Origin of the sequence: Streptomyces sp. NPDC058469 (assembly GCF_042721125.1) — a bacterium.
Lineage (GTDB): Bacteria > Actinomycetota > Actinomycetes > Streptomycetales > Streptomycetaceae > Streptomyces.
In genome coordinates this window covers 10282-61848 of the sequence record NZ_JBHXME010000050.1, presented here as the reverse complement: position 1 = coordinate 61848, position 51567 = coordinate 10282, and the positions used below count along the sequence as shown (strand labels likewise).

Annotated in this window: 43 protein-coding genes and 1 pseudogene; 20 read left to right on the top strand and 24 right to left on the bottom strand. The window is 69.1% G+C overall.

What is annotated here, in order from left to right; genetic code table 11:
* Nucleotides 1-216: 216 nt before the first annotated feature.
* Nucleotides 217-1221, bottom strand: coding sequence for a GlxA family transcriptional regulator (locus ACFWP5_RS22240; RefSeq protein WP_384159085.1), 1005 nt, complete (start codon nt 1219-1221; stop codon nt 217-219).
* A 70-nt stretch (nt 1222-1291) separates the two neighbouring features.
* Here ACFWP5_RS22240 and ACFWP5_RS22235 point away from each other — a divergent pair, with 70 nt between their 5' ends.
* Nucleotides 1292-2662 carry an MFS transporter gene (locus ACFWP5_RS22235; protein ID WP_384159082.1) on the top strand — a complete coding sequence of 457 codons (1371 nt, stop codon included), beginning with the start codon at nt 1292-1294 and terminating at the stop codon, nt 2660-2662.
* Here ACFWP5_RS22235 and ACFWP5_RS22230 read toward each other — a convergent pair.
* Both ACFWP5_RS22230 and ACFWP5_RS22225 read right to left on the bottom strand, forming a co-directional pair.
* Complete coding sequence (locus ACFWP5_RS22230; protein WP_384159079.1) at nt 2622-3230, bottom strand: DUF1349 domain-containing protein; 609 nt, start codon at nt 3228-3230, stop codon at nt 2622-2624. The genes ACFWP5_RS22235 and ACFWP5_RS22230 overlap by 41 nt on opposite strands.
* 138 nt (nt 3231-3368) lie before the next feature.
* Nucleotides 3369-4898 carry an aldehyde dehydrogenase (NADP(+)) gene (locus tag ACFWP5_RS22225; RefSeq protein WP_384159076.1) on the bottom strand — a complete coding sequence of 510 codons (1530 nt, stop codon included), beginning with the start codon at nt 4896-4898 and terminating at the stop codon, nt 3369-3371.
* 133 nt (nt 4899-5031) lie between these two features.
* Between ACFWP5_RS22225 and ACFWP5_RS22220 the strand changes: the two genes are divergently transcribed.
* The 3 genes from ACFWP5_RS22220 (at nt 5032) to ACFWP5_RS22210 (ending at nt 7843) form a co-directional block, all read left to right on the top strand.
* Entirely contained in the window at nt 5032-5805 is a 774-nt protein-coding gene (locus ACFWP5_RS22220; protein ID WP_384159073.1) for an IclR family transcriptional regulator, read from the top strand.
* Between the two features lie 3 nt (nt 5806-5808).
* Complete coding sequence (locus ACFWP5_RS22215) at nt 5809-6282, top strand: GNAT family N-acetyltransferase (protein ID WP_384159070.1); 474 nt, start codon at nt 5809-5811, stop codon at nt 6280-6282.
* Between the two features lie 103 nt (nt 6283-6385).
* On the top strand, nt 6386-7843 hold the full coding sequence (locus ACFWP5_RS22210) for a peptidoglycan D,D-transpeptidase FtsI family protein (RefSeq protein ID WP_384159067.1): 1458 nt from the start codon (nt 6386-6388) through the stop codon (nt 7841-7843).
* 103 nt (nt 7844-7946) lie between these two features.
* Here the strand turns inward: ACFWP5_RS22210 and ACFWP5_RS22205 are convergent, their stop codons facing one another.
* Complete coding sequence (locus tag ACFWP5_RS22205) at nt 7947-9398, bottom strand: NCS2 family permease (protein ID WP_384159064.1); 1452 nt, start codon at nt 9396-9398, stop codon at nt 7947-7949.
* Nucleotides 9399-9662: 264 nt separating this feature from the next.
* On the opposite strand from ACFWP5_RS22205, the gene ACFWP5_RS22200 reads away from it, so the two are divergent.
* The 4 genes from ACFWP5_RS22200 to ACFWP5_RS22185 all read left to right on the top strand — a co-directional run bounded on the left by ACFWP5_RS22200 (nt 9663) and on the right by ACFWP5_RS22185 (nt 13095).
* Nucleotides 9663-10229, top strand: coding sequence for a SigE family RNA polymerase sigma factor (locus ACFWP5_RS22200; protein ID WP_384159061.1), 567 nt, complete (start codon nt 9663-9665; stop codon nt 10227-10229).
* Nucleotides 10226-11080, top strand: coding sequence for a hypothetical protein (locus tag ACFWP5_RS22195; protein ID WP_384159058.1), 855 nt, complete (start codon nt 10226-10228; stop codon nt 11078-11080). The genes ACFWP5_RS22200 and ACFWP5_RS22195 overlap by 4 nt, the downstream gene beginning before the upstream one ends.
* Nucleotides 11081-11174: 94 nt before the next feature.
* Entirely contained in the window at nt 11175-12857 is a 1683-nt protein-coding gene (locus ACFWP5_RS22190) for a rhamnogalacturonan lyase B N-terminal domain-containing protein (RefSeq protein ID WP_384159055.1), read from the top strand.
* 34 nt (nt 12858-12891) lie between these two features.
* Entirely contained in the window at nt 12892-13095 is a 204-nt protein-coding gene (locus tag ACFWP5_RS22185) for a hypothetical protein (RefSeq protein WP_384159053.1), read from the top strand.
* 140 nt (nt 13096-13235) lie between these two features.
* On the opposite strand, the gene ACFWP5_RS22180 is transcribed toward ACFWP5_RS22185, so the two are convergent.
* Nucleotides 13236-14390 carry a right-handed parallel beta-helix repeat-containing protein gene (locus ACFWP5_RS22180; protein ID WP_384159050.1) on the bottom strand — a complete coding sequence of 385 codons (1155 nt, stop codon included), beginning with the start codon at nt 14388-14390 and terminating at the stop codon, nt 13236-13238.
* A gap of 224 nt (nt 14391-14614) precedes the next feature.
* On the opposite strand from ACFWP5_RS22180, the gene ACFWP5_RS22175 reads away from it, so the two are divergent.
* A complete protein-coding gene (locus ACFWP5_RS22175) occupies nt 14615-16729 on the top strand; it encodes a family 43 glycosylhydrolase (protein ID WP_384159047.1) in 2115 nt (704 codons plus the stop codon).
* On the opposite strand, the gene ACFWP5_RS22170 is transcribed toward ACFWP5_RS22175, so the two are convergent.
* Nucleotides 16726-17517 carry an HAD family acid phosphatase gene (locus tag ACFWP5_RS22170; protein WP_384159044.1) on the bottom strand — a complete coding sequence of 264 codons (792 nt, stop codon included), beginning with the start codon at nt 17515-17517 and terminating at the stop codon, nt 16726-16728. The two genes, ACFWP5_RS22175 and ACFWP5_RS22170, sit on opposite strands and share 4 nt — an antisense overlap.
* Nucleotides 17518-17717: 200 nt before the next feature.
* Between ACFWP5_RS22170 and ACFWP5_RS22165 the strand changes: the two genes are divergently transcribed.
* Genes ACFWP5_RS22165 through ACFWP5_RS22155 form a run of 3 tightly spaced genes read left to right on the top strand, consistent with a single transcriptional unit; the run spans nt 17718 to nt 22865 of the window.
* A complete protein-coding gene (locus ACFWP5_RS22165; protein ID WP_384159041.1) occupies nt 17718-18080 on the top strand; it encodes a hypothetical protein in 363 nt (120 codons plus the stop codon).
* Nucleotides 18081-18114: 34 nt separating this feature from the next.
* Nucleotides 18115-22398 carry a DUF6531 domain-containing protein gene (locus tag ACFWP5_RS22160; protein WP_384159094.1) on the top strand — a complete coding sequence of 1428 codons (4284 nt, stop codon included), beginning with the start codon at nt 18115-18117 and terminating at the stop codon, nt 22396-22398.
* Complete coding sequence (locus ACFWP5_RS22155; protein ID WP_384159038.1) at nt 22398-22865, top strand: hypothetical protein; 468 nt, start codon at nt 22398-22400, stop codon at nt 22863-22865. Before ACFWP5_RS22160 ends, ACFWP5_RS22155 begins: the two co-directional genes overlap by 1 nt.
* Nucleotides 22866-22916: 51 nt before the next feature.
* On the opposite strand, the gene ACFWP5_RS22150 is transcribed toward ACFWP5_RS22155, so the two are convergent.
* From ACFWP5_RS22150 to ACFWP5_RS22075, 16 genes are all read right to left on the bottom strand, one after another.
* Nucleotides 22917-24029, bottom strand: coding sequence for a chondroitinase-B domain-containing protein (locus tag ACFWP5_RS22150; protein ID WP_384159035.1), 1113 nt, complete (start codon nt 24027-24029; stop codon nt 22917-22919).
* Nucleotides 24030-24082: 53 nt separating this feature from the next.
* A complete protein-coding gene (locus tag ACFWP5_RS22145; protein ID WP_384159032.1) occupies nt 24083-25111 on the bottom strand; it encodes a pectinesterase family protein in 1029 nt (342 codons plus the stop codon).
* A 1-nt stretch (nt 25112) separates the two neighbouring features.
* On the bottom strand, nt 25113-26276 hold the full coding sequence (locus ACFWP5_RS22140; protein ID WP_384159029.1) for a pectinesterase family protein: 1164 nt from the start codon (nt 26274-26276) through the stop codon (nt 25113-25115).
* Between the two features lie 116 nt (nt 26277-26392).
* Nucleotides 26393-27661 (bottom strand): polysaccharide lyase family 1 protein, encoded by a 1269-nt coding sequence (locus ACFWP5_RS22135; protein WP_384159026.1) that lies wholly within the window; start codon nt 27659-27661, stop codon nt 26393-26395.
* Nucleotides 27662-27720: 59 nt separating this feature from the next.
* Nucleotides 27721-28509, bottom strand: coding sequence for a rhamnogalacturonan acetylesterase (locus tag ACFWP5_RS22130; RefSeq protein ID WP_384159023.1), 789 nt, complete (start codon nt 28507-28509; stop codon nt 27721-27723).
* Nucleotides 28510-28621: 112 nt separating this feature from the next.
* Nucleotides 28622-29959 carry an ABC transporter substrate-binding protein gene (locus ACFWP5_RS22125; RefSeq protein ID WP_384159020.1) on the bottom strand — a complete coding sequence of 446 codons (1338 nt, stop codon included), beginning with the start codon at nt 29957-29959 and terminating at the stop codon, nt 28622-28624.
* A gap of 152 nt (nt 29960-30111) precedes the next feature.
* On the bottom strand, nt 30112-31623 hold the full coding sequence (locus ACFWP5_RS22120) for a family 43 glycosylhydrolase (RefSeq protein ID WP_384159018.1): 1512 nt from the start codon (nt 31621-31623) through the stop codon (nt 30112-30114).
* On the bottom strand, nt 31620-32465 hold the full coding sequence (locus ACFWP5_RS22115; RefSeq protein WP_384159016.1) for a PmoA family protein: 846 nt from the start codon (nt 32463-32465) through the stop codon (nt 31620-31622). Before ACFWP5_RS22115 ends, ACFWP5_RS22120 begins: the two co-directional genes overlap by 4 nt.
* Entirely contained in the window at nt 32465-33658 is a 1194-nt protein-coding gene (locus tag ACFWP5_RS22110; protein WP_384159013.1) for a Gfo/Idh/MocA family protein, read from the bottom strand. Before ACFWP5_RS22110 ends, ACFWP5_RS22115 begins: the two co-directional genes overlap by 1 nt.
* Nucleotides 33659-33707: 49 nt before the next feature.
* The gene (locus tag ACFWP5_RS22105; protein ID WP_384159010.1) at nt 33708-34592 is read right to left on the bottom strand and encodes a carbohydrate ABC transporter permease; all 885 of its coding nucleotides are present in this window, start codon (nt 34590-34592) and stop codon (nt 33708-33710) included.
* Nucleotides 34589-35524 carry a carbohydrate ABC transporter permease gene (locus ACFWP5_RS22100; protein WP_200713566.1) on the bottom strand — a complete coding sequence of 312 codons (936 nt, stop codon included), beginning with the start codon at nt 35522-35524 and terminating at the stop codon, nt 34589-34591. Before ACFWP5_RS22100 ends, ACFWP5_RS22105 begins: the two co-directional genes overlap by 4 nt.
* 69 nt (nt 35525-35593) lie before the next feature.
* On the bottom strand, nt 35594-37324 hold the full coding sequence (araD, locus tag ACFWP5_RS22095; RefSeq protein WP_384159006.1) for an L-arabinonate dehydratase: 1731 nt from the start codon (nt 37322-37324) through the stop codon (nt 35594-35596).
* Nucleotides 37312-38220: a dihydrodipicolinate synthase family protein gene (locus tag ACFWP5_RS22090; RefSeq protein WP_384159003.1), complete on the bottom strand. Its 909-nt coding sequence runs from the start codon at nt 38218-38220 to the stop codon at nt 37312-37314. The genes araD and ACFWP5_RS22090 overlap by 13 nt, the downstream gene beginning before the upstream one ends.
* Complete coding sequence (locus tag ACFWP5_RS22085; RefSeq protein WP_384159000.1) at nt 38217-38915, bottom strand: GntR family transcriptional regulator; 699 nt, start codon at nt 38913-38915, stop codon at nt 38217-38219. The genes ACFWP5_RS22090 and ACFWP5_RS22085 overlap by 4 nt, the downstream gene beginning before the upstream one ends.
* Nucleotides 38916-39116: 201 nt before the next feature.
* Nucleotides 39117-39866, bottom strand: coding sequence for an MBL fold metallo-hydrolase (locus ACFWP5_RS22080; RefSeq protein ID WP_384158997.1), 750 nt, complete (start codon nt 39864-39866; stop codon nt 39117-39119).
* 77 nt (nt 39867-39943) lie between these two features.
* Entirely contained in the window at nt 39944-40534 is a 591-nt protein-coding gene (locus ACFWP5_RS22075) for a TIGR03086 family metal-binding protein (RefSeq protein ID WP_384158995.1), read from the bottom strand.
* Between the two features lie 162 nt (nt 40535-40696).
* Here ACFWP5_RS22075 and ACFWP5_RS22070 point away from each other — a divergent pair.
* Nucleotides 40697-41875, top strand: a pseudogene (locus tag ACFWP5_RS22070) (MFS transporter); the annotation flags it as partial.
* 395 nt (nt 41876-42270) lie between these two features.
* Here the strand turns inward: ACFWP5_RS22070 and ACFWP5_RS22065 are convergent.
* Nucleotides 42271-43434 (bottom strand): hypothetical protein, encoded by a 1164-nt coding sequence (locus ACFWP5_RS22065; RefSeq protein WP_384158993.1) that lies wholly within the window; start codon nt 43432-43434, stop codon nt 42271-42273.
* Nucleotides 43431-44444 (bottom strand): 5-dehydro-4-deoxyglucarate dehydratase, encoded by a 1014-nt coding sequence (locus ACFWP5_RS22060; protein ID WP_384158990.1) that lies wholly within the window; start codon nt 44442-44444, stop codon nt 43431-43433. Before ACFWP5_RS22060 ends, ACFWP5_RS22065 begins: the two co-directional genes overlap by 4 nt.
* 271 nt (nt 44445-44715) lie before the next feature.
* On the opposite strand from ACFWP5_RS22060, the gene ACFWP5_RS22055 reads away from it, so the two are divergent.
* The 7 genes from ACFWP5_RS22055 to ACFWP5_RS22025 form a co-directional block, all read left to right on the top strand.
* A complete protein-coding gene (locus ACFWP5_RS22055; protein WP_384158987.1) occupies nt 44716-45540 on the top strand; it encodes an NAD-dependent epimerase/dehydratase family protein in 825 nt (274 codons plus the stop codon).
* A 280-nt stretch (nt 45541-45820) separates the two neighbouring features.
* Entirely contained in the window at nt 45821-46591 is a 771-nt protein-coding gene (locus ACFWP5_RS22050; RefSeq protein ID WP_384159091.1) for a DeoR/GlpR family DNA-binding transcription regulator, read from the top strand.
* A 140-nt stretch (nt 46592-46731) separates the two neighbouring features.
* Nucleotides 46732-48102, top strand: a complete 1371-nt coding sequence (locus ACFWP5_RS22045) for an ABC transporter substrate-binding protein (RefSeq protein ID WP_384158984.1) — start codon at nt 46732-46734, stop codon at nt 48100-48102.
* On the top strand, nt 48099-49037 hold the full coding sequence (locus tag ACFWP5_RS22040) for a carbohydrate ABC transporter permease (protein WP_384158981.1): 939 nt from the start codon (nt 48099-48101) through the stop codon (nt 49035-49037). Before ACFWP5_RS22045 ends, ACFWP5_RS22040 begins: the two co-directional genes overlap by 4 nt.
* Nucleotides 49034-49882 carry a carbohydrate ABC transporter permease gene (locus tag ACFWP5_RS22035; RefSeq protein ID WP_384158978.1) on the top strand — a complete coding sequence of 283 codons (849 nt, stop codon included), beginning with the start codon at nt 49034-49036 and terminating at the stop codon, nt 49880-49882. The genes ACFWP5_RS22040 and ACFWP5_RS22035 overlap by 4 nt, the downstream gene beginning before the upstream one ends.
* A complete protein-coding gene (locus ACFWP5_RS22030; RefSeq protein ID WP_384158976.1) occupies nt 49879-50868 on the top strand; it encodes a zinc-dependent alcohol dehydrogenase family protein in 990 nt (329 codons plus the stop codon). Before ACFWP5_RS22035 ends, ACFWP5_RS22030 begins: the two co-directional genes overlap by 4 nt.
* Before the next feature lie 111 nt (nt 50869-50979).
* Nucleotides 50980-51567, top strand: a 588-nt coding sequence (locus ACFWP5_RS22025) for a TerD family protein (protein ID WP_384159088.1), incomplete at its 3' end; no start/stop codon positions are given.

The following is a 51567-nucleotide window of genomic DNA, read 5'->3' as shown; positions in this document are numbered from 1 at the left end:
CCGTCCTCGTATCGGCGCGCAATCGGTCGCTCACCAACGCGCCCGTTTTGACGCGCCAACCGCTGCGGGCGGACCCCCCCCGGCACGTCCCCTTGCCGCCGTACGCGACTGCGGGCACGTCCACCTTGCGGTGGCCTCAGACCTCAGGGGCGTGTCATCCCGCTGCGGACGCGTGTCTACGGCGATGCCCCTCCGCTCCGACGAGGCCGCTGCTGATCACGCAACCGATGACGTGACCTCGGCCGCTCCGGTTCCCAGGCGGCTGAACTGAGCCCGGTAGGAACTCGGTGTCAGGCCGGTGCGGCGGGTCAGGTGGCCGCGCAGGGAGTCCGCCGTGCCCAGGCCGCAGGCGCGGGCCACCTGGTCCATGGGGAGGGCGGTGGTCTCCAGGAGTTCCTTGGCGCGCTCGATGCGCTGGTGGAGCAGCCACTGCAGGGGGCTTACGCCGCTCTCCGCGTGGAAGCGGCGGGTGAGCGTGCGCACGCTCACGCCCGCGTGCCGGGCCAGGTCGGTGAGGGTGAGCGGCTTGTCGAGGTTGCGCATGGCCCAGCCGCGGGTGTCGGCGCAGGCGGTACCGCGCTCGGGCGGCAGCGGGGTCTGCGTGAACTGGGTCTGCCCGCCCGGCCGTACGGGTGCGACGAGGGCGAGGCGGGCGACCTCGTTGGCGACGGCGGCGCCGTAGTCGGTGCGGATGATGTGCAGGCAGAGGTCGATGCCGGCGGCGTATCCGGAGGCGGTCAGGAACTGGCCGTCCTGGACGTAGAGGACGTCGCCGGTGAGGTCGACCTCCGGATAGCGCCTGCGCAGTTCCTCGGCCTGGTTCCAGTAGGTGGTGGCCCGGCGGCCGTCCAGGAGTCCGGCCTCGGCCAGGGCGAACGCGCCGCTGCAGATGGAGGCGATGCGCTTGCCCGCGGCGGCGGCCTCGCGGAGGGCGGCCACCGTGCGCGGGTCGGGTTCGTACCGGTGGCCCGTGCCGACGACGAGGACCATGTCCGCGTTCCGCACGACGTCGAGGCCCTGCCGTACGTGCAGGTCGAGGCCGCCCGTGGTGGGGACGGGGCCCGGTTCCGGGGCGCAGATGACCGTCTCGTAGCCCGGCTCCCCGTCGATCTCGACCCGCTCGAACAGCAGCTCCGGGATGGCCAGGTTGAACATCGAGACGGGCGTCGCCGCGACGACGGCGACCCGACGGGGACGGCTGGGGCAGCCGCGCTGGGTCATGGCCAGAACCTCCGGACGTATGGCATTCCGGCCACTACTGTACGCGTTCACGAATCCGCACCATGGGGACATGACAACGCCCGCCACCCAACTCACGCCCCGCACCGGCGATTTGCCCCCGCTCTCCCCCGCGCTCACCCTCACCGCCGCCCTCCTCGGCTTCGCGCTCATCACCCTCGACGCGTCCGTGGTGAACGTGGCGCTGCCGTCGATCGGGACCGCGCTCGGTGGCGGGATGTCGGGACTGCAGTGGGTGGTCGACGCGTACACGCTGTCCTTCGCCGCGCTGATGCTGTCCACCGGCGCCTTCGCGGACCGGGTCGGGGCGAGCCGCGCGTACGCGATCGGCATCGCGGTCTTCACCCTCGCCTCGGCGGCCTGCGGCCTGGCCCCGAACCTGCCCGCGCTGATCGGCGCGCGCGTGCTCCAGGGCGTCGCGGCGGCCGTCGTCCTCCCGGCCTCGCTGTCCCTCGTACGACAGGCCTACGCCGAACCGGCCAAGAGGGCGCGGGCGGTGGCGACTTGGGCGGCGGGCGGCGCCGTGCCGGTCGCCCTCGGGCCGGTCGCCGGCGGCGTGCTGACCACGGTCTGGGACTGGCGGGGCATCTTCTTCGTCAACCTGCCGCTGGGCGCGGTGGCGCTGGTGCTGTTGGTCCGGGCACCGCGCTCGGAACGCCGGCCCGCGCCACTGGACCTGCCGGGCCAGGTGACGGCGGTGATCGCTCTCACGGCGGTGACGTTCGCGGCGATCGAGGGCGGGGGGACGGGAGTTGTGGCTCTGCTGGTCGCGATCCTCGCGGGCGCGGCCTTCGTCCGGGTCGAGCTGCGCCAGTCGCACCCGGTGGTGCCGCTCGGCCTGTTCCGCAGTCGTACGGTGTCGGTGGCGGTCGCGGCGGGTGCGGCGTGCAGTGTCGCCTTCTTCGGCCTGACCTTCCTCTTCGCGCTCTTCTTCCAACAGGTGCAGGGCCGTTCGGCGTTGTACGCCGGGCTGATGTTCCTGCCGATGACCGGTCTGATCCCGGTGACGAACATCGTGGCGGGCAAACTGGCGGCCCGGTACGGAGCCCGGCTGCCGATGTTCGTGGGGCAGGTCCTGGCCGCGCTGGGCGCACTCGTCCTGCTGTACGTCGACGCGAGCACACCCACGCTCCTGGTGGCCGTGCTCCTCGTACCGATGGCCCTCGGCTGCGCCCTGACGGTCCCGCCGTTGACCGCCGTGATGATGGACGCGGTGGCCGCGGAGCGGGCGGGACTGGCGGCCGGTGTGCTCAACTCCGCGCGTCAGGTGGCGGGTGGGCTGGGGATCGCCGTGTTCGGGGCGCTGGTCTCCGACGGGTTCACGGCGGGCCTGCGGGAGAGCGTCGCGATCAGCGCGGCCCTCTTCGCGGTGACGGCCTTTCTCAGCTTCCGTCTCTCAGGTCGTTCGGCCAACTCGGCCTGAACTCAAGGTGGTCGTACGTCACGACACACCCCTCCCCCATCGGCGACTGCGTCATGAACCCGACCAGCGCCGCATCCGTCTCCTTCTCGTCGCCGAGGGTGAAGAGCCGGATGAAGATCCAGCGCTCCCCGTCACGGGACGCGTGGAAGGCGAAGGCACGTCCGGTACGACTGACCCGCAGCCACACCGAACTACCGTCCACGGTGAAGGAGTTGGCGTCGTCCGAATGCCCCCGGGTGACCACCGTGCAGACGGTCGGCACGTCCGGCGAGTACTCCAGGCACAGCTTGGCCCAGGCCCGCTCCCCGACATGGACATAGAGCACCCCGGCGTCAAAGGACCCCGCGAACCCGACGGTGACGCGAGCGATGAGTTGGAAGTCGCCGTGAGGTGCCCCGAGAAGACGGGGCGCGTCGGAGGCGGGGTCCAACCCCTCCCCGGTGGGCGGCACGAACCGATCCTGCCGGGGCCCGGCCCACCCACTGAGCACACCGTCCTCGTAGGACCAATGCCCGTCAGGCCCGTAAGTACGGAGGGGAAAGGGCAGTTGGGAGAGTTCCAAGTCCATCCACTCACTATCGCAGGCCCAGGGGATCGCCTTTGGTCTCTTAGGGGCGCGGGGCTGTGTCGAATTGCGGCTCCGCCGCGTGGGCGCGACCAGCCACAACGGACCGGCACACGCAGCGAAACCGCACCCCCAACGGCGCTACCGCTCCAAACGCCCGTCATAACGCCGAGGCACCCCAAGGGGGTTGTCGTCCCGAAGCTCCAACGGCAGCAACGCTTCAGGCGTGTTCTGGTAAGCAACAGGCCGCAGCCACCGCTCAATAGCCGTACCGCCAACAGAAGTCGACGTAGAAGTCGTAGCCGGGTAAGGCCCCCCGTGATGCTGAGCCGCCGCAACCGCAACTCCGGTAGGCCACGCGTTCACCAACACCCGCCCGGCCAACGGCGTGAGCTCCGCCAGGATCTCCGCCCCACGCCCCTCCCCGGCCGCTTCCTCCGCCGACAGATGAACCGTCGCCGTCAGGTTCCCCGGCAACCGCGACAGCACGGCATGCGCCTGCGCGTCATCGTCGTAGCGCGCCACCACAGTGACCGGACCGAAGCACTCCTCAAGGAGCAGGTCGTACGACCCCTCCGACGCGAGCTTCTCCGCCGGCACCGTCAGGAACCCGGGGCTCACCGTGTGCTCGCTGCCCGCGCCCGGCGTCACCGGGGACTCCACCTCGGGCAACCCGGCCCGCTCGGTGACACCGGCAAGGAAGTTGTCCCGCATCCGGTGGTCCAGCAGCACCCCGGAGTCCGTGTCGCTGACGGCATCGGTGAGGGACTTGACCAGGCCATCCCCCGCGGAGCCGGACGGCACCAGCACAAGGCCCGGCTTCACACAGAACTGGCCGACGCCCAGCGTCATCGAACCCGCGAGTCCCGTACCGATCGCCTCGGCCCGCTCGGCCGCCGCGGCCTCAGTGATCACGACGGGGTTGAGGGAGCCCAGTTCGCCGTGGAAGGGGATCGGGACCGGACGTGCCGCCGCCGCGTCGAAGAGGGCACGACCGCCTCGTACGGAACCGGTGAAACCGGCCGCCGAGACCAGCGGGTGCTTGACCAGCTCGACGCCCGCCTCGAAGCCGTGGACCAGGCCGAGGACGCCGTCCGGGATGCCCTGCTCGGCGGCGGCCCGGCGCAGCACCTTCGCGACCAGTTCGGACAGGCCGGGATGGTCGGGGTGGGCCTTGACGACGACCGGGCAGCCGGCGGCCAGCGCGCTCGCGGTGTCGCCGCCGGGGACCGAGAAGGCGAAGGGGAAGTTGGAGGCCGAGTAGACGGCGACGACGCCCAGCGGCACCTTGTAGCGGCGCAGGTCCGGGATCGGCGGGGTGGCCGTGTCGTCGGGGTGGTTGATGACGACGTCGAGGAACGCGCCCTCGTCGACGATGTCCGCGAAGGCCCTCAACTGGTAGCAGGTGCGCGCGAGTTCGCCGTTCAGCCGGACCGGGCCGAGCGCGGTCTCCGCGTCGGCGACCTCGACCAACTGGTTCTTGGCCGCTTCGAGCTGGTCGGCGGCGCCGCGCAGGAAGGCCGCGCGGACCGTACGGTCGGCGAGCGAACCGCGCGCGGCGTGCGCGGCGCGGACGGCGGTGTCCACCTCCTGGGCTGTGGCCTCCACCGCAACCTGTTCACGCTGCTTCCCGGTTCGGGGGTCGACACTCCAGACTGGTGCTGCTGCCACCGCGGGTCCCTCCACACATGTAATGCCGCAGTTCTGGGTCATTCACCAGGGTCGTTCGATATGCTGAACGCTGTCTCTGATGATGAATATGCTCTCGGAGACTATTTCCCGTCGAACGAAGGGGTCAAGGGCGATGTCGGCAGGCGAGACAGGCGGCGGGGCACAGGTCAAGTCCGCGGTGCGGACGGTGGAGCTGCTCGAATACTTCGCCGGCCGGCCCGGTATGCACTCCCTCGCGGCGGTCCAGGAGGCCGTCGGATATCCCAAGTCCAGCCTCTACATGCTGTTGCGCACGCTGGTGGAGCTGGGCTGGGTGGAGACGGACGCGACGGGCACGCGGTACGGCATCGGCGTACGGGCGCTGCTGGTGGGCACCTCCTACATCGACGGCGACGAGGTCGTGGCGGCGGCCCGCCCCACGCTGGACCGGCTCTCCGACGACACCACGGAGACCATCCACCTGGCGCGCCTCGACGGCACGAACGTGGTCTACCTGGCCACCCGCCAGTCGCAGCACTATCTACGGCCCTTCACCCGCGTCGGCCGCCGGCTCCCGGCGCACTCGACCTCGCTGGGCAAGGCGCTGCTGAGCACCTACTCCGACGAGCAGGTCCGCAAGATGCTCCCGGAGACGCTGCCCGCGCTCACCGAGCACACGATCACCGACCGCGAGAAGCTCATCGAGGAACTCCACCAGGTCCGCGAACAGGGCTTCGCCGTGGACCGCGAGGAGAACACCCTGGGCCTGCGCTGCTTCGGCGTCGCGATCCCCTACCGCACCCCCGCGCGGGACGCGATCAGCTGCTCGGTGCCGGTGGCCCGGCTCACCCCCGCGCACGAGCAGATGGTCAAGGACGCCTTGTTCGACGCCCGCGATCGACTCGCCCTCGCCACCCGGAGGCTCTGACTCATGGATGTCGCGCTCCGCCCCGTCCACGACAGCGATCTGCCGGTGTTCTTCCGGCACACGAACGACCCCGAGTCCCTCCGGATGGCCGCCTTCACCCACAAGGATCCGGCCGACCGGGACGCCTTCGACGCCCACTGGAAGCGCATCCGCGCCTTGTCCGGCGTTCTGAACCGCACGGTCCTCGCCGACGGCGACGTCGTGGGCAACGCCGCGGTCTACGGCGAGCCGGGCGAGCGCGAGGTGACGTACTGGATCGACCGCGCCTACTGGGGCAAGGGCATCGCGACGGCCGCGCTGCGCGACCTGCTCGCCGAGGAGCCCGAACGCCCTCTGTACGCGCGCGTGGCGGCGGACAACGCGGGCTCGCGGCGCGTGCTGGAGAAGTGCGGGTTCCGCGTCACCGGGCACGACCGGGGGTTCGCGAACGCGCGGGGCGAGGAGATCGACGAGCTGGTGCTGACGCTGGGGTCGTAGCGGACCGCCGATTTCACGAACGGCCGCTGATTTCATGAGCGCTCGATGAGAAAGAGCGATGTCAGGGAACGATTCGTTCCCGTCCGGTCGTCTTCAGAGCGGGATGAACAAGACGATCAGGCGCGCCTCCGTCTTCGCGCTGCTCCTGGTGCTCGCCCTCCTGGTGAGGGCGACCTGGGTGCAGTTCTACGACGGCACGGCGCTCGCGGACGACAAGGACAACCGGCGGAACGCGATCGAGACGTACGCGGACCCGCTCGGGAACATCATCGTGGCCGGGAACGCGATCACCGGCTCGGCGCGGACGGAGAGCAGCAGCGACCTCGCGTACAAACGCACGTACACGGACGGCAAGCTCTACGCGGCGGTGACGGGCTACGCCTCGCAGAGCTACGCGCCGACGCAGTTGGAGGGGATCTACGCCAATCTCCTCGACGGCACCGACAGCAGTCTGAAGACCGCTATGGACACGGTCACCGGCGAGCGGGCCGCCCCGGGCAACGTGGTCACGACGATCGACCCGGATGTACAGAAGGCGGCGTACGACGCGCTCGGCGACAAGAAGGGTGCCGCCGTCGCGATCGATCCGACGACCGGCAAGATCCTCGCCGTCGTCTCGACGCCGTCGTACGACCCCTCGAAGCTGACCGACGCCGACACCGCCGGGTCGGCCTGGAAGCAGCTCACCGCGGACTCCGACAAGCCGCTGACCAACCGCGCGCTGCGCCAGCCGCTGCCGCCGGGGTCGACGTTCAAGCTGGTCGTGGCAGCCGCCGCCCTTGAGGACGGGCTGTACTCCTCGGTCGACGCGAAGACGGTCAGCCCTTCGCCGTACACCCTGCCGGGCACGGTCACCCCGCTGAAGAACGAGAGTTCGACCGCGCCCTGCACGAACGCATCGATCCGGGTCGCGCTCCAGTACTCGTGCAACACCGTGTTCGCGAAGATGGCCGTCGACCTGGGCCAGGACAAGGTCAAGGCGATGGCCGAGAAGTTCGGCTTCAACGACGACAAGCTGGACATTCCGGTGCGGGCGTACCCGAGCGTGTACCCGTCCAACATGAACAAGTCGTCCACGGCCCTGACCGGCATCGGCCAGTACGACGTGACCGCCACCCCGCTCCAGATGGCCATGGTGTCGGCAGCCATAGCCAACGGCGGCAAGTTGGTGTCCCCGCACATGGTGTCGGAGACCACCGACAGCGGCGGAGACGTGGTCCACAACTACGACGACAGCACGACGACGAAGGAGATCGTCGGCTCCCGCACCGCCCAGCAACTCCAGTCGGCGATGCAGACGGTCATCACGGACGGCACCGGCACGAACGCCCAGATCCCGGGCGTCACCGTGGGCGGCAAGACGGGTACGGCCCAGCACGGCGAGAACAACGACCAGTCGCCGTACGCCTGGTTCACGTCCTACGGCAAGTCCGACTCGACGGGCAAGGAAATAGCCGTAGCGGTGGTCGTGGAGCAGTCGGACGCGGCGAGGTCGGAGATCAGCGGCAACGGCCTGGCGGCTCCGGTGGCCAAGGCGATGATGAAAGCAGCGTTGCAGTAACGCCCTGCTTTTGGCTTTTAGCGGCGCGGGGCTGTATCTATTTGCGGCTCCGCCGCGTGGGCGCGACCAGCCGCGGCGGACCGCAACCGATCGCGCAGCGCCGCTACTTCACACCGAGAATCTGCTCAACGGGGTCAATCGCGAAGTACACGAGGAACAGCGCGGACACCCCCCACAACAACCAGTTGACCTCCTTCGCCTTACCGAGCACCGCCTTGATCACGACGTAAGAGATGAACCCGGCGCCAATGCCATCGGTGATCGAGTACGTGAACGGCATCGCGGCGATGGTCAGGAACGCCGGTATCGCGATCTCGTACTTGTCCCAGTCGATGTGCTTGACGTGGGTCATCATCAGGAACCCGACCGCGATCAGCGCGGGCGCGGCGGCCTGCAGCGGAACGATCGTGAGCAGCGGGGTGAGGAACAGCGCGAGCCCGAACAGCCCACCGGTGATGAGGTTCGAGAACCCGGTACGCGACCCCTCACCGACACCGGAAGCCGACTCGATGTACGCGGTGTTGGAGGACGCGGACCCGAGCCCGCCGGCGACGGCGGCCGCACCGTCGATGAACAGGACGCGACCGATGTTCGGCACCTGTCCGTCGTCGTCCAGGAGACCGGCCTCCGCGCTGATACCCACGATCGTGCCCATCGCGTCGAAGAAGTCCGACAGGATCAGCGTGAAGATCAGCAGGATGACGGTGATCGCGCTGGTCTCGCCGAAGGCGCCGAACAGACTGAAGTGACCGATGAGTCCGAAGTCGGGCGCGGCCACGATCTTGTCCGGCACCTTGGGGGTCATCAGACCCCAACTCTTGATGTCCGCAGCGGAGTTGATGATGATCGCGAGGACGGTCATCGTGACGATGCTGATCAGGATCGCGCCCTTCACCTTGCGGGCGAACAGCGCGATGGTCAGCAGGACACCGAGACAGAAGACGAGGACGGGCCAGCCGGTGAGATGACCGACGTCACCGAGCTGCACGGGGACCGTGGTCTGCGCGGCGTCCGGTATACGACTGACGAAGCCGGCGTCGACGAAGCCGATGAACGCGATGAACAGGCCGATGCCGACGCCGATGGCCTGCTTGAGCTGTTGCGGGATCGCGTTCATGATCGCCTCGCGCAGCCCGGTGAGGACCAGCACGCAGATCAGGACACCCTCGATGACGACGAGACCCATCGCGTCGGGCCAGCTCATCAGGGGCGCCAGCTGGAAGGCGACGACCGCGTTGAGGCCGAGACCCGCGGCGATGGCGAGCGGCAGGTTGCCGCCGACGCCCATGATGACCGTCATCACACAGGCCACCAGGGCGGTGGCGGTGACCAGTTGGCCGGTGTCGAGCGTGTGCCCGAACTTGTCCTTGGCGCTGCCCAGGATGATCGGGTTCAGGACGAGGATGTAGGCCATCGTGAAGAACGTGGCGAAGCCGCCGCGTATCTCACGGCCGAAGGTGGATCCCCGTTCGGAGATCTTGAAGAACCGGTCGACACCGTTCGCCGCCGGCGGTTCGGCACTTGGCCGGTCGGCCACCTTCTGTGACTCGGACATGCGGGTACTCCTCGTGGCTTCAATGATCGGTGCGCGGATGCTGGCTGGATTGTTCCCGCGTTGAACCTGTTTCAGGTTTTCCCCGTGTTACGGAATCGAGGTCGGCCTGCCCGTACGTGGTCGACCCGCCAGACGCCGTTCGAAGGTCCGTACCAGAGCGGCCAGTTGACCACTGCTACGCTTCCGGATCTCGCGGGGTCATCCCCGAAAAAACACGTGTCATCTACATGACACACACAAAACCGTAGCGAGGAGAGGTCCGCCGTGGGCACAGTCGTCGACGACGCCGCCTCCGAGGAGTTCCAGGCCTTCTTCGAACGCCACTACGCCGAACTGTCCAGGCTCGCCCACCTGTTGACCGGTGAGGCGGACGCCGCCGACGATCTCGCGGCCGACGCGCTGCTCGCGCTCTGGCACCGCTGGGACCGGGTGCGCGCCGCCGACCATCCCGCGGCCTACGCCCGCGGCGTCGTCGCCAATCTGGCCCGCACCCGGATCCGCAGCGCGGTGCGCGAGCGGCGGCGCGTCGCCCTGTTCTGGTCGCAGCGCGAGGAGAAGACCGAGAACCCGGACGTGGCCGGCGTGGTCGACGTCCAAGAGGCCCTGCGCAGGCTGCCGTTCCGCAAGCGGGCCTGTGTGGTGCTGCGGCACGCGTTCGACCTGTCGGAGAAGGACACCGCGCTCGCCCTCGGTGTGTCCGTCGGTACGGTTAAGAGCCAGACGTCGAAGGGCATGGCCGAGCTGCAACGTCTGCTCGGCCCGCAGAGCCCTCCGCTGCGGATGCACGCGGCGCTGGCACGCGGCGGCGAGACCGGAGGGAGGACCCGATGAGGCACCAGGACGTGCACGACGACGAGCTGATCACCCAGCTGCACGAGGCGGCCGATGGGCACGAACCCGATCGTTCTCGCATCCTGGCGCGGCTCGAACGCGGCATGGCCGCGCAGTCCCGCCCCGACCACCGGGCCACCCGGCCACCCGTGTTCGGCTGGGTACGGGTCGTCAGCGCCACAGCCGCGGTGGCGAGCGTTCTCGCGATCGGCGGCTACGCGGTGGCGTCCGCGGTGAAGAACAACACCCCCGCCGAGCAGACGGTGTCCGTCTCACCGACGCCGACGCCCACTCCGTCCCCGGACGCGACGAGCCGTACCCCGGTCAAACCCGTTGCCCCGAAGCCGAGTTCGGGCTCCGGCACCACGCACAGCTCCCCCAAGGCGAGCGCCTCCCCGACCGAGTCCGCGACCGCCTCGCCCTCCACGCCCGTGCTGCCGCCCGCCTCCGGTACCCAGGACGGCCCACTCTGGTCGGACGGTTCGATCGACCCGGGCAGCAACGACTTCTGGGCGCAGAGCGACGTCACCCTGAAGACGACCAAGCAACTCACCGCACTCACCGTCCAGTTGAAGGTCAAGCAGACCGGCGGGGTCACCTCATCGGGCGCCTGGCGCTCGCTGCCCGAGCAGGACTTCACGCAGACGGTGACAGAACAGGACGGCTTCCTGGTCTACACATGGGTGCTCAAGGAGGGCCGTACGGTCGCGGTCGGGGACTGGGTCTTCGCCGGGCAGTACGACCATGAGCACGGCGGACGGGACGCCAAGGACGACAGCTACTCGGCGGCGGGCACGGCGGCCGGCCAACAGCTCGCCGTGAAGGGCGACTTCGCGGCGCGGAAGTCGTAGGCAGAAATCTCAAGCGGGCGGCAACCCTTTCTCCACCGGTGACGACCAAGAGGCGCAAGGTTCCTCTCGCACGGAGTCACACGGAGCAAGTCGCTTGAGCACGCACAAGAAGCACCTCACCCGCAGGCGGGTGCTCGGGGCCTCCGCGATCGGTGCCGCCGCCACCGGCGCGGCCGTCGCGGGCGGCACCGGTCTCCTCTCGTCCGCCTCCGCCGCCGCGTTCGGATACACCGACGACGGCTCCAACTACGTGATCACCACGGGCGGTTCACTCGTCCTCAAGGTCTCCAAGTCGACCGGTGACATCACGTCCCTGGCCTACAAGGGCAAGGAGTACGAGGGCTACGGCGGCATGCACTCGCACGTCGAGTCCGGGCTCGGCGCGTCCACGGTCACCATCAAGCAGTCGGGGTCGACGATCCTGGTGAAGGTCGCGCACGGCGCGATCACCCAGTGGTACGCGGCCCGCAGCAGCGAGAACAACGTCTACCTGTGGACGGACAAGGCTGACGCCTCCTTCACCGCGACCCGGTACATCGTGCGCGTGAAGCCGGGGCTGTTCCCCAACTCCGGTTCGGACGCGTGGGATTCGACCACCGACACGATCATCGAGGCCGGTGACGTCTGGAAGCACCCGGACGGTACGACCCGCTCCAAGCACTACTCGGGCAAGCGGACCATCGACTACGACCACGTCGGCTTCACCACCGGCTCGGTCGGCCTGTACCTGGTCCGCTCCAACCACGAGAAGGCCTCCGGCGGCCCCTTCTACCGCTCACTGCTGCGCCACTCGAACGAGGGCGGGGCCGGGCTGTACGAGATCCTGCACTACAACGAGGCCCAGACGGAGCCCGAACGCTTCGGTCTGCAGGGCCCGTTCGTGGTGACGTTCACGGATGGCGGTACGCCCTCGTCCTCGCTCTCCGCGGCGAACCTCGACACCTCCTGGGTGGACTCGCTGGGCATCACAGGCTGGGTCGGCAAGGCGGGGCGGGGGAAGGTGGCGGGCGTCGGCCTGAAGGGCATGGACGCCAACTACCCCTACACGGTGGCCTTTTCGAACACCGACGCGCAGTACTGGGCGAAGACCGCGGCCGGCACCGGCGCGTTCTCCTGCAAGGGGATGCTGCCGGGGACGTACACCCTGACCGTCTTCAAGGGTGAACTCGCCGTGCACACCGGGTCCGTGGCGGTGACGGCGGGCGGTACGACGTCCCTGCACACCCTGAGCATCACGGGTGACCCGTCCGACGCGGCGTCCGTATGGCGACTCGGCAACTGGGACGGCACACCAGGGGAGTTCAAGAACGCCGACCTGATGACGTACGCGCACCCCTCCGACACCCGCGCGGCGAAGTGGACCGGCAACGTCACGATCGGCAGCGGGAGCGAGGCCGCGTCCTTCCCGGCGTACATCTGGAAGGACGTCAACAACGGTGTCCTCATCTACTTCAAGCTGAACGCGGCACAGGCCGCCGCCGCGCACACGCTGCGGGTCGGGGTGACGACGGCCTACATCAACGCCCGTCCCCAAGTGACCGTGAACGACTGGGTTTCGACGATCCCCACCCCTCCCGCACAGCCCTCGACGCGCGATCTCACCACGGGTTCGTACCGCGGAAACAACCACACGTTCGTTTTCAACGTCCCTTCCAGTGCGTGGAGTTCGGACGCGACGCAGTACAACGTCCTGAAGATCAATGCCGTCAGTGGTTCGACGGGCTCGGGCTTTCTCAGCCCGGGCACGTCGTTCGACTGCATAGACCTGCTGACCTGAGCCCCCCTCGGTCAGCAGAGCAACGCCCCTGCCGGTGACGACCGGCGGGGGCGTTGTGCCGTGGTGGCACGACGCGGGCAAGGACGGCATCGTCACCGACGTGACGGGCGACGGAACGTACGTGCTGGGCCCCGTCCACATGTGGGCAGCCACTTGGACGGCTCCCAGCGACGAGAAGCTGGAAGTCACCCTCACCCGCGAGGAGCGGAACAAGCAGCATCGGGAACTGGGTTGGTGACTCGTCCCAGAGACCCACCCTCACGAGGCAGAAGCCACCACAGGGAGAGGAGGCCCCGGTCGACTCGCAGCCACCGGGGCCTCTTCGCGCGTCAGCTCTGCGCGTCGTCCCGTGAAAAGCGGAGTCCGCGGTGAGGCACGTCAGTCCATCGTCGCGCCGATGGTCGTAGACCCCGTCGTAAGAAACGTCGTCGACGGCAGCGTCCCGCTCGACGAACGGGCGCCGTACGCCGTCGTCGCGTCCGTCGACTTGAAGGACGGGATAGTGACGCCGCCGTCCCAGTTGTTCGCGGCGGAGACCGCGGACGAACCCAGCGTGTCCGAGCCCCCCTTGTTGCCGACGGCGAGGTTGCGGGCGAGGCGGGACTTGCTGGAGGCGAAGAAGAAGCCGGCCTCGGTGTTGGAGTAGGCGGTGTTGCGGTTGAGGACGATCGCGCCGGTGTTGGAGTTCTCGGTGAAGCCGTTGAGGGCGTTGTCCCAGGCCGCGTTGTCGTTGACGACGTGCGCGACCGAGACGCCTCCGCCGCCCAGCTTGAAGCCGTTGCCGTTGCCCTCGAACGCGGAGTCGTTCCAGCGGTTCTTGCCGTTGCCGAAGGCCCAGGAGTGCTCGATGGTGACCGGCGAGGAGAACTGCCACAGGTCGAGGCCGTCGTCCGAGTTGTTGTAGAGGCGGGCACCGGTGACCTTGTTGCCGGTGCCGGAGCCGAACTTGATGGCGATGCCGTCGGCGTTCTGGCCGTGCCCGGCGGCGTCGTAGTTGCCGTAACTGTCGAGGTTCTGCACGAGGTTGTTCGTGGTGCCGTCGCCGCGCAGGGTAAAGCCGGAGTCGCCGTTGTTCGCCGTCACCAGGTTCTTGAAGATGCCGCCGACCGAGGAGGTGGCTACGAAGCCCTGCGCCGGGGAGTCCTGGAAGGTGAGGTTCTGGACCGTCCAGTAGTCGCCGTAGATACCGGCCAGCCACTGCCCCGCGGGCAACTTGGAGCCGTCGATCTTCACCTTCTCCGTGCCGTACGCCTCCAGCGTGATGCGGGCCGAACTGGTGCCGTCCGCCGTGGACTTGAGGGTCGCGGCCGGGGTGTAGGTGCCTGCCCTGACCTGGATGACCGTCCCCGCCGTGGCGTTGGCGACGGCCGACTCCAGCTGGCCGGTGGTGGACACGGTGACCGCCGACGAAGCGGCTTGCGCGCCGCCGCTGTTGAGGCCGAGGTAGACGCCGCCCGCCCCCGAGGCGACGGCCACCGCGGCGGCGATCGAGAGGGTGCGGGTCCTGCGGTGGCGTCCGGTGCTCGTACGCACGGCGTTGGTTCCTTTCCTGGATGGCGAGGACGAAACGGGCCGGAGGGGCCGCCCCGGCCCGTTTCTGGTCACTGGTCGCCACCGCGGCCGGAATGGGTTGCCGTGAACCTCGGGAAAAGAAGCGAAACTTTCGAACCGTCCGGTCCCAAGCGCGCCGATTGACGTGCTGTACCGCGCTGGTGACACTCCGAAGGCCCGTCCCCGCGCACTCAGGAGCACCGCCCGTGACCCACCCCCAGTACGCCGGCTACCTCTTCGCCTACTTCACCGGCGAGGGCACCGCCGACGGCGAGCAGATCCGCTACGCCCTCAGCCGAGGCAACGACCCTCTGCACTGGCGGGAGTTGAACGCCGGGCAGCCCGTGCTGACCTCGACGATCGGGGAGAAGGGGCTGCGCGATCCGTTCGTGATCCGGTCCCCGAGCGGCGACAGGTTCTACCTGATAGCCACCGATCTGCGGATGTACCGGAACAGCAGCGGGAGTTGGGACGACGTCCAGCGGCACGGCAGCAAGTCGGTGATGGTCTGGGAGTCGACCGACCTGGTGCACTGGACCGGCCGGCGGTTGGTGAAGGTGGCCCCGGAGAACGCGGGCAACACCTGGGCCCCGGAGGCCCATTGGGACGACTCGCTCGGTGCATACGTCGTCTTCTGGGCGTCGAAGCTGTACGCCGACGACGACCCCGGCCACACCGGCTCGACGTACAACCGAATGATGTACGCGACCACCGAGGACTTCCGCGCCTTCAGCGCGCCGAAGGTCTGGGACGACCCGGGCCACTCGGTGATCGACTCAACTGTCCTGAAGGACAAGGGCACTTACTACCGCTACACCAAGGACGAACGCGCCCCGTCCTCCAACTCCCCCTGCTCGAAGTTCATCACCGGCGAGAAGTCGACCTCGCTGACCTCCACGTCGTACGCCTTCGTGTCCGAGTGCATCGGCAGCGGTGCGATCGAGCGGGGTGAGGGGCCGACGGTGTTCAGGTCCAACACCGAGGAGAAGTGGTACCTGTTCGTCGACGAGTACGGGCTGCGCGGCTACGTCCCCTTCGAGACCACCGACCTCGACTCCGGCAGGTGGACCCCGTCCACGGACTACCAACTCCCGGCAAGTCCGCGGCACGGCACGGTACTTCCGGTGACGCAGGCCGAGTACGACCGATTGCTGGCCGCGTATCCGGTCACGCCGACGTCGGTCGTGGACGCGACGGCGCACGGGCAGGAGGGGTACGCGATCGTCACGGAGGCCGCGTCGAAGGTCGTGCTGCCGATGCAACCGGGCGCGGATCTGCGGCACTTGGCGCCGACCCTCTCCATCGGATCGGGCGCGAAGGTCAGCCCGCCCTCCGATACGCCACGCGACTTCCGCGAGCCGCAGTCGTACACGGTCACGGCGGTGGACGGGACGAGCCGTACCTGGACGGTGGAGGCGGTGCCGACGCGAAGTCCTGTGCTGCCGGGGCTGACCGCCGACCCGGACGTGCACTGTCTGGACGGCCAGTACTGGATCTACCCGACGAGCGACGGCTACGCGGACTGGGGTGGGACCAGCTTCAAGGCGTACTCCTCAAAGGACTTGGTCCACTGGCGGGACCACGGAGTGATCCTCGACCTGGGGCCCGACGTCTCCTGGGCCGACAAGAACGCGTGGGCGCCGGCGGTCGCGGAGCGCGACGGGACGTACTACTTCTACTTCTGCGCCGAGCAGCGGATCGGGGTCGCGGTGGCGGACTCGCCCGCGGGCCCCTTCAAGGACGCGCTGGGCCAACCCCTCGTAGGGAAAGGAAAGTTGGCGGGCCAGATGATCGACCCGGCCGTCTTCACGGACGACGACGGGCAGTCGTATCTCTACTGGGGCAACGGGCACGCGTACGTGGTGCCGTTGAACGACGACATGACGTCGTACGACGCGACGAAGGTGAAGGACATCACGGCGGGCGACTTCCGTGAAGGGTCCTTCGTGGTGAAGCGGCAGGGGACGTACTACTTCATGTGGTCCGAGGACGACACCCGCAGCGAGAACTACCACGTGGCCTACGCGACGGGACCGTCCCCGCTCGGTCCGTGGACCGAACGGGGCACGATCCTGTCCAAGAACCCCGAGTACGGCATCCTGGGCACCGGCCACCACTCCGTGGTGAACGTTCCGGGGACCGACGACTGGTACATCGTCTATCACCGGTTCGCCCTGAACGGGCCGGGAAAGCCTGGTGGGGACGGCACGCACCGGGAGACCACCATCGACCGCCTGCGGTTCGCGGCGGACGGGGCGATCCGGCCGGTGGTGCCCACCCTCGGGTCGATCAGCCCCGTACGGACCACCCGTACGAACTAGCTGACGAAGTAGGTCGGGTTGGGGATCTTGTACGTCTTGTCGGCGTAGCCCCCGTCCAGGTCCGAGTACTGGTCGCCGAAGTTGGCGATGATGTTGTACCCGAGGTCCTCGATGTGCTTCCGGGTACCGGACTTGTACTGCACGGTGGTGCAGGTCCAGGTGCCCGGGGTGGCGCAACTGCTCAGGTAGGACGGCGGGTTGTCCGCGTCCTTCAGGAACATGTGGTCGGCGTCGAGGTTGACGTCGGCGCCGACCTTCGTCAGGTTGTCGACCGCGTAGGTGCGCTGCGACTCCTTCAGACCCGAGTTGTAGAAGACCGTCACGCCCTTGGACGCGGCGTACTTGACCAGCTCGGGGGTGCCGAAGACCTCCGGGCGGTTGGCCTGGGCGACGTACGCGGCCCAAGTGGCCGAGCTGTAGCCGTAGTTGTTCTTCTTCTCGTAGTCGAGGCTGAGCAGCAGCGTGTCGTCGATGTCGAAGACGACCGCGGGCTTGACGCCCTTGTGGTGCTTGCGGACGGCCTCGTCGATGTACTTCTTGGCCGACGCGTCGATGCGCGCCAGGTCCTTGGCGTACGGGCTGGTCGCCGAGGCCTGGTACACACCGCCGCTGTCGAGCGCGGTGCCGTAGTAGGTGTCGATGTCCTTCGACAACAGGCCGATGTTGTACGGCTCGTGCGTCGAGTTCGCCGTGGACTGACCGGCGGTGGCGACACCGGTGCCGTACAGGGCGGCACCGGCGACGACACAGGCGGCGCCGAGGGCGGCCGCTCTAAGGGACTTCCGCATGGGATCTCCGGATCTGGTTGATGAGTGATGCACCAGGTCAGGGACTGTCTACGCGCATCACACCTCGGACGCGAGGACCTTTATCCGATCGATACGTAATCCACAGGGCGGGGAATTACCCGCGCATGGGGCGCACTTGACCTTCCCTTGGTCGGCTTCTCCTAGGGTCGTGCACGCGACTGCGAACGGGGGAACGCGCGATGGGTGACGGCAAGGACCCGGCCAAGGTCCTCGACATCAAGACCGCCGATATCAAACGGGCGGCACCGGACTTCCAGACGGCGGCAGTTGATCTGGGCAAGGCGCTGACCGCGCTCGTGAAGTCCCTCGACGGGCTGGGCGAGCCCTGGGGAAACGACAAGCAGGGCAAGGAGTTCGGCGACTCCTACAAGCCGTTGCAGAAGAAGATCGAGGGCGCGGCGGGCACGCTGGTGCTCGGTCTGACGAGCATTCACGAGGCGATGGCCGACATGGCGGACGGTCATGTCGACAACGACGAGTTGATCGCCGGGATGTTCACCGAAGTGAAGGTCACGAAGTCGGACGGTGCCGGTGAGCGTTGAGGACGAGGCCCGGAAGATCCTGCTCCATCTGGGCATGTGGTGGCCGGAGGCCGACTCCGGGAAGCTGCGGTCGGCGGCGACGGCCTGGCGTACGTTCGCGGGCGCCGTGGACGATCTGCGCGGTCCGGTGCAGCAGAGCGCGTCGTCGATCATCCACAACAACACCGGTGAATCGATCGAGGCATTCGACAAGTTCTGGGGCCGCTACGCGCAGAACTCCAAGGGCAAGGACAGCGGCTGGCTGAAGGACCTCGCCGACTCCGGGCGTGAAATGGCCACGGCGCTCGAGAAGTTCGCCGACGCGATCGACGACGCCATCAACAAGCTCTGGACGCAGATCGGTATCGACGCGGCCGTGATCGCGGGCGGGGTGGCGCTGGCGTTCTTCACCGCGGGCCTGGCCTCCGGCGCGGCCGTGGCGGCGGCCGATCTGGTCATCGAGTTCGGTGCCGGTCTGGGCGTCGCCGTCTCCACGACGATCGCCGAGATCGCCGGGGGCACGCTGGTGGCCGCGGCCTTCGGCGGGATCGAGTCGGTGACGGTCGACCTGGCCGTGGCCCAGCCCCTGAAGATCGCGACCGGACTCCAGCAGGGCTTCAGCCTCGACGAGGTCAACCAGGCAGCCAAGGACGGCATGATCTTCGGCGGCGCGCTGGGCGCGGGCGGCGGGGTCGTCAAGGCGGGCATCGAGGGCGCGTTCAGCGACACGACACCGGTGTTCCTGCGTCCGGCCTCGCTCCGCCCGAACCTGGTGGAGCTGGGCCCGGCGGCCCGCAACTCCGAGCGCACGCCCTGTGTCGGCGAGCCGATCGACGTGGCGACCGGCGCGATGCTGATGACCGCGACGGACCTGGCACTGCCGGGCGCGCTCCCCCTGGAGTTCACCCGCACACACCTCTCCTCCTACCGCGGCGGCGTCTGCTTCGGCCCGACCTGGATATCCACCCTGGACGAGTGTCTCCAGATCGACGGCGAGGGCGTGGTGTTCGCGGCGGCCGACGGCATGCGCCTGGTCTACCCGGTGCCGGAGCCGGGCGTGCCGACGATGCCGGTGAAGGGTGTGCGCTGGCCCCTGGAGTGGGACGGCAAGCCGGACAGCGCGATGACGGTCAGCGACCCGGCGACCGGTGTGGTCCGCACGTTCGGCGCCCCCGTCCCGTCCCCGACCTTCGGCGTCTTCCACCTGGCGCTGGACTCCTGGAGCGACCGCAACGGCGCCCGCATCGACGTCGAACGCGACGACGAGGGCGTGCCGTTCGGCCTCCGCCACTCCGGTGGCCACTACCTCGCCGTCGACACGATCGGCCCTCGCATCACCGCCCTGCGCCTGCTCGACGAACCCCCCTCGCGCTACGGCCCCGAGGGCCCGGTGGGCGAGGGCACGGTCGTCATGCGCTACGGCTACGACGGCGCCGGCAATCTGACGGAGGTCGTCAACTCCAGTGGGGAACCACTGCGGTTCGCGTACGACGACCAGGGCCGGGTCACCAAGTGGACCGACCGGAACGGCACTTGGTTCTGCTACGTCTACGACGACCGCGGCCGGGTCGTCCGCACCGAGGGTGTGGACGGCATCCTGTCCGGCACGCTGGCCTACGACGACACGGCGCGCACGACGACGTACACCGACTCGCAGGGCCGTGTCTCCACGCACCGCCACAACGCGGAGGGCCTGGTCGAGGAGGAGACCGACCCGCTGGGCAACGTCACGCGGACACGGTGGGACGAGCACGGCTGCCAACCCCTCACGGTCACGGACCCGCTGGGCCGGACGACCCGCTACGGCTACGACGACGCGGGCAACCTCACCGAACTCACCCTGCCCGACGGCTCGTCGGCGCGGGCCGAGTACAACGCGCTCGGCCTCCCGACGGAGGTGGTGGAGCCGGGCGGGGTGGTGTGGCGGCACACGTACGACGAGCGGGGCAACCTGCTCACGACGACCGATCCGACCGGCGCGGAGACCCGCTACGCGTACGACGCGTCGGGCCACCCCACGGAGATCACGAACGCCCTCGGTCACACCCGTACGGTGGCGTACGACACGGGCGGGCTGCCCGTCGCCCTGACGGACGAGCTGGGTCACACGACGTCGATCCGCCGGGATTCCTTCGGCCGGGTCACCGCGGTGACCGACCCGCTGGGCCACACCACCCGAATGGGCTGGACCCCGGAGGGCAGGCCGTCCTGGCGCGAACTGCCCGACGGGGCAAGGGAGTCGTGGACGTGGGACGGGGAGGGCAACCTGCTCGTCCAGACCGACGCCGCGGGCAACACCACGCAGCACTCCCCGACCCACTTCGACGTGCCCGCCGCACGGATCGACCCGGACGGCGCGCGATACGCGTTCTCGTACGACACCGAGCTGCGGCTGACGGGCGTCACCAATCCGCAGGGACGGACGTGGTCGTACACGTACGACGAGGCCGGGCGGCTGACCGCTGAGACGGACTTCAACGGACGCACGCTGACGTACGCGCACGACGGCGCGGGACGGCTGACCTGCCGTACGAACGGGGCCGGGGAGACGCTGCGTTTCACCCGCGACACGGTGGGGCGCGTGGCCGCGCAGCACGCCGACTCGGGCGTGGTCACGACGTACGCGTACAGCCCGGACGGCAGGCTGTGCCGCGCGGCCAACTCCGATGCCGAGGTCGTACTTGAGCGCGACGCGGTGGGTCGGGTGCTGTCGGAGACGGTGAACGGGCACCGCACCACGAACGCCTTCGACGCCCTCGGGCGTCGCAGCAGGCGCGTGACACCGTCTGGCCTGGCGTCGGACTGGACCTATGACGCGGCGGGCCGTCCGCTCGGCCTGGAATCGTCCGCTGGTGCGCTGGACTTCTCCCACGACGCGGCGGGACGCGAGACCGAACGCCGGATCGGTACGGAGGTGACGCTGACGCAGAGCTGGAGTCCGAAGGGACTGCTCACCGGACAGTCCCTCACCTCCACGTCGCAAGCGGCCGGCCCGGAACGCCTGTTGCAGCATCGCACCTACACCCACCGTGCCGACGGGTACATCACCGAGATCCGCGAACTCACCTCCGGCACACGCCGCTTCGACCTCGACGCCATGGGCCGGGTCACGAGGGTGCGCGCCCACGGCTGGACCGAGACCTACGCCTACGACACGGCGGGCAACGTGGTGAGCGCGACCGCCCCCGGCCACCAAACCCCTGACCCGCACGACTTCGACGGCACCCTCATCCGCTCGGCGGGCCGCACCACGTACGAGCACGACGCGCAGGGCCGCCTCGTGCGCAGGACTCACAGGCTTCTCAGCGGCCAGAACCGTACGTGGACCTACGAGTGGAACACCGAGGGTCGTCTGACCGAGGTGGTCACCCCGGACGGCAGCCGCTGGCTGTACGCCTACGACCCGCTCGGCCGCCGTATCTCCAAGTACCGCGTGGCGGACGACGGTTCGGAGAGCGAACGTACCGAGTTCTCGTGGGACGGCACCTGTCTGGCCGAACAGCGGGGCCCGGACGGCCTGGTCACCACCTGGGACTACGAACCGGGGACTCCGCGCCCGGTGGCCCAGACCCTCCACGAGCCGTCGGCCCCCGTCGCCAACGCGTCGTTCCTCGCACGGCTGGCGGAGGAGACGCATCCCGCGCACACGGCCCGTTTCCACGCCGTGGTCACGGACGCCGTCGGCACGCCCATGGAACTGGTGTCCGCGACCGGGGAGTTGGTCTGGCAGCACCGCACCACCCTGTGGGGCACGGGCCTCCCGACTCCTGGGGACGACAGCGCCGCAGTCGACTGCCCACTGCGGTTTCCGGGGCAGTACGCCGACCCCGAGACGGGGCTGCACTACAACCTGCACCGCTACTACGACCCCGAGACCGCCCGGTACATCAGCCCCGACCCGCTGGGGCTGGAGCCGGCGAGCAATCACCACAGTTACGTGCACGCTCCGCTCACCTGGGTCGACCCACTCGGTCTCTCACCCTGCAATTACGGTACGGACGACCTGTATTCAAGCGCCACCACCATCAAGAAGGGCCAACTCTCCCCGGCGGGCAGGGCACTGCAGAAACACGGCGACCCAAGCCCGGGAAACCTGGCCAAACGAGGCCAGGCACATGTCGACCTGTACAATTTCGGCAAGGTCACCAATAGCGAACGGACCGAGATCGCCAACGAGATGATCGAGGACATCCTCACCGATCCGAATGTGGTGGAGAAAGTCAACACGTCGGCCCAGACTCAATACGGTGGCATCACCAGGGATTTCAGAGTCCCTGGCGGCTGGGGTGCGCGATGGAGCTGGCGTGGAGGTCAGCTCACCTTCGAAGGGTTCCTGTAATGGCGGGGCAACACCAGGGCGAACCGATGTACCGGCCGGAGGACTTCGTCGCCGACGGAGCTTTGCGCGACGTATGTGTACTCGACGCCGTACTCGACGACTGGCAGCACATGTTCAGCGGGTTGCGGACGGTGCCGGGCCGGCATGTCTTCACCTGGACGCTCGCCGACGCGACGGATACCGGTATTCCCGAGGCCTCCGCGGTGTGGTCGCGACTCGACGAGGACCCCGAGGAATCGGTGAGTCTGGCGATCGAAATCGGCGGTATGTGGTTCACGTGCTACTTCTTCGACATCGAGGAAATCGAGTTCACCTTCGATCCGGCCGACGTCGTGGACCAGGAGACATTTGCGCCTGTTCGCGATTTCGTGAAATGGCTGGGGAACTCGACAGGCCGAGAAGTCGTCGTCACCATGGAGGGAAACGACCACGCCGCCATGCCTGCTCTGATTCGGTGGCAACGCTGACGTGGGCCCGGCCGCCCCTGTGTGACACCTCGACCGGGCCCCCAGCACAGGTCAGTTCATCGTCGCGCCGATCGTCGTGCTCCCCGTCGTCAGGAACGTCGTGGACGGGAGCGTGCCGCTCGACGAGCGGGCGTTGTACGTCGTCGACGCGTCCGTGGAGATGAAGGACGGGGTGGAGATGCCGGAGTCCCAGTTGTTGCCGGACGAGGTGACCGCGGAACCCTTAGTGACCGAGCCGCCGCCGTTGCTCACGGCGAGGTTCTTGCCGAGTTTGGCGGAGCTGGTGGCGAAGTAGTAGCCCCACTTGCTGTTGGCGTACGCGGTGGTGCGGTTGATGACGAGGGCACCGGTGTTGGAGTTCTCGGTGAACCCGTTCCCCGCGTTGCCCCAGGCGGCCGAGTTGTTGATGACGTGCGCGACGACCTCGCCGTCACCGCCCAGCTTGAACCCGTTGCCGTCACCCGCGAACGCCGAGTCGGACCACCGGTTGACGCCGTTGCCGAAGGACCAGGTGTGCTCGACGGTGACGGGCGTGGAGAAGGACCAGAAGTCGATCCCGTCGTCCGCGTTGTTGTACAGCCGCGCCCCGGTGACGAGGTTCCCGCTGCCGGAGCCGAACTTGATGGCGACCCCGTCCGCGTTCTCGCCGTGCGTCGCGGCGTCGTAATTGCCGTACGAGTCAAGGTTCTTGACCGTGTTGTTGACGGTGCCGTCGCCGGTGAGCGTGAAGCCGGAGTCGCCGCCGTTGATGGTCTTGTCGTTGCTCCAGTTGGTGCCGGTGCAGGACTGGCAGACGACCGCGCTGTCCGGGGAGTTCTGGAAGGTGAGGTTGGAGACGTTCCAGTAGTCGGCCGTCAGCTTGAAGATCCAGGATCCCGACGGCAGTGACGAACCGTCGATCTTGACCGTCTCCGAGCCGTACGCGGTGAGCGTGACCGGTGACGACGACGTGCCGTTCGTCGTGGACTGGAGGGTCGCCGTCGGGTAGTACGTGCCGCCGCGCACCTGAATGACCGTGCCGGCGGTGGCACTTGAGATCGCGCTGGTCAGTTCGGCCGTCGTGTCGACGACGACCGTGGCGGCCTGCGCCTGGGTGGGGAGGACGGCCAGCCCGGCGCCGAACGCCAGGACTGTGCCGAGGGTGAGAGCGGTACGACGAGACATAGGAGTGCGGTCCTTTCGTCGTTCTCTGTTTGTTCCGTTGCGGATGGGGGATTTCAGGGACGCCAGTCACCGAGGTACGTCGCAGGGGTGTGCAACTTGGCCTCGGCGAAAGTGAGTTGGGGACGGTTTTCCGCGACGGTGATCACGGAACCCGGTCCCGTGTTGCGGTACTCGTGGAAACGCATCGACTGCCAGGGATAGGCGTCACGCATGTTCGTGTAGGGCGCGACCGGGTCGATGCCGGGCCCGATCCGGGTGTCCCGCACGACGAGGGACGGCCAGGCCGTCGTCTCGTACGACGGGACCCACGGCCGGGCCAGCTTGTACGCGGCGTCCTCGGCGCCGGAGGTGATCCGCGAACGGACCGCGAGGATGCCGTGCGGATTGGCACGGGCGGTGGACGGGGCGAAGACCATGCCCTTGGGGGTGAAGGCCACGTCCCGTTGGAGGGTGTGGAAGTGGCAGTCCGCGAAGACGGCCGTGGCCCGCCCGAAGACGAAGTCCACGTCCCCCTCGATGTAGCAGTGGGAGAAGTACTGCCGGTCGAATGCCTCCAGCGCCGAGGTGTCCACGAACAGCGTGTCCTGGTGGGCCAACAGCCGGACGTGCGCGAACCGCGAACGGTCGCCCGTCACATACGCGGCCACCGCCTGCGTCCCCGTGATCTCCGGGTGGTCCGCGCGCAGCCAGCCGTTGGCGAGGGTCAGGTCCCGTACGGTCAGCCCGGGCGCCGCCGACGTGAAGGTCGCGGAGCCCGCCGTACCGTACGTCCCCGAACCGTCCGGCCGCTGCGTCCCGTTGGCGTTGTCGTAGACGATGACGACGTCACGCGGATCGCGGGTGGCACCGCGCAAGGTCAACTCACCAAGCCCCGCAGGTACGTTGACGACCTCCCGGTATGTCCCCGGGTGTACGACGATCGTCCAGCCGCCGCCCTCCACCGCGTCCACGGCCGCCTGCACCGAGTCTCCGGGCCGGACATGCAGGACATGCCGCCGGTCGAGCGCTACGGCGGGCGCGGCACCGGCGGCCACCAGACCACCGGCGATCCCCGTCAGGAGGGCGCGTCTGCGCAGGGCCATCTCAGCGCCTCCGCCCCGGCGTCCAGTCGCCCAGATACGCCTCCCGGGTCGCCGACTCGGCCTGATCGGCGGCGAGTTGGGGCCGGTTCTCCGGGATGCTGATCACGGCACCCGGGCCCGTGTTCCGGTACTCCGCGAACCGCTGGCTCTGCCAGGGATAGGTGTCAGACATGTTGGTGTACGGCGCGACCGCGTCGATCCCCGCGCCCAGCACCGTGTCCCGCACGGTGAGCATCGGATGGGCGGTGGTGTCCGAACCGGGCACCCAGGGCCGGGCCAACTTGTAGTAGGCGTCCGGGGCTTGGCTGCTCACGCGGCTGTGCGTCACCAGGTATCCGCGCGGGTTCGCGACCGCCGTGGAGGGCGCGAAGACGAAGCCGTACGGCGCTGTCGCCAGGTCGGTGCGGTTCAGGGTGCGGAAGTGGCAGCGGTCGTAGACGGCTGTGGCCCGCCCGAAGACGAAGTCGACGTCTCCCTCGACGTAGCAGCGCGCGTAGTACTGGCGGGCGAAGACACCGAGCGCCAAGGAGTCGGCGTACAGGGTGTCCTGGTGGCCGAGGAAGTGGCAGTCGAAGAACGCCGAACGGTCGCCCTGCACCTTGATCGCGACCGCCTGCGTACCGGTGATCTCGGGGTGGTCGGCGCGCAGCCAGTCGTTGGCGAAGGTGATCCGGCGGGCCGTGAAACCGTCGGTGCGGATGAGCGTGGTGGCCGAGCCGGAGGTGCCGTAGGTACCCGAACCGTCGGGTTTCTGCGTCCCGTTGGCGTTGTCGTAGACGATGACGACGTCCTGCGGGTTCTCGCTCGCGCCGATCCAGGTCATCTCCGAGGCAGCCTCGGTGAGTTGGCCGGTCGCCGGGTCGGTGACTCCGGCGGTGACCGTCTCCCGGTAGACGCCGGGCGCGATGACCAGGGTGTACCCGGGGGCGGTCGCGGCGGTGACCGCGGCCTGGACGGCGGTGAAGTCACCCCGGCCGCGCGGGTCGACGTACAGGGTGAGCGGGGTGAGGCGCGCGGCCGGCGAACCGTACCGGCCGAACGGGCGCGGCCCGCCGACGGCGAGAGCGGGGACGGCGGTGAGGCCGATCGCGGCGCCCGCGCCGGCGCTCGCCATGAGGAATCCCCGTCTGGACAGGGAGAGTTGGAGAGGGTGGTGCGAGGGCATGCGGGTGCTCCTTCGCGGTGCGGTGCGATGTGGCTGGCGGTACGTCCTTGAGGTGTGGGGGGTGGGGGGTGGCCGGGCCGGTCACGGTGAACCGGCCCGGTGGGCACGGCGGTTGGTCAGCGCAGGCGGCCCGCCCCCGCGCCCCGGTCGACGATGAACGGCACGGCCTTCGCGGGGTCGATCTTCGTGCGCAGGGTCGGTGTCCAGCCCGCGCCGGACTGCAGGATCTCGGTCGGCACGCCCGCGTTGTGGACGGCGATCAGGTCGGTGAGCTTGCCGTTGACGTAGTTGTCGTCGGCGGTGAGCGGCGCCTCGGACCACTTCTTGAGGATGGTGGCCTCGGAGATACCGGCCGGGACCGTGAACGCGTTGTGCTCCGCGACGAGTTGGGACTCCAGGCCGATGCCGTAGCTGTATCCGTAGCCCGTCTCGGCGACGAAGTGGTTGTTGTACGAGTCGACTTGGCCGAAGCGGACGCGGGGTGCGCGCTCGACGAGGTTGGAGAACAGGTTGTGATGGAGCGTCACCTTCAAGTGGCCCCGGTCTACGGCGGCCGTGGAGGCGCTGTCGCTGTTGCCGATGAGGATGGTCTTGTCGTGGTCGGCGAAGACGTTCCAGGAGGCGGTGACGTAGTCGGCGCCCTTGACGACGTCGAGTTCGCCGTCGTGCTGCTCGAAGATCCGCCCGAAGTAGGTGGGCAGCGAGCTGTCCGGGTGGTCGCCGTCGGTGAACGTGTTGTGGTCCAGCCAGACATGGGTGGAGCCGTAGATGACGGCGCTGTCGTACTCGGAGTTCCAGTTGCCGGTGTCGCCGTCGGTCGGGTCCCACTGCGGGAAGCAGTCCAACGGGCTCTCGAAGGCCAGGTTCCGGACAACGACATTGTCGACAGCCTTGATCTGCAGGCTGGCGCCCTTGAAGCCGGCGTTCCCGCCGATGCCGATGATGGTGGTGTTGGCGGGGACGAACGCCTCGATGGCGGCCTGCTGGCCGGCGGCGGAGACCCGGCGCAGGCCCTCGGGGCTGTCGGCGGGTTCGTTGTCGAGGTTCCGGTCGTAGCCCCAGACGGCGGGGTCGTAGGTGGCGAGGTACTGGGCGAAGTCGTAGCCGGGCGCGGCGAAGGAGTCGCAGCCCTCGGCGTTGGCGTCGATCGTGCCCTTGATTCTGATGATCTTCGGCGCGGTGCCGCCGGCGGCCAACGCGGCCTTGAAACCAGCCCAGTTGGTGACGGTGTAGACGTGCTCGGCGGTCGCGTTCGCTCCACCGCTGGTGCCGGTGCCGTAGGAGGCCCAGCCGTCACCGGCGCCGAGGGTCTCGCGGGCGAGGCTGCGCGGATGCGCCTGGGCGGTGGTGCCGGTGAGGGCGAGAGCCAGTGCTGTGCAGCCCACGAGCGACGCTATGACGCGTCCATGACATTTATAAGTACGCACTGTGCGGGTCTCCTTGCTCAGAGGACCGAGGCGTCCGTCGCCTCGGGCCAGGTGATCCAGGACGTGGGAATCTCGTCGTGCAGCCGGACGACGTCACGCGGCGCGAGCACCCGGCTGCGCGTCAACTCCCGCGCCACGAGCCGCGCCACGGCGATCGCACCGGGCGGATTGAAATGCGTGTTGTCCTGCTCGGTGTCGGTCCAGTTGAAGTAGACCTTCGTCTCCTCCACCCCGAGCCGCTGCCACAACGCGAGCGACAACGCCTCGATGTCGAGCAAGGCGACGCGTTCCTGCTGGGCGAGCGCACGCATCGCCGCCGGGTAATCGCCGTGCGTCGGCAACGCGTTGCCGTCGACGTCGAACCTGCGGCGCTCGACGGGGGTGGCGAGCACGGGCCGGGCGCCATGAGCCCGGGCCCCTGCGATGTAGAGCCGCAGATAGTCCTGGTACGTCGTCCAGGGCTCCGTATAGCGGGTGGGGTCGGCGGTCTTCTCGTCGTTGTGCGCGAACTGGACGAGAAGAAAGTCACCGGGCCGGACGGCAGCGAGAATCGCGTCCAGCCGCCCCTCATCGACGAAGCTCTTCGAACTCCGCCCATTTACCGCCTGGTTGGAAACCTTCACCCCCTTGCGCAGAAAGAAGGGAAGGGCCATGCCCCACCCGGTTTCCGGAGCTTCGGTGGCGTACTTCTGGGCGGCGGTGGAATCACCGGCGATGTAGAGAGTCCGGTCCCGTCGAACACCGCCACCACGTAAGGGAACGGCGGCAAGAGCACCTAACGCGACTTGCCTACGGGTAAGAGACACGATTGGCTCACCTCTCGGCTTTTGTCTTGTGTCTTTAGGGGCGCGGGGAACTGCGCGACCAGCCACAACGGACCCGCAGTCCCCCACAACCGAAACCACCCGACCCCAGGGCTCAGTGGTTCTGCTTCCAGTCCGCCTGCGCCGTGTTCAACTGGTCGGCCAACGTGTCCAGAAACTCCTTAGCCGTCACCTTCCCCAACAACAGCTTCTGGAAGTTCGGCTCGTTGTCCGCCTTGGAGATCGTGTTCCAGTCCGGCAGGTAATACGGCAGCTGCACAATCTTCGTGTCGGCCCCGTTCAACGCCTCCGCCGCCAACTGCGTGGGCTCGGACTTCTGAATCCACGCCGCGTCCGCCGCATCCGTGTTGGCCGGAACCTGGCCGGCCGACTCGTTGTACTTGGAGTTCTCCGCCGCGGAGATCGCGAACTCGATGAACTTCCAGGCCGCTTCCTTGTTCTTGCTGGACTTGAACAGACTCAGCCCGTCGACCGGGTTGGAGATCTGCACCCGTGTACCGTCGTCCAGCGTCGGGTTGGGAATTCCCTTGAACTTGTCCGCGCCCAACGCCTTCAAGTGGTCCTGGTACGACCCGAGGTTGTGGCTCAGCATCCCGATCGTGCCGCTGTCCCACTGCGCGACCATCTTCGTGAAGTCGTTGTTGAGGTCGGCGGACGGGGTGTCCTTCTTGAACAGGGCGACGTACTTCGCCAACGCGGCAACGTTCTTGGGGTCGTTGACCGTCGTCTTGTCACCGTTCCAGAAAGACGTGATCCCGGTCTGCCCGTACACCGCGTCGAGGGCCGGCGCGATGGACCCCTCGCCGCCTCGAATGGTGAACCCGAACTTGTTCTTCGCCTTGTCGGTGAGTTTGTCGGCGGCGGCGTAGAACTTCGACCAGGTGGTCGGCGCGTCCAGTCCCGCCGCCTTGAACAGGTCGGTGCGGTACCACAGCGTGCCGTTGTTGGCGGAGGTCGGGATCTGGTACAGGGTGTCCCCACCACCAGCGCTCTTACTGACATCGAGCAGGTTCTGGCTCAACTTGCCGTTCAGGGAACTCGACTTGAGCCGACTGTCCAACGGCTCCAACGCCCCCTGCACCGCGACCTCGGCGAGCACCGCGGTCCCCACACCGCCGACGTCGGGCAGACCGCCGCCCTGGATCGCGGTGTCGTACTTGGACTGGGCACTCGCGGCGGGTATCCCGACGTACTTGACCTTGATGTCGGGGTTCTTCTTCTCGAAGTCCGCGATGATCTGCTTCCAGATGTCGGTACGGACACCGCCGTTGTTGTCCCAGAACGTGATCGTGCCCTTGCCGGACCCCTCGTCACCCTTGTCCCCCGCGGCACCGCTGCCGTTGTCGCCGCAGGCGGTGGCGGTCAGCGCGAGCACGGAGCCCAGGGCGACGGCCATGGCGGCACGCCTGCTTCTGCGGATGCTGGTCTTCATAGGTCGGCTCTCTTCTTGTGGATCCAGCGGAGTGATGGCGGTGTGGGGACTTGGCAGGTGAGTTGACCCAAGGTTCGGCAAGCGCTTGCTACGGAGGTGCGTCATTGCGACTCCCAACAGGCGGATGGACAGGGCGAGTCAGTGGGGCGGCCTTACTGGAGAGAACTGATCCGGAACCGCGTGAAACTGGCCGCGCCGGCATGTCCCGTACCGGCGGGCGCGAGCGCGAAGAGCCCGAGCAGGGCGCCGACCCAGCGCCAGGGGGTGGCGGCGAAGACCTGGCCGGTCGAACGCGGCCCGTCCCCGACGTCGTACGAGAAGCGGCACCGCGCCCCGGCGCCGATCTCGATCCGCAGCCGGACGCGGCCCTCGGGTGCGAGGCACGACTCCCCCGCGTCCCGTTCCCGCTCGGCACCGGGCTCGGCGAAGCGGTGGACGAACATCACCTTCCCGTCCGCGCCCCTCTCCAGCCCGATCCAGCTGTACGCGTCGCCGAGCACGGCCAGTCCGGCCCTCGCGCCCAACTCCTCGCTGTGCAACCGCAGTTCGACCTCGACCGCGACGGGCGTGCCGGGCAGGCGCTGGGTGAGGAGGTTCGGGAGTCGGCGCAGGTCGTCGGCGTCGGCCGAGCGGACACAGGTCAGGCGTAGGCCGTCGCCCGAGTGGTGGGTGGCCCAGCCGTCCTGCGGGTTCGCCGCCCACTGCCACTGACGGCCGTACCGTCCACCGGGGAAGTCGTCGTCGGTGGCGGGCGCGGCGGGCGGCTGCGGCGGGAGGTCCGGTTTCGGGTGTACGGCTACGGGGGCGCCCTCGTCGCCCACGACCGGCCAGCCGTCGTCGCCCCAGCGCATCGGCTGGAGGTGGACAACTCGGCCGTAGGCGCCCCGCTGTTGGAAGTGCAGGAACCAGTCCTCGCCGGACGGGGTGCGCACCCACGCGCCCTGATGCGGGCCGTTGACGTCGGTGTTCTTCTGTTCCAGGACGACCTTTTCCTCGTACGGTCCGAAGAAGCCGCGTGAGCGGAACGCGCCCTGCCAGCCGGTCTCGACTCCCCCTGCGGGGGCGAGGATCCAGAACCAGCCGTCGTGCTGGTGGAGTTTGGGGCCCTCCAGGGTGAACCAGCCGGGGACGCGGTCCGCGTCGACGATCACCTTGCCGTCGTCGAGCAGGGTCGTGCCGTCGGGGTGCATACGGTGGCCGGTGAGGCGGTTCTTGATGCCGGCGCGGGACTTGGCCCAGGCGTGCACGAGGTAGGCCTCGTCGTTTTCGTCGTCCCACAGGGGGCACGGGTCGATGAGGCCCTTGCCCTCCTTGAGGAGGTGCGGGCTGGTCCAAGGGCCGCGTATCTCGGGGGCGTTGACCTGGAAGATGCCCTGGTCGGGGTCGCCCCAGAAGATCCAGAAGCGTTCGTCGTGGTACCTCAACGCGGGTGCCCAGACGCCGCAGTCGTGCCGCGGGGTCCTGAACTCCCGTGCGGGCTCGAGGCGTTGGAGGGCGTGGCCGACCAGGGTCCAGTTGACCAGGTCGCGGGAGTGCAGCAGCGGCAGGCCCGGTACGCGGCCGAAGCTGGACGCGGTGAGGTAGAAGTCGTCGCCGACGCGGATGACGTCCGGGTCGGACCAGTCGGCGTTCAGGACGGGGTTCGTGTACGTCTCGTACGTCACCGGCTGACCGCCTTCCGCACCAGCGCCGTAGCCTCGGCCCGGTCCAGGCGGCCGTCGGCGACGACGGTGACGATCCGTCGGACGACCGTGTCGCCGGGGGCTATCGGCAGCCGCTCGTCCGACGCCAACGACGCGCCCACGCCCGGGTATTCGGCAGTGCGGACGAACCACGGGTCGCGGCGGGAGCGGTCCGTGGCGCCCGCGAAGACCAGCGTCCAGCCGGTGCCGGCGAGCGCGAGCCAGTCGGCGCGGGCGCCGTGGACCTCCGGTTCGCCCTCGTGGTCGGCGGTGAAGACACACGGCGTCTCCGCCTCCTTGCGGGCCCGCCAGAAGAAGCCGCCGTAGGCCGCGCCGGGCCGCCCGTTGGTGGCGGGGCTGCCGATCGAGAGGGGGTCCGGTGTCACGTTGGTGAGCGAGAAGGTGAAGTCCAACGCCCAGGCGGTGTCGGTGAGTTCGGTGGCGGCGACCGTACGGCGTTCACGGAGCAGCTCGGCACCTGAGGCCACCCAGCGCAGTTCCTCTACGAAGCCGTCGGGGTCGCGGAGTTGGAAGGTGGAGTGACGTTGCGCGCCGTGGTTGTCCAATTCCACCGGCCCCTGTTCACGAACGTACGTGCGGCCGCCCCAGAAGTTGTGCCCCTCGACATCGGGAACGGCGACACCGACGCCGAGGTGGTGGGTGTGGTCGACGGGGCTCAGCTCGGTGACCGCCGTGCCGGCCAGGGTGGTGACGGGGTGCAGATACGGGCGCGGGGAGAGCCGGTCGGGCAGCTCGGGCCGGGTGATGTACCGGGCGACCGGGCGGCCCGCGACGCGCAGCACCGGCGTGTCGTGGGTGATCATCAGGTGCTCACCTCTTTCGGTGGGGCCCAGGAGGCGCCCAGCTCGGAGTAGAGGGCGAGGGTGTCGGCCGCCGCCGTGACCAGCGCGTCGATGCCGGGGACGACCCGGCGGTTCTCGGCGGGGATCAGGTGCCAGGCATCGGTGGGCAGCGGGGCCGGGTCGGGGGCCTGCCGGATCGCTTCAACGACCTTCATGAAGGCGCCTGTTGAGTCCGGTTCGACCAACAGCTCGTCGCCGTCGGTGAGATGGGCGACCAGGTTCTCCAGCAGGTCCGTGCTGCCGTACTCGAACTCCTCCGGGCCGTGGCCCGCGCGCTGGAGCAGGACGCGGTCCTGCTTGTACCAGTGGGTGATCCGGCCTTGGCTGCCGTGCACCACCACGTAGGGCTCGCCGGGGTGTTCGGCGCACAGGGTCACGGCGACGGCGACCGGGCGACCCTGGACGGTGGTGACGCGGACGCAGGAGGTGTCGTCGGACTCGATGTCGTTGGCACGCAGGAGTTCGGTCTCGATGCGGACGACGTCCTCGGCGCGGGTCGTGTCGTTGAGAGCGAGGGCGGTGGCGACGGCGTGCGCCAGGGGGTTGGTGAGCACGCCGTCGATCACGTCGACGCCGTTCAGGCGCCGCTTGCCCGCCCAGGGGGCACGCCGGTAGTACGCCTCGTCGCGCGCCCAGGCACCGGCCCCGCCGACCCCGGTCACCGTGCCGATCGCGCCCTTCTCGATCAGCTCCCGGATCCCGGGCACGGCGTGCGAGCCGAGCGACTGGAACCCGATCTGGCAGGCCACTCCGGCCGCGGCGACCCCGTCGGCCATCCGGCGGAACTCGGCGTACGAGGGCGCGGGCGGCTTCTCCAGCAGCAGGTGCACGCCTCGCTTCGCGGCGGCCAGCGCGAGGTCCGTGTGGGTCGGGATCGGGGTGCAGATCACCGCGACCTGGGCGCCGGTGGAGTCGAGGAGGGCGCCGAAGTCGGGTGACTGCTCGGGGAGTTCGCCCCCGAACTCCTCCTCGGTCAACGGTGTCAGTTCGCAGATTCCGGCGAGGCGTACGAGCCCCTTGTCCTGGAGCCGGCGGATGTTCTCGACGTGCCAGCGGCCATGGCCCCGGGCGCCCGCCAGGACGATGGAGACGGGCGGGGCGATAGGCGTGGAGCCGGGTGCGGAGACGGTCGTAGGACCGGTGTTGGTGGTCATGGGATTCTCCCTGCGTCGACGATCTTCGCCAGCAGGGTAAGCGGTTGCCTCATCCCTTCACCGCCCCCGCGCTGAAGCCGGTGATCAGCCACTTCTGGATGAAGGCGAACACGATCACCACCGGTACGGCCGCGACGATGCCGCCCGCGGCGAGCGCGCCGAGGTCGACGCTGTCCGCGCTCATCAGGGTGTTGAGGCCGACCGGGATCGTCTGCTTGCTCTGGTCGGACAGGAACATCAGGGCGAACAGGAAGTGGTTCCAGGCGTGCACGAAGGCGAAGGAGCCGACGGCGATCAACCCGGGCCGCAGCAACGGGAGGACGACGATGCGGAACGCGGTGAGGCGGTTGCAGCCGTCGACCCAGGCGGCCTCTTCCAGGGACTGCGGGACGTTCCGGATGAAGCCGCTGATCAGGATCATCGACAGCGGCAGCTGGAAGACGGTCTCCGCGAGGATGACGCTGCCGAGCGAGTTGATCATCTGGAGCTTGGCGAAGATCTGGAACAGCGGGACCAACAGCAGGGCGCCCGGCACGAATTGGGAGCAGAGCAGGGCCAGCATGAACGCGCGCTTGATCCTGAACTCGAAGCGGGCGAGCGCGTAGCCGCCGGCCAGGGCGACCACCGTGGTGAGGACCAGGGTGGCCACACCGACGTAGACGCTGTTCTGGAAGTAGACGCCGAAGCTGCGCTCGGTCCACACCTTCTGGAAGTGGTCGAGGGTCATCGGCCAGGGCACGAGGGAGGTCGAGCCGGCCGGGCGGAAGGCGAAGAGCAGGATCCAGTAGAAGGGGATCAGGGTGAAGACGAGGTAGATCCCCAGGGGGACGTAGATCTGCCAGCGCGGGACCTCGTCCCAGGCGCGGCGGACCTTGCGCGGCTGCTGCGGTGCGGCGGACTCCTGCTCGCGGGCCGGAGCGATCTCGGTGATCACTTGTCGCCACCTCCGAACTTGCTCAGCCGCAGATAGATGATCGAGAAGAAGAGAAGGATCACGAACGCGACCGTGGTGAGGGCTGAGGCGTAGCCGAAGTTGTGGGCCTCGACGCTGGTGTTGGCGACGTAGAGCGGCAGCGTGGTCGTCTCGCCGGCCGGGCCGCCGCCGGTCAGGGTGTAGAGGAGGTCGACGTTGTTGAACTCCCACACCGCGCGCAGCAGCGTGGACAGCACGATCGCGTCCTTGAGGTGCGGCAGCGTGATGTGGAGGAACTGCTTGAAGCGGCTGGCGCCGTCGACCTCGGCGGCCTCGTAGAGGTCCTTCGACACCGACTGGAGGTCGGCGAGGATGAGGATCGCGAAGAAGGGGACGCCTCGCCAGAGGTCCGCGACGACCGCTGCGGAGAAGACAGTTGAGGGGTCGGACAGCCAACTCGTGCCGTATTGACCGATGCCCATGTCTGCGAGGTAACGGGTCACGCCTGTCTGGGAGTTGTAGAGCAGCACCCAGATCGCGGAGGTCAGTACGCCCGACACGGCCCACGGGGAGAACACCAGCGCGCGGCCGATGGAGCGCCCCACGAACGTCTGGTTGACGATCAGCGCGAGTGCCAGCCCGAAGAGCAGTTGGAGGCCCACCTCGACGACGACCCACTTGGCGCTGAAGGTCAACGTGTCCCAGAACTGCGGGTCGTTGGTGAAGGCGTGGGTGAAGTTGTCGAGGCCCGCGAAGCCGTTGCGCCACGGTTTGGTGGGGTTGTAGTTCTGCAGGCTGTAGTAGAAGACGCTGATGACCGGGTAGGCGATGAAGCCCAGCATGAGCAGCGCCGCCGGGGCGATCAGCAGGTACGGGAGCCTGCGCGGGGTCGCGGAGGCACGGCGCCGCCGGGGTGGCGCGGGCGGTTTCGCCACGGCTGCGGCTTGGGCCATGACTGTTCTCCGTTCAGTACAGGAAGCTCAGCGCAGTAAGCGCTTGCTCGACGGGCACGCGAAAGGCGCTCAACCGGCGTACGGGTCAGGCACCTGGCCCGGCCGGGCCAGGAACTCGAAGTCACAGCCGGTGTCCGCCTGGGTGATCTGTTCGGTGTAGAGCGCGCCGTAGCCGCGCTCGTACCGTGCGGGCGGCGGTGTCCACTCCGCCCGGCGTCGCTCCAACTCCTCGTCGTCCACGTTGAGTTGGAGGATGCGCGCCTCGACGTCCAGGGTGATGGTGTCCCCGGTCCTGACGAGCGCCAGTGGTCCGCCGACGTACGACTCGGGCGCGATGTGCAGCACGCAGGTGCCGTAACTCGTCCCGCTCATCCGGGCGTCGGAGATCCGGACCATGTCCCGGACGCCCTGTTTGAGCAGATGGTCGGGGATCGGGAGCATGCCGTACTCGGGCATGCCGGGGCCACCCTTGGGTCCCGCGTTGCGCAGGACGAGCACGCTGTCGGCGGTGATGTTCAACGCCGGGTCGTTGATGGTGCGTTGCATGGTCCGGTAGTCGTCGAAGACGACCGCTGGGCCGGTGTGCTTGAGCAGGTGCGGTTCGGCGGCGATGTGCTTGATGACGGCGCCGTCCGGGCAGAGGTTGCCGCGCAGGACGGCGACCCCGCCCTCGTGCGCGACCGGGTTGTCGCGCGGGCGGATCACGTCGTCGTTGTGCACCCGCGCGCCGGCGAGTTGCTCGCGCAGGGTGTCGTGGGAGACCGTCGGCCGGTCCAGGTGGAGCAGGTCGGTGATCCGGGAGAGGAAGCCGGGGAGGCCGCCGGCGAAGTGGAAGTCCTCCATGAGGTACGTCCGTCCACCGGGCCGTACGTTCGCGAGGACCGGGACCGTGCGGGCGATGCGGTCGAAGTCGTCGAGCGTGAGGTGGACGCCCGCGCGGCCGGCCATGGCGATCAGGTGGATCACGGCGTTGGTGGAGCCGCCGAGGCCGAGGACGGTGGTGACCGCGTCCTCGAAGGCTTCCTGGGTGAGGATCGACGAGAGAACACGCCCCTTGTGGACTTGTTCAACGATCCTCATGCCGGATGACGCGGCCATCCGATCGTGCCCCGAGTCCACGGCCGGAATGCTCGACGCGCCCGGAACGGTCACGCCCAGCGCCTCGGCCGCCGCCGTCAGCGTGGACGCCGTCCCCATGGTCATGCAGTGTCCGGGCGAGCGCGCGAGGCCGCTCTCCAGTTCGGTCATCTCGCACTCACCGATGAGGCCGGCGCGCTTGTCGTCCCAGTACTTCCACATGTCGGTGCCGGAACCGAGGATCTCGCCCCGCCAATGGCCCGGCAGCATCGGCCCGGCCGGCACGAAGACGGTGGGCAGGTCGACGCTCGCGGCACCCATGAGCAGCGCGGGGGTCGACTTGTCGCAGCCGCCCATCAGGACGGCGCCGTCAACCGGGTAAGAGCGCAGCAGCTCCTCGGTCTCCATCGCGAGGAGGTTGCGGTAGAGCATCGGGGTCGGCTTCTGGAAGGTCTCGCTGAGCGTGGAGACCGGGAACTCCAGCGGGAAGCCGCCCGCCTGCCACACGCCCCGCTTGACCGCCTGGGCGCGCTCACGGAGGTGCACATGGCAGGGGTTGATGTCGGACCAGGTGTTGAGGATCGCGATGACGGGCTTGCCGAGGTGTTCCTCGGGGAGATAGCCGAGCTGGCGGGTGCGGGCCCGGTGGCTGAAGGAGCGCAGCCCGTCGGTGCCGTACCACTGGTGGCTTCTGAGCTCGTCCGGTGACTTCATACGGACCATCCGGCGGCTATCGCGGCGACCTCGGCGCGCTCGCTCTCGGGCAGGGGCTTGCTCGGCGGGCGGACCTCGCGGCGGCACAGGCCGAGGGACGCAAGCGCTTCCTTGACGATCGTGACGTTGTTCGCGGAGCCGTTCGCCGCACGTAGTTCCTCGAACCGGCGGATCTGCTCCCACACCTTCATCGCCCCCGGATAGTCCCCTGATCGAAGCGCTTCGATCATGTTCAGCGAGACGGACGGGGCGACGTTCACGAGCCCTGAGGTGAAGCCGGTGGCGCCCGCCGAGAAGTAGGAGGGCGCGTACGGCTCCGCCAGCCCGGCCACCCACACGAAGCGTTCGAGCCCCGCGTCCCGCGCGAAGGCGGCGAAGCGGGCCGCGTCCGGGACGGCGTACTTGACGGCGATCACGTTCGGGCAGTCGTCGGCGAGTTCGGCGAGGCGGGCGCCGAGCAGTTGGGCGTTGCGGATGTACGGGACGACGCCCAGGTCGGGCACGGCCTCGGCGATGGCGCGGTGGTAGTCGACCCAGCCGCCCTGCGAGACGTAGGGGTGGACGGGCTGGTGGACCATCACCATCTGGGCACCCAGCTCGCGGGCGTGCCGCGCCGAGGCGATGGCGGTGGGTACGTCGTGCCCGACGCCGACGAGGATCGCGGCGCGCCCGCCCGCCTCGTCGATGGTCAACTCCGTGACGAGCTGCCGTTCTTGAGGGGTCAGGGCGTAGAACTCGCCGGTGTTCCCGTTCGGCGTGAGGATGCCGACGCCGCCGTCGAGCAGTCTGCGCAGCAGGGCCCGGTGGGTGTCCTGGTCGACGGTTCCGTCCTCGGCGAACGGCGTCACCGGGATGGCCACCACGTCGGCCAGGGCGGTGCGTTGGGCCTCGAACCTCGCCGTCATGCCCGACCGTCCTCTCCGTTGGTGTCCCGTCCGTGGGTGTCCCGTCCGTGGGTCTCCAACTCGGTGCCGGGGAAGGCCCGTTGCACGAACGACGCGATGTGGGCGTGCAACGCGGTCGCCGCGCCGTCCGCGTCACCGTCGAGGGCGAGCCGCAGGATCTCCCGGTGTTCGCCGGCCTCCCGTTCCCAGGAGGGCGAGGCGGCCCAGGCGACGGCGGAGACGAGGGCGGCCTGGTCGCGGACCTCGTCGAGCATCCTGCCGAGCAGCGGGTTGCCGCACGGCAGGTACAGGGCGCGGTGGAACTCCCGGTTGGCGAGGGAGCGTTCGGCGGTGTCCGTGGCCTCGTCGGCCATGGTCAGGGCGTCGCGCGCGGCGTCCAGGGACGCGTGGCGTCGTACGGACCGCCGGAGCGCCTCGGGTTCGAGGAGCAGCCGTACGTCGTACACCTCGCGCGCCATGTCCGCGTCCACCATGCGCACCGTGACGCCCTTGTACTGGTTCATCACGACGAGCCCGGTACCGGCCAGGGTCTTGAGCGCCTCGCGCACCGGGGTCTTGGACACCCCGAACTGTGCGGCGAGGTCGGTCTCGACCAGTGGCTGACCCGGCGTCAACTGTCCGGTGAGGATGCGGTGTTTGATCCCTTCCAGCACGAACTGCGTGCGGGACGGGATCGGCGTGGGCACAGAGGTCATGCGCGCCTCTCGGATGTCACGTGGCTGCGGTCGCGGATCGGATCTCACGTGTCCGGCTCATGTGTCCGGCTCTCGTGTATCCGATCTCGCGTATCGCGTCTCATATATGACGTACGAAGTACGACGCGTTGAAGGTAGGAGCGCGCCTTTGTTTCGTCAATGCTTCTGACAGAAGAACCGGCAACTGGCTTCGACAAGGCGTCACATGGTCTTGGTGACGCCTTCGAGCGCGGCGGAGGTCCGGCCGGGGAAGATCGCGGCGGCGCGCTCCAGGGCCGCTTCGCGGGTGAGGGTGGGTCCCACGTGGGTGATGAGGAGTTCGCGCGCACCCTTCGCGCAGGCGGCGGCGTCCTCGGGCGTGAGGTGGACCTGCCGTTCGCCTTCGCGATGCCGGTCGATGTCTGCCTCGCAGAGGAACACGTCGGCGCCGCCCGCGAGTTCGGCGAGTGCCTCGCAGGGTCCGCTGTCCCCGGAGTACCCCAGCACACTCCCCTGGCACTCGGCGCGCAGCCCGTACGCCTCGGTGTCGTGGACGACGGCGCGTGCGGTGAGCCGGAGGTTCCAGTGCCGGACGGAATGCCCGTCGTAGAGCGACCGGAAGTCGAAGACGCCGCTCAGGAACCGTACGTCCGGCTGCCCGAAGAAGCCGGCGAGCCGGCGGGCGCAGTCCTGCGGGGCGTAGAGCGGGATCGGGGTGGCCGGCGTCATCCCGCCGAAGGCGAACGCGTAGGCCGCCGCGAGGAGATCGGCGCTGTGGTCGGCGTGCAGATGCGAGATCCAGATCGCCGTGAGCCGCGCCGGATCCGTGTGCCGCTGCAACTCCGCGAACGTTCCGGTGCCCGCGTCCACCCACACCTCGGCGCCGCCGCCGCGCAGCAGATACCCGGAGCACGGTCGGCCGGGACGCGGATGCGGGGAGGCGGTGCCGAGGACGGTCAGACTGAGAGGCATGGTGGGGAAGAGTACGGTTCCGGGAACCTCGGCGCTCACATTTCAGGGCGTTCCGTGGCGCCCGGCCGCGGGCCGGTCTACGCCTTCCACCCCGGGTCGCGCCCGCTGAGCCCCACCGCCCGGTCCAGCAGCGGCCCGTCCTCCGGTACCGGTACGACCGGGCCGAAGATGCCGCCTCCTCGGGACGGGTCGGCCGTGGCCGCGAACAGGAAGTCGTACGACGCCTGGAGCGCGGCCGGATCGGGGTCGTAGGACTGGCCGGTGACCGTGGCCAAGTCCCAGCCGTGGATGACGAGTTCGTCGGCGGCGACGGCCGCGGCGACCGCGCCGGGGAGATCCACGCCGCCCGCGCGGGTCATGCCGGTCCAGGCGGCCGGGTCGCGCCAGGCCTCGGCGAGTTCGTCGAGGGCCTTGGGGAGTTCGGCGCGCCAGTCGGGCCCGATGTCGGGCAGGGCGGCGATGGTCGGGCTGGTGTCGGTCGTGGCGCCCAGGTCCTTGCGCGCGGCGTCACGGAAGGCGACGGACAGACCGAGCACATGGCCCAGCAGATGGCGTACGGCGTAGTCGGGGCACGGGGTCCCGTCACCGAGCCGCTCGTCCGTGATGCCCTCCGCGAGACGGGCGATGACCCGGGTCTGCGGTCCGAAATCGAAAGTGCTGTCACTCATGCGCTTCCCTTCCAGGGTTCGGTCTCCACTCGTGACCTCGTCAGGTAGACCGACGGCGGCCCCGAAACTCATCGCACGCCCCTTCCACGCCCCCGCCGCCACGCGTTTCTACGGCACCTGCCCGATGCCGCCGCCCCCGCCTTAGACCCACGATGACCAGGCATGACGACAAACTGGACGGTGACGCGCATCCTGCGGGACCGCAACGCGGGGCTGTATTTCGTGGGCCTGATCGTGTCCGCCTTCGGCACGTCCGCGCTCGGGCTCGCGGCCGGGGTCTGGGTGAAGGACCTCACCGGTTCGAACGGTCTCGCCGCGCTGTGCACCTTCGCCGTGTGGGCCCCGACCCTGTTCGGCCCGGCCCTCGGCACGATCGCCGACCGCGTCCGCCGCAAACCGCTGCTGATCCGGACGAACCTCGGCCTGGCCGCCCTCCTCCTCACCCTCTTCGGCGTCCACTCCCGCGCCGACCTGTGGCTCCTCTTCGCCGTCCTGTTCGTCTACGGCACCACCGTCGTCGTCCAGGACCCCGCCGAGTCGGCTCTCCTCGCCTCCGTCGTCGACCGCGACCTCCTCGGCGACTTCAACGGGCTGCGGATGACGGCCGTGGAGGGCATGAAGCTGGTCGCGCCACTGACGGGCGCGGGCCTGTACGCGGCGTTCGGCGGTCCTACGGTGGCCGCTCTGGACGCGGTCACGTTCGCGCTGGCGGCGGGCCTGTGGCTGCTCGTCCGCGCGCAGGAGGACCGGCCGCAGCGTCCCACCGGCACCTGGCGGACCCAAACCGCCGAGGGCGTCCGCGAGTTGTGGAGGCATCCCCTGCTGCGCCGGCTGGTCCTGGCGGGCGGGGCGATGATGTTCCTCGCCTCCCTCAGCAGTTCCACGACCTACGCGGTCGTCGACGCCCTCGGGCACGCGCCGACCTACACCGGCGTGCTGTACGCGGCCCAGGGTGTCGGCTCGGCGGCGGTCGGGCTGGCCTCCGGACCCGCGCTACGACGGCTCGGCGAGCGGTGGTTCGGGGCGGCCGGGATCGCGCTCACGGCGGCCGGGGTGGCGGCACGGGCGGTACCGTCCGACCCGGTGGTCCTGGCGAGCAGTGCGGCGATCGGCATGGGGCTCCCATGCGTGCTGATCGCCGCGTTCACCGCCGTACAGCGGGAGTTGCCGGGTCCGCTGCTGGGCCGGGCCACCGCGACCGCCAACACCCTGATCTTCACGCCGAACGTGATCGGGTTGGGGGCGGGCGCGGCGCTGGTCGAACTGGCCGACTTCCGGCTGCTGTTGGTACTGATCGGCGCGGCGCTGCTGGCAACGAGCACGGCACTGGCGCGGCTTGGGCCAGGCGCGTCTCCGGCACTGCTTGATCCGGGCGCCCCTCCGGCGCTGCCTGCACCGGATGCGCCCCCGGCATTGCTTGATCCGGCCTCGTCTCCGGCGTCGCCTACATCGGACGCGTCTTCGGCGTTGCCTGCACCCGGCGCGTCTCCGGCGCTGCTCGGGCCGACCTCGCCTCCGGCGCTGCTTGCGCCGGACGCGTCTCCCCCATTGCCTGCACCGGGCACGTCTCCGGCGTTGCTTGATCCGGGCGTCTCTCCCCCGTTGCCCGCACCCGACGCGCCTCCCCCCTTGCTCGCGCCGAGTGTGTCTCCCACGCTGCTCGATCCGAACGTGTCTTCGAGGTTGCTCGCACCCGGCGCGTCTCCGGCGCTGCCCGCACCGGACGTGTCCCCGCCTCAGAGCACGGCCAGTGCCTCCCGTGCCTCCGCCAAGTCACCCTCCGATGCCAACCCCGCGTGATAGAGCCGCAGTTCGGTCGCCCCGAGGCTCCGTGCCCGTGCCGCGTCCGCCGCCAGCGCCCCCGGCCGGCCGCCCATCCCGGAGACCACCGTGAAGTTGGCGGCCAACACCGCCCCGTCCCGGCCCTGTTCGGCGAACGGGGTCAGCAGGCCCGCGCCGCCCGTGCAGGGGACGACCACGCCGTCGGCCACGGACAGGATGTGACCGGGGTCCACGCCCGCGTTGGCGCCGCAGTGGTACGACACCGGGTCCGCGTGCAGCAGTACCTGGAAGTCGGCGGGTGCGGCGGCCCGGACCGCCGCGACCGCCGTCTCCTGGAGGGTGCGGGCCCGGTCGTCGCGCCATGCGCGTGTGGCCGTCGCGTTCGCGTCGCCGAGGAGTTTCTCGACCCCCGCCCAGCCGCCGTCGGAGGGCGCCCCCTGCCACACCGGTTCCAGCGCGGCGCGTACCGTCGCCGCCAACTCCTCGGCGTCGAGGCCCTGTTCGCCGTAGCCCTCCCGGCAGGTCGGGCAGAAGCACAGGGCCATCAGGTACTGGCCGGCGTCCCCGAGGCCGATCCCGGCGGTCTTGTCGTGGGCGTGCAGGTGGGTGAGGCCGTACCAGCCGAGGGACTCCAGTTCGGTGCCGCGCGCGCCGGGGCGTACGGCTGCCTCGGCGGCGAGGTCGACGAGGTACGCGCGCGTGGCGGGCTGCGCGATGCAGGGTGCCCAGGGGTAGCGGTCGCCGTAGGCGTTGACCACCGAGGTGTCCGGATGCTCGGCGCCCAGGCGGGAGTTGTGGGCGAGCACGACCCAGGTGTGCACGTCGAGGCCCGCGTCCGCGAGGGCGGCGGCGGCCTCTCCGTAGGCGTCGCCGGGCGCCCAGTCGCCGGCCGGGTACGGCCTCAACTCCCGCCCCTGCCAACGGTTGTCCGTGGGGTACAGGACGGCCGCGTGCTCGGCGGTGACGATGCGGTGGCTCGGGTGGCGGGGGGTCAACGCGCGCGTGGAGTGGTACGCGGAGGCGAGGGTCGCCTGCTGGACGCCGAGTTCGGCGATCCTTCCGCCCGCCTCCGGGTCGCCGTTGACGTCCCAGGGGTAGACGAACGCCGATGCCTTCACGCGCCCTCCTCGATCTGCGATGCGATCTGCGACTCGATCTGTGACTCGCCCCGCGACTCGGTCGATGTGTCCGTCAACGTGTCGATCAACGCGTAGCCGCGCTCGATGAGTTGGGCGAGCTGCTTGACGTGGTCCTCGGTCGGTTCGGTCAGCGGCGGGCGGACCTCGCCGACGTCCAACCCCCGCATGCGCACGCCCGCCTTGACGAGCGAGACGGCGTAACCGCGGCCCTGGGCGCGCAGTTCGACGAACGGCAGGTAGAAGCCGTCCAGGAGGCGGTTCGCCGTGGTGTCGTCGCCGGTCGCCAGCGCCCGGTGGAAGGCGAGCGCGATCTCGGGGACGAAGCAGAACACGGCGGATGAGTAGAGGGTGATGCCGATGCCCCGGTAGGCGAGCTGGGTCTGTTCGGCGGTCGGCAGTCCGTTGAAGTACATGAAGTCGCCCGGGACTTCGGCGCGTACGGTGCTCACGATCCGCTGCATCAGGTCGAGGTCGCCGAGCCCGTCCTTGAAGCCGATGATGCCCTCGGTGCGAGCGAGTTCGACCACCGTGGCGGGGGTGAACACGGCGTTGTCGCGCTGGTAGACGATGACGGGCAGCGCGGTCGCCGCGGCCACCTCCCGGTAGTGCCGCAGCAGCCCCTCCTGCCCGGCGGCCACCAGGTACGGCGGCATGGCGAGCAGCCCGTCCGCCCCTGCGGCCTCCGCGAGCCGTGCGTACCGTACGGCGAGCGCGGTGCCGTAGCCCGCGCCCGCGACCACCGGCACCCGGCCCTCGGTCGCCTCCACGGCGGCCCGCACGCACGCCTCGAACTCCTCGGGCAGCAGCGCGTGGAACTCCCCGGTGCCGCAGCACGCGAACACGGCGGCGGCACCGGCCTCGATGCCCCGGCGGACATGCGCGCGGTAGACGTCGAGATCGACGGAGCCGTCGGGCGCGTACGCGGTGACGGGGAAGAACAGCGGCCCGCTGGGGATGCCGAGCCGGGCGGCGAGGGGGGCTGACGTCACGGGCTCTCCCTTGGCAGACACGTACGTCCCCTTGCCGGAGGCGTACGTTCCTCTGATCGACGTCTACATTTCTGAACGAGCCCACCCTAAGGAGCGCGCTCAGGATGGGTCAAGCGGGCGAATAGGCAACAGGGGAGCGGATTTCCCAGGTCCGCGCCACACTTGACGGGTGCGACGACAGATCCTTAACTTGTCCACGAATGTGAATGCCGTCCACACATGAGGCCAGCCACTCGCCAGCCGTTCGCCGACCACCCAAGGAGACCCGAGGATGCCCGCTCCCCGCACCGTTCTGCTCACCGGCGCCGCAGGCGGGCTCGGCACCCTGATGCGGGACCTGCTCCCCGCCTACGGCTACGACCTGCGGCTGCTGGATCTGCGCCCGGTCGAGGGCGAGCCGGACGCGATCACCGCCGACCTCTCCGACCGGGCGGCGCTCCGCGAGGCCGTGCGGGGCGTCGACGCGATCATCCATCTCGCCGGAATCTCCCTGGAAGCCTCCTTCGACAAGATCCTCAAGTCGAACATCGAGGGCACGTACAACCTCTACGAGGCCGCGCGCGAGGAGGGCGCCCCCCGGATCGTCTTCGCCTCCTCCAACCACGCGGTGGGCTACACGCCGAGGCCTCAAGGCGACACGCCTCTTGATCCAGGCGCGCTGATCCCGATCGACACCCCGCACCGCCCCGACACCTTCTACGGCCTGTCCAAGTCCTTCGGCGAGGACCTGGCCCAGCTCTACTGGGACAAGCACGGCCTGGAGACCGTCTCCGTGCGCATCGGCTCGTGCTTCCCGGAGCCCAGCAGCGTGCGCATGCTGTCGGTCTGGATGAGCCCCGCCGACGGCGCCCGCCTCTTCCACGCGGCCCTGACCGCCGAGGACGTGCGGCACACCGTCGTCTACGGCTCCTCCGCCAACACCCGCCTGTGGTGGGACCTGTCGACCGCGCGGGCACTCGGTTACGAGCCGCAGGACGACTCCGAGCCGTACGCCGAGAAGATCGTCGCCGAACAGGGCGACCTGAAGCCGGGCGTCGAGGCGCACGCCTATCTCGGCGGCCACTTCGTGAACGACCCGCCGATCTGGCCGTACTGACGGGAAACCGACGGGAAAGGGGACTCCAAGGCGGCGGGCGGGCACCGAACGGGCCCGCCCGCGGCCGTGTTCGGGCACGGACACTGCCCGATCTCACGCCCCGGCGGACAGCAGCGCAGGTCCGCGACGGGCACACCGCGCGGTAAACGGTCACACACGGGCAGCATCGGGCGTGCAACAGGCCTGGTCAGTGCCGCGCACCCGCTGTAGAACTTCCCCCAAGGGTCACACCGGGCCCGAACGGGCAGTACTCCAGGTGAGCGGGAAGGCGGTGTCGGCCATGGGCACGAGTTCGGCGGAGGAACGTCAGCGGGAGATCGTGCGGGCCGCGCGCCGCACCGGCTCGGTCGACGTCACCGCGCTCGCCGCCGAGCTGGGCGTGGCCAAGGAGACCGTACGGCGCGATCTGCGGGCCCTGGAGGACCACGGGCTGGTCCGCAGGACCCATGGCGGCGCCTACCCCGTGGAGAGCGCCGGTTTCGAGACGACGCTCGCCTTCCGCGCCACCAGCCATGTCCCGGAGAAGCGCCGGATCGCCCTCGCCGCGGCCGAGCTGCTCGGGGACGCCGAGACCGTCTTCGTCGACGAGGGCTTCACCCCACAGCTCATCGCCGAGGCACTGCCCAGGGACCGGCCGCTGACCGTGGTCACCGCGTCCCTGCCGGTCGCGGGCGTGCTCGCCGAGTCCGAGAACACCTCGGTACTGCTGCTCGGCGGCCGGGTCCGGCACGGCACGCTGGCGACCGTGGACCACTGGACGACGAAGATGCTCGCCGGCTTCGTCCTCGACCTCGCCTACATCGGCGCCAACGGCATCTCCCGCGAACACGGCCTGACCACGCCCGACCCCGCTGTCAGCGAGGTCAAGGCACAGGCCATCCGCGCCTCCCGGCGCACCGTGTTCGCGGGCGTGCACACCAAGTTCGGGGCGGTCAGTTTCTGCCGGTTCGCCGAGATCGGCGCCCTGGAGACGATCGTCACGAGCACGCTGCTCCCGTCGGCCGAAGCCCACCGCTACTCATTGCTGGGGCCACAGGTCATACGCGTCTAGAGCGCCAAGAGCATCTGGCGCGTCCAGAACGCCGTTTGAAATTCCAACTGAGTCTCTACGTAGGGCGCAGCCATGCCCGGATGACGCCTTCATCTCCCCATGAGCCCAAAGTCCAACTCCCCTTACTGCAGGAGCGATCCATGCGAACCCAGAGCCGACGACGGCCGCCGCGAGCCACGCTCGCCCTGGCCGCCGTAGGGACGCTGCTCGCCCCGCTGCTCTCCGGCTGCTGGGTCGGAGCGGGCGGCGCCGGATCCGGCGGCAACTCGATCAACGTCCTGATGGTCAACAACCCCCAGATGACCGAACTCCAGAAGCTGGCCCCGCACTTCACGAAGGAGACCGGCATCAAGGTCAACTTCACGGTGCTGCCCGAGAACGACGTCCGCGACAAGATCAGCCAGGACTTCGCCAACCAGGCCGGCCAGTACGACGTCGCGACCCTGTCCAACTACGAGATCCCGATCTACGCCCGCAACGGCTGGCTGCACGAGATGGACTCGTACGTCGCGAAGGACCCGGCCTACGACGAGCAGGACATCCTCAAGCCGATGCGGGAGTCCCTGACCGCAGACGACGGCAAGCTCTACGGGCAGCCGTTCTACGGCGAGTCGTCCTTCCTGATGTACCGCAAGGACGTGTTCGCCGCGAAGAACCTCACGATGCCCGCGCATCCGACCTGGACCCAGGTGGCCGACCTGGCCGCCAAGGTCGACGGCGCGAAGCCGGGCATGAAGGGCATCTGCCTGCGTGGGCTGCCCGGTTGGGGCGAGTTGATGGCGCCGCTGACCACGGTCGTGAACACCTTCGGCGGCACCTGGTTCGACAAGAACTGGACGGCACAGCTGGACTCCCCCGGCTTCGAGCAGGCGACGAAGTTCTATGTCGACCTCGTCCGCAAGCACGGCGAGTCCGGTGCGGCCCAGTCGGGCTTCGCCGAGTGCCTCAACAACATCACCCAGAGCAAGGTCGCCATGTGGTACGACGCCACCTCGGCGGCCGGATCACTGGAGGCCAAGGGCTCCCCGGTGAAGGGCAAGATCGGCTACGTGCCAGCCCCGGTCGAGAAGACGCAGTCCTCCGGCTGGCTCTACACGTGGGCCTGGGGCATCCAGAAGGCGTCCCACAACTCCGACAAGGCCTGGAAGTTCGTGTCCTGGGCGTCCAGCAAGCAGTACGAGCAGCTCGTCGGCGACACGGACGGCTGGTCCAACGTGCCGGCCGGCAAGCGCGCCTCGACGTACACGAACCCGGACTACGTGAAGGAGGCCGCCGCCTTCCAGGAGATGACGAAGGCGGCCATCGAGGGCGCCAAGCCCAATGATCCCGGCGTGCAGCCGCGGCCCGCGCCCGGCATCCAGTTCGTCGACATCCCCGAGTTCACCGACCTCGGTACGAAGGTCTCCCAGGAGATCAGTTCGGCCATCGCCGGACGGCAGTCCGTCGACTCGGCCCTGAAGAAGTCCCAGAAACTCGCCGAGAAGATCTCCAAGGAGTACGAGGGACGATGACCGCCACGACAACGGCCCCTCTGGCCACCAGCCCGACCCGTACCGCGCGGCAGCCCTCGGACCGACTGCGCGCCTGGGCCACCCGTGCCCCGCTGCTCCCCGCCCTGATCTTCATGATCGTCGTGACCCAGCTCCCGTTCGTGGCCACGCTGGTGATCTCCTTCTTCGACTGGAACGCCCTCTATCCGAAGGCCCGCCACTTCACCGGTTTCAACAACTACCAGCAGGTCCTCAGCGACGCCGACCTGCGCCACTCGGTGTGGACGACCGTCCTGCTCACCGTGGCGGTGGTGCTGGCCAGCCTGGTCCTGGGCCTGCTCCTCGCCCTGCTCCTGGACCGGAAGTTCCGGGGCCGGGGCTTCGTCCGCACGCTGCTGATCGCCCCGTTCCTGGTGGTGCCGGTGGCCGCGGCCCTGCTCTGGAAGCATGTGCTCTACAACCCTGAATACGGCCTGCTCAATGGGCTGTTGCACTATGTGGGCGGCCCGCAGCCGGACTGGATCTCCAACAACCCGCTGCTCGCCGTAGAGGCATCACTGGTGTGGCAGTGGACGCCGTTCATGATGCTGATCCTGCTGGCCGGCCTGCAGAGCCGCGACCAGCAGCAGATCGAGGCCGCGAAGGTGGACGGCGCGAACGACTGGCAGGTCTTCCGCTATCTGACCCTCCCGCACCTGCGCCGCTACCTCGAACTGGGCGGCCTGCTGGGCTCGATCTACATCGTCCAGAACTTCGACGCGGTCTTCACGATCACGTCCGGCGGCCTGGGCACGGCCAACCTTCCCTACACCGTCTACCAGAGCTTCTACCAAGCCCACGAGAACGGCCTCGCCTCGGCGGCCGGCGTCCTGGTCGTCATCGGCTCGATCATCATCGCGACCTTCGCCCTGCGCGTCGTGTCGTCCTTGTTCCGTGAGGAGGCGTCCCGCGCATGAGCAGCATCGCCGTACGCGTGCGTGCCCGCCGCAAAGGAGCGGGCCTCGGCCTGGTGGCCTGGCTTCTCGGCATCGTGTTCTTCCTGCCCATCGCCTGGATGGCGCTGACGTCCTTCCACTCGGAGACCGACGCGGCGACCAACCCGCCCTCCTTCGGGGCCGCCCTCACCCTGAGCGGCTACCGGGAGTTCTTCGGCACGGGCGGCGGCGCGAGCCCCTGGCCCGCGCTGGTCAACTCGCTGGTCGCGTCGGTGGCTTCGACGCTCTTCGTGCTGCTGCTGGCGTTCCCGGCGGCCTACGCGCTGTCGATCCGCCCGGTGAAGAAGTGGACGGACGTCCTGTTCTTCTTCCTGTCCACGAAGATGCTCCCGGTGGTGGCGGGCCTGCTGCCGATCTACCTGTTCGCGAAGAACGCCGGGATGCTGGACAACATCTGGCTTCTGGTCATCCTCTACACCTCGATGAACCTGCCGATCGCGGTGTGGATGATGCAGTCCTTCCTCGCCGAGGTCCCGGTCGCCGTCATCGAGGCGGCGCAGATCGACGGCGCGCGGCTGCCGACCATCCTCGCGCGCGTGGTGGCCCCGATCGCCCTCCCCGGTATCGCGGCGACCTCCCTGATCTGCTTCATCTTCAGCTGGAACGAGCTGCTGTTCGCTCGTGTCCTCACGGGTGTGGTCGCCGAGACCGCCCCCGTGTTCCTGACCGGCTTCATCACCAGCCAGGGCCTGTTCCTGGCCAAGGTGTGCGCCGCGTCGCTCGTCGTCTCCCTGCCGGTGCTCGCCGCAGGGTTCGCCGCCCAGGACAAGCTGGTCCAGGGCCTCTCCTTGGGAGCCGTGAAATGAAGGCCGCCGTCATCGAGTCCGTGGGCCGCGCCGTCGTCACCGAGGTCCCCGACCCGACGCCTGGCCCCCGCGAGGTCGTCGTCGAGGTCGCCGCCTGCGGGCTGTGCGGCACCGATCTGCACATCCTCCAGGGCGAGTTCGCGCCCAAGCTGCCGATCGTGCCGGGCCACGAGTTCGCGGGCGAGATCGTCGCGGTCGGCACCCAGGTCACCGAGGTCTCGGTCGGCGACCAAGTAGCCGTAGACCCGTCTCTCTACTGCTACGAGTGCCGGCAGTGCCGCAACGGCCACAACAACCTCTGTGAACGGTGGGCCGCGATCGGCGTGACCACGGCGGGCGGCGCGGCCCAGTACGCGGTGGCCCCGGTGGCGAACTGCGTGAAGCTGCCCGAGCACGTGCGCACCCAGGACGCGGCGCTCGTCGAACCGCTGTCGTGCGCGGTGCGCGGCTACGACGTCCTGAAGTCCCGCCTCGGCGCCCATGTCCTGATCTACGGCTCCGGGACCATGGGCCTGATGATGCTGGAGCTGGCCAAGCGCACCGGTGCGGCGAGCGTGGACATCGTGGACCTGAACCCGGCCCGCCTGGAGACGGCCCGCACGCTCGGTGTCTCCGGGTCGGCGGCGAACGCGGACGAGCTGGACCGGCCGCAGGGCTGGGACCTCGTCGTCGACGCGACCGGCAACGCGGCGGCGATCCAGGACGGCCTGGAGCGGGTGGCGAAGGCGGGCACGTTCCTCCAGTTCGGGGTGGCCGACTACGCGACCCGGGTGTCGATCGACCCGTACCGCATCTACAACCAGGAGATCACCATCACCGGCTCCATGGCGGTGCTGCACAGCTTCGAGCGGGCGGCGGAGCTGTTCGCGAACGGGGTGCTCGACCCGGAGATCTTCATCAGCGACCGGATCGAGCTGGAGCGGTACCCGGAGGCCCTGGAGCAGTTCGCGGCCGGGGTGGGCCGGAAGATCGTGGTGATTCCCTAGGGAATCACCGGTATTCGGAGGGGTTCGGGCCGGGGTTTCGGGGTTCCACCAATTGGCCGCTTGGTAAGGGAACGGCAAAATGGTCTCGCGCGTTCACCAGTCATGACAGCTATGACCCCCGGCTCGAACATCCCTCTCTCCGCCGCGCGCGTGACGGTGGACGTCGCCGCCCCGGTGCGGCTCGACGTATCGGGCCTGCTGCTCACGGGCGACGGCAAGGTGCGCTCCGACGACGACTTCATCTTCTACAACCAGCCGACGGGCCCCGGCGTGACCTACCGCTCCGGCGGCGGTACGGCACCCGACGCGATCGTGGTCGACACGGCCGCCGTCCCGCCGGGCATCGAGAAAATCGTCGTCACCGCCAGCCCGGACGCGGCCGGCCAGTCCTTCCAGGGCATCGAACCGACGACCACGATCCGCAACGCGGACGACAACAGCGTCCTGGGCAGCTTCACGCCCCCGCAGCTCGGCGCGGAGACGGCCCTGGTGGTCGTGGAGATCTATCTGCGCAACGGCGTCTGGAAGGCCCGCGCGGTAGGCCAGGGATACGCGAACGGCCTGGCGGGCATCGCCACGGACTTCGGCGTCTCGGTGGAGGAACCCGCTCCGGCTCCGGTGGCGCCGCCCACCCGCACGGTGGAGGCCCGGGTGGCTGCGCCCGTGGGGGGGTCGGCCGCCGGGGCCGGGGCTGCCGCG

Excerpts from the sequence above, each read along its gene's own strand:
- ACFWP5_RS22240 (WP_384159085.1), bottom strand. The coding sequence starts at position 1,221 with ATGACCCAGCGCGGCTGCCCCAGCCGTCCCCGTCGGGTCGCCGTCGTC.
- ACFWP5_RS22235 (WP_384159082.1), top strand. The coding sequence starts at position 1,292 with ATGACAACGCCCGCCACCCAACTCACGCCCCGCACCGGCGATTTGCCC.
- ACFWP5_RS22230 (WP_384159079.1), bottom strand. The coding sequence starts at position 3,230 with ATGGACTTGGAACTCTCCCAACTGCCCTTTCCCCTCCGTACTTACGGG.
- ACFWP5_RS22220 (WP_384159073.1), top strand. The coding sequence starts at position 5,032 with ATGTCGGCAGGCGAGACAGGCGGCGGGGCACAGGTCAAGTCCGCGGTG.
- ACFWP5_RS22215 (WP_384159070.1), top strand. The coding sequence starts at position 5,809 with ATGGATGTCGCGCTCCGCCCCGTCCACGACAGCGATCTGCCGGTGTTC.
- ACFWP5_RS22210 (WP_384159067.1), top strand. The coding sequence starts at position 6,386 with ATGAACAAGACGATCAGGCGCGCCTCCGTCTTCGCGCTGCTCCTGGTG.
- ACFWP5_RS22205 (WP_384159064.1), bottom strand. The coding sequence starts at position 9,398 with ATGTCCGAGTCACAGAAGGTGGCCGACCGGCCAAGTGCCGAACCGCCG.
- ACFWP5_RS22195 (WP_384159058.1), top strand. The coding sequence starts at position 10,226 with ATGAGGCACCAGGACGTGCACGACGACGAGCTGATCACCCAGCTGCAC.
- ACFWP5_RS22170 (WP_384159044.1), bottom strand. The coding sequence starts at position 17,517 with ATGCGGAAGTCCCTTAGAGCGGCCGCCCTCGGCGCCGCCTGTGTCGTC.
- ACFWP5_RS22165 (WP_384159041.1), top strand. The coding sequence starts at position 17,718 with ATGGGTGACGGCAAGGACCCGGCCAAGGTCCTCGACATCAAGACCGCC.
- ACFWP5_RS22160 (WP_384159094.1), top strand. The coding sequence starts at position 18,115 with ATGTGGTGGCCGGAGGCCGACTCCGGGAAGCTGCGGTCGGCGGCGACG.
- ACFWP5_RS22155 (WP_384159038.1), top strand. The coding sequence starts at position 22,398 with ATGGCGGGGCAACACCAGGGCGAACCGATGTACCGGCCGGAGGACTTC.
- ACFWP5_RS22150 (WP_384159035.1), bottom strand. The coding sequence starts at position 24,029 with ATGTCTCGTCGTACCGCTCTCACCCTCGGCACAGTCCTGGCGTTCGGC.
- ACFWP5_RS22145 (WP_384159032.1), bottom strand. The coding sequence starts at position 25,111 with ATGGCCCTGCGCAGACGCGCCCTCCTGACGGGGATCGCCGGTGGTCTG.
- ACFWP5_RS22140 (WP_384159029.1), bottom strand. The coding sequence starts at position 26,276 with ATGCCCTCGCACCACCCTCTCCAACTCTCCCTGTCCAGACGGGGATTC.
- ACFWP5_RS22125 (WP_384159020.1), bottom strand. The coding sequence starts at position 29,959 with ATGAAGACCAGCATCCGCAGAAGCAGGCGTGCCGCCATGGCCGTCGCC.
- ACFWP5_RS22115 (WP_384159016.1), bottom strand. The coding sequence starts at position 32,465 with ATGATCACCCACGACACGCCGGTGCTGCGCGTCGCGGGCCGCCCGGTC.
- ACFWP5_RS22110 (WP_384159013.1), bottom strand. The coding sequence starts at position 33,658 with ATGACCACCAACACCGGTCCTACGACCGTCTCCGCACCCGGCTCCACG.
- ACFWP5_RS22100 (WP_200713566.1), bottom strand. The coding sequence starts at position 35,524 with ATGGCCCAAGCCGCAGCCGTGGCGAAACCGCCCGCGCCACCCCGGCGG.
- araD (WP_384159006.1), bottom strand. The coding sequence starts at position 37,324 with ATGGTCCGTATGAAGTCACCGGACGAGCTCAGAAGCCACCAGTGGTAC.
- ACFWP5_RS22090 (WP_384159003.1), bottom strand. The coding sequence starts at position 38,220 with ATGACGGCGAGGTTCGAGGCCCAACGCACCGCCCTGGCCGACGTGGTG.
- ACFWP5_RS22085 (WP_384159000.1), bottom strand. The coding sequence starts at position 38,915 with ATGACCTCTGTGCCCACGCCGATCCCGTCCCGCACGCAGTTCGTGCTG.
- ACFWP5_RS22080 (WP_384158997.1), bottom strand. The coding sequence starts at position 39,866 with ATGCCTCTCAGTCTGACCGTCCTCGGCACCGCCTCCCCGCATCCGCGT.
- ACFWP5_RS22075 (WP_384158995.1), bottom strand. The coding sequence starts at position 40,534 with ATGAGTGACAGCACTTTCGATTTCGGACCGCAGACCCGGGTCATCGCC.
- ACFWP5_RS22055 (WP_384158987.1), top strand. The coding sequence starts at position 44,716 with ATGCCCGCTCCCCGCACCGTTCTGCTCACCGGCGCCGCAGGCGGGCTC.
- ACFWP5_RS22050 (WP_384159091.1), top strand. The coding sequence starts at position 45,821 with ATGGGCACGAGTTCGGCGGAGGAACGTCAGCGGGAGATCGTGCGGGCC.
- ACFWP5_RS22045 (WP_384158984.1), top strand. The coding sequence starts at position 46,732 with ATGCGAACCCAGAGCCGACGACGGCCGCCGCGAGCCACGCTCGCCCTG.
- ACFWP5_RS22040 (WP_384158981.1), top strand. The coding sequence starts at position 48,099 with ATGACCGCCACGACAACGGCCCCTCTGGCCACCAGCCCGACCCGTACC.
- ACFWP5_RS22035 (WP_384158978.1), top strand. The coding sequence starts at position 49,034 with ATGAGCAGCATCGCCGTACGCGTGCGTGCCCGCCGCAAAGGAGCGGGC.
- ACFWP5_RS22030 (WP_384158976.1), top strand. The coding sequence starts at position 49,879 with ATGAAGGCCGCCGTCATCGAGTCCGTGGGCCGCGCCGTCGTCACCGAG.